This is a genomic window from Streptococcus parasanguinis (genome assembly GCF_000963275.1).
Lineage (GTDB): Bacteria > Bacillota > Bacilli > Lactobacillales > Streptococcaceae > Streptococcus > Streptococcus parasanguinis_B.
The window spans coordinates 60172-117842 of sequence record NZ_JYOW01000001.1 but is presented as its reverse complement, the minus strand read 5'-3'; the positions used below and the strand labels follow the sequence as shown (position 1 = coordinate 117842).

Below are 57671 nucleotides of genomic sequence, written 5' to 3'. Positions count from 1 at the left end.
CAGAAATGCTTTTGGTAAAGAGGCGAGCCAAAATGCTACTATTCTGACACTGAAGAATCACTCAGACAAAAACGTTGAGCAAACAGCCAGTCAATTTATGGAGCTTGATGGTGTCAAAGGGGTTGTTCAAAATACTACTCTAAAGGCACAAATCAAGACCATCGTCAACTCCCTTAGCCGTGTTATGGCAGTATTGATTGGGATTTCTGTTCTTCTTGCTTTAGTTGTTCTCTTTAATTTGACAAATATCAATGTGGCAGAACGTATCCGTGAGTTATCAACCATTAAGGTTCTAGGCTTCTTTAATAGAGAAGTGACACTCTACATCTATCGAGAAACCATTTATCTCTCTATCATTGGTATCTTGGTTGGATTCGGACTTGGTTGGGGATTGCATCAATACATGGTAGAGGTTATCCCTCCTGAAAATATTATGTTCAATCCAGGTCTGAGCTGGCTCATCTATGCCATTCCAACACTTGTTGTCATTATCATTCTGACAGGTCTCGGTATCTTTGTGAACCAACACCTTAAGAAAGTCAATATGCTCGAAGCCCTAAAATCTGTTGAGTAACATACGATCTAAGCTAATAAGTAGAGCTAAAGTACAAGGATAACTTCCTTATTCTAGACAAACGTCATTTTGGGCGTTTGTCTTTTTTATTTTTTAAATGATTTACTTTATCATCTGGTATTTCCATCCAAAAATCTGATTTTAAGTAAAATAAAAAGGGATATTCGCTATTCATTTCACCAATCTTTTGATATTTAACAAGGAGGCACATACTTTTGGATGACTCTTATACTCCAGTCATCTATGTCATGTAAATACAATAGTCCAGATAACGGCATGATGGAATCCTTCTTTGGCATTCTGAAGTCTGAGATGTTTTATGGTCATGAGAAAACGTTTCAGTCACTTGAGCAATTGGAACAAGCTAGTGTAGACTGTATTAATTATTACAACAACAAACGCATTAAGATAAAACTAAAAGGACTTAGTCCTGTGCAATACAGAACTAAATCCTTTGCTTAAATAAATTGTCTAACTTTAGGTTAGTACAAAATCAGTTTCTTTTGTGGAGTCAAAGGACTACTGTCCTAGGCTCTTTTTATCGTAACCAACTTTCGTCTAACTGGCCTTTACTTTTGCCAAAAGCTTTCCCATGTTCATCAATGACAGCATGAATCTCTTGGCATTGTTTGAGAGTGAGGCCTTCCAAGACGTTACCGTAAACAGCATGCATGTCATTATAGGTATCAAAGTTTCCAAATCCTAAGCGTCGAAAAAGTCTTCTCGCATATTCATCCGAAATAAAAACGGGACGATCAAAAAGATAAAGTAAAAGTGCATCTGCAGTCTCTGGTCCAATCCCTTTTAACTCCAACAGTAGCTTCCGTAAATCTTCTGTTCCAATTCTGGCAAGAAACTCAAAACCACCAACTTCTCTTAACCAGGTCAGAAGTCCCCTAATCGTTTGTGACTTTTGCTTGAAAAATCCGGCAGGTCGAATACGTTCCTGTAACTCTTCTAGCGGTAAAGCCAGGATACCCTCTACTGTCATGACATCCATTAGACCAGCTAAAGCCAACTTAGCATTCTTCTCTGTTGTTCGCTGGATCAGAATGGTCGATACCAAATCTTCAATCTTGTTATCCGATTGCCACCAATTTTGTTCTCCATAGTGCTTGCAGAGTCGCAAAAGAGTTTCTTGTATTTCTTCTTGCTTAATCATTTCTTCAATAGTCCTTGTTTTACCAAAAACTCACGTGCGACTTTAGCAGCAGGTTTTCCTTCTACTCCCACTTGGTAGTTCATCTGACTCATTTGGCTCTCTGTGATTTTGCCAGCCAACTTGTTCAGAATGCCTTCCAATTCTGGATGTTTCTTAAGAAGAGCTTCTTTCATGAGGGGTGCTCCTTGGTAAGGTGGGAAGAGGTGTTGGTCATCCTCTAGAACAACTAAATTATATTGAGCAATTTCTGGGTCTGTTGAATAGGCATCTGTTATTTGAATATTGCCTTGTTGGATTGCCTCATAGCGAAGTGCCGGCTCCATGGTAGCCACATTAAGATTTAGTCCATAAACTGATTGAAGTCCTTTGTTTCCGTCCTCACGGTCGTTAAATTCCAACGTGAAACCAGCTTTGAGCTTGTCCTGAACTTTCTTGAGATCAGAAATCGTCTTCAGATTATACTCTTTCGCAATACTTTTCGGAACAGCAATCGCATAGGTGTTTTGATAAGCCATCGGTTTGAGTAAAGCTAGATTATCTTGTTTCTTTATACCATCACGCGCAACCTCGAAAACTTCTTTGGAGTCGTTGCTGACTTTAGGAGCTGGTTGCAAGAGAGAGCTTGTAATGGTCCCTGTAAATTCTGGATAGATATCGATATCACCCTTTTTAAGCGCTTGATAAAGGAAATCTGTCTTCCCAAAGTTAGGCTTAACGGTCACCGTCATGTCACTATTTTCCTCAATGAGAAGTTTGTACATATTCATGAGAATTTCAGGCTCAGGCCCCAATTTCCCAGCTATGACTAGGTTTTCTTTTTCTTTCTGAGGAATCATGCTTGGAGCATAACTCGCTCCCAAACCAAGGAGCATCACCGCAAAGGCCGCAACAATCGTACGCAACTTGGCCTTTTCCAACCATTTGAGAATAACATTAAATAGAATGGCCAAAATGGCTGATGAGATTGCGCCGATTAAAATGAGACTAGCATTTCGACGATCAATCCCCAAAAGGATAAAGGAGCCCAATCCACCAGCTCCAACAAGAGCGGCTAAAGTCGCTGTCCCAATGATCATAACGGTTGCTGTACGAACCCCTGATACAATAACAGGCATGGCCAGTGGAATTTCAAACTTCTTGAGTCGCTCCCACTTGGTCATTCCAAAAGCAATCCCTGCCTCCTCAAGACTAGGATCAATGCCGTTCAAGGCTGTGATTGTATTTTCCAAAATCGGGAAAATAGCATAAATGACTAGAGCTGTAAGGGCCGGTAAGGTTCCAATCCCCATGAAAGGAATAAAGAGCCCCAACAAAGCCATTGAGGGAATGGTCTGGAAGATACCCGCAACTTGTAGCACCCAATTCGCCACTTTTTTGTGACTATTTAGATAAACCGCAAGTGGGATGGTCAGAAAAATAGCAACCAATAAGGTCAAAAGAGACAATTGCAAGTGTTGCCCAAGGGCTGTTAACCATTCCCCAAAACGATCTTGAAAAGTTGTAAGTAGTTTAGACATGGTGAGCACCTCCAAACAAATCTGCGACAAAGTCTGTCGCAGGCGCTTGTAAAATTGTTTCAGGGTCTGCCACCTGGCGGATTTCTCCATCCTGCAACACTGCAATTTGATCCCCTAATTTTAAGGCCTCATCCGTATCATGGGTAACGAAGATGGTGGTCATACCAAACTCTTTGTGCAATTTTTTAGTCAAAGCCTGCAACTGCTTACGGGAGATGGCATCCAAGGCTGAAAAAGGCTCGTCCATCAATAGAATCTTTGGTTCCCCAATGATAGCCCGCACAATACCAATCCGCTGTTGCTCGCCACCAGATAACTCGCTTGGTAAACGATGAGCATAATCTGCAGCAGGTAGCCCCACCTTGGCCAAGAGTTCTTCTGTTTTAGAAGCAATTTGTTCTTTAGTCCAGCCCTTCATCTCAGGAATGAGAGCAATATTTTCAGCAACGGTCAAGTTTGGAAATAGGGCAATGGCTTGAAGGACATAGCCGGTACTGAGACGTAACTCCCGTTCGTCATATTCTTTGATGCGTTTCCCATCCATATAGATATTGCCATCCGTCGGCTCCAAGAGACGGTTCACCATCTTGATCATGGTGGTCTTTCCAGATCCTGAAGGTCCCACAAGAACCATAAATTCTCCATTTTCAATGCGGAGATTGACATCTTTCAAAATGTCCTTTTCCGTGTAGCGCAAGGCTACATGTTTGTATTCAATCATATTTTTCCTCAATAAGTTTTCTGTCTCTAAGAATATCCAATAAGCTACTTGCTGGATACCCTAGGACTTTTTCGACATCTGTTGAAACCCCAGCTTGTTCTCCAGCTTTAATCGCTGTATAGGTACTGACCCAGGCATCATACTCCCAAGTTTGTGCTGGCCATTTTTTCCGTGACTCATAGGCTTCTTCTACTGATTCATCTACATACGCGATGGTTTTACCGCTCTCTTTTGAGAGAAGCGCTACGATTTCTTCCATGGAAAGATCCTCTGGCCCTGTCAAATTCAAGGTTTGATTTTCCCATTTCTTAGCATGTAAAAGAATCTCTGCTGCAACACTAGATGTGTCCTTACGGGCAACTGCTGAAACCTTCCCACTTCCTGCTGGACCACGAATCTCTCCATTTTCAAGCGCCATATCAATCAAGAAGTCCAAGTAAAAATTATCTCTCAAAAAAGTGTAGGTGAACCCCAACTCCTTGATATAGGCTTCCGTCTGGGCATGATCTCGAGACAATGTAAAAGTTGCCTTCTCATCTGCCCCATAAAAGGAGGTACAGACGATATGCTGCACCCCAGCAAGCTTTGCGGCATCTAAAAGACTCTTGTGTTCCTCAACACGCTCTGGATTTTCCCGAGCAGAGACCATCAATAAGACATCGACCCCCTTCAAGGCCTCAACCACTTTTGGAGTATTGGTATACACTATTTTACGGATTTCCGCAGACGCGTAGACTTTTGCACGCTCTGGGCTTCTTGCCAGATGGATAGAAGCAATTCCTTTTTTATCGACAAGATCAGCCACATAAGAGCCTAATTTCCCTGTTACACCTGTTATTCCAATCATAACTGTTTCTTCCTTTCCCTAGATGTCATTTTCTTTAGCTTTTAAATTGTCAATAATACGCTCTTGATAGGCTTCAAATTCTCGGATCTCTTGATCCGAAAAGCCTTGGTAGAAAATCTCACCCAACTCTTTACTAACGCGGTCTCCAATTTCTTTTTGCGCCCAACCGAGATCTGTCAAAGAAATATATTTTTTCCTTTTATCCTGCGTACAAGGTTGAATCGTAACCAAGCCTTGTTCTTCCAGTTTCTTAACCATGCTGGTCAATGTATTATTGGCTAGGCCCGTCGCAAGAGCGATATCGGTCGCAGTAGCGCACCCCAAGTCTTGCTTCCACAAAATCGTTAAAATTTTCCCCTGTTCACTTCGGTATTGGGCATCTGGTTCCTTGCTCAAGAGTTTTTGAAAAAGTCGCCCGTCTAATAAGCGTATCTGTAAAGCTTGGTAGCCCCCTAACATCTTGTCCATTTTGTCTCCTTTTTATTTCTATATCGAAATATCAAAATCATTGTACCACTGCTTGTTACATCTGTCAACTATTTCGATATGGAACCAATAATTTTATCCAAATTCACCTTAAAAAAGCCTTTCTAGCCCTTCAAACTAGTTTTTTCTTCTTCTTTCTACTAATTTCTTTTAGCAAGATAGCCCTCTTTCTAGCATGTGTAACAAATGTTGGACTCGTTTTGTAACGACACCTGATTTTATAATGTGGTAATCTGTTAACGAAAATAATTCATACTAACGGAGAATTTGTTATGCATATACCAGATAATTACCTTAGTCCTGCAAGTTGTGCGGTTTTAGCGGTTGCTGCTGCACCTGTTATTGTCTTATCTGTCAAAAAAGTCAAGGTGCAATTAAAAGAAAATAAAGAGCTGGCTCCGATGCTTGGGATCGCTGCTTCTTTGTCCTTCTTATTAATGATGTTTAATGTTCCTGTCCCTGGCGGAACGACCGCTCACGCTGTCGGAGGAACCCTTCTTGCCATTCTCATAGGTCCCTATGCAGCCTCTCTGGCGCTGACAGTCGCCTTACTGCTACAGGCCTTCTTATTTGGGGATGGAGGTATTCTCGCTCTTGGGGCCAATATTTTCAACATGGCCATTGTGATGCCTTTCGTTGGTTATGCTATTTATAGCTTGTTCCGCAAGCACCATCAGGAAACGCTTGGCGTCATTGTCGGCTCTTATCTTTCGATCAATGCTGCAGCCTTCTTAGCTGGTGTTGAATTGGGCTTGCAACCACTCATCGCTTCAGAAGCTGGTCAGCCGCTCTATAACCCTTATGGATTGAGTATTACCGTACCTGCCATGTTGGGAGCTCACCTCCTTGTAGCAGGTTGGGTCGAAGCCTTCTTCACCTTTGTGATTTACCGTTTTGTCAAACAAGTCGCTCCTACAGAGTTGTACACACCAAGTTCAGTCAATACAACTTCATTCGTTAAAAAAATTCGCTGGGTGCTCCTTGCTTTGATCGTCCTCAGCCCACTTGGACTTCTCGCAGATGGGACAGCCTTTGGTGAATGGTCTGCTGAAGAATTGGGTAGCCTGCTTCATGGCAAAGTTCCAACAGGGATCAAAAATGGATTCTCATTTGATGCCTTGTTTAGTGATTACACCATTCCTGGAACTAAAATTGCGATCGGCTATATTCTCTCAGCCGTGACAGCCGTCCTTATCTTCTATATCATCAGTAAAATCATTCGATCAATGAACGGAGAAAAAACTTCTCATGCGTAAACTCCCTGACTGGCTTCATCAAGAGCAAGCAACTCTTGAAGCATCCAAAAGCCATCACTATTTACAAATGAATCTTCAAACATTGCGCCACTTTCTTGGCAAAATGAAACAAACGACGCCCGCATTCAAGGCCAAAACTTCGTCTTGGATGCGACTCGTTTCCTTTTTAATTCTAGCCATTCTCATTACGACTGCCCACCATCCCATCCAACTGTGGTTGATTGGTATCCTTTTGTTAATGCACATTGCCATGCTTCCTGGAGAGGTCCTACTCCACCTCTTTAAGGTCCTGTTCAAGGTGCTGCTGATTTCCACAATTGTGATATTACCTAGCATCTTATTTCAAGGATTTCAAAATGGAGGGCTCTTTTTGCTACGTGCAGGGATGATTGTCCTCAATATTTCTCTCTTTTTAGCCACTACCGCAAGCATCCAACTGGTTGAGGCCCTAAGGCAGCTACATGTCCCCAAGACCTTTGTCCAGACCATTGATATTACGCTGAAATATAGTTATATTTTGGGAAAACACCTTCACCAACAAATTGAGTGCGTCCAACTCCGGACCGTTGGTCAAAAAGTGAACCTCCATCTCTTTGGCTCTCTTCTGGGTCTCCTGTATCTATCAACGAAGAACCATACCAAAGAGGTCTACGAGGCCATGTTGCTGAGAGGCTACGGTATGGATACAAAGCGCAAAGAAGCCTTCCACTGGAAGAAGGAAGACGTCTTTTTCCTATTGGAATTGGCGGTTCTCACGACCTTCACGACCTTACTTGGCTAGAAAGGAAGCCCTATGATTACCATTCAGGATGGAAATTACCACTATACCGAAGAAACTGGTGTCCACGATATTCAACTCCAGATTCAAAAAGGGGAAACCGTGGGCTTGATGGGCCCAAACGGAGCTGGAAAATCGACCCTCTTTAAAATTCTGGTTGGGCTCTTGCCCCTGTCTTCTGGTCAGTACCACTTCAAGGATTGGACCATTGACAAAGACTTCTTGAAAGATCCCCATCGTGCTGGGCAAATCTTCCAGCAGGTTGGACTCATTTTTCAAAACAGCGATACCCAATTGTTCAATACAAGCGTCTATGATGAACTGGCTTTTGGCCCACGTCAACTCGGCTTATCGGCAGTTGAAATCGAACAACGCGTCAATGATACACTCACTCTTTTAGAGATTGAGCACCTGAGAGATCGTATTCCCTACCATCTTTCCGGAGGGGAAAAGAAGCTAGTCGCCATTGCCAGTGTCCTCACCATGAATCCTAGTCTCTTGCTATTTGACGAGCCCTTTAACGGTCTCTCCCCCAAATACCAGAAGCTGATTGTCGCCTTGTTCCAAGAACTCAAAACAGCAGGAAAAACGATTGTTATTTCCTCCCACCATTTCGAGCAAATTGCTCCGATTGTGGAACGGGTTCTGCTCTTTTCTGAAGAGCACACCATTACAGGAAGCTACAATCGAGCTGATTGGGAAAATCATCCAGATATTCAACAATCGTTTTCAACATGTTAAAAAGCCTCGGTAGGGTTCTTCCTACCGAAGCTTTTTTGATCCTTAATCAACCAAACGAAAAAATCCTCCAGAGCTTAGCTCTGAAGGACTTTTAAATTTATTTCGTTACGATATTTACAAGCTTGTTCGGTACACTAATCACTTTCACGATTTCTTTGCCATCAATCTCTGTCTTGACTTTTTCGTCAGCTAGCGCGACTTCTTGCAATTCTTCACGAGAAAGGTCTTTAGCGACCATGAGTTTGGCACGGACTTTTCCTTTGATTTGAACGACGATTTCAATTTCGTCTTCAATCAATTTGCTTTCGTCCCATGTTGGCCAAGCTACGTAAGAGATTGACTCACCTGTTGCTGCGACTGTTTGCCAGAGTTCTTCTGCCAAGTGAGGGGCAAATGGGGCGATCAATTGGATGAAGCCTTTGGCGTAATCCACATAGAGTTTATCTTCCTTGTTAGCAGCATTGACAAAGACCATGAGTTGGGCAATGGCTGTGTTGAATTTCATAGACTCAATTTGCTCAGTAACAGATTTAACCGTTTCGTTATAAACCTTGTCAAGAGCGCCATTGTTTTCCGCAACGATTTCTTTACTTGTGATCAAACGGTAAACACGGTCGAGGAATTTACGGCTTCCTTCTAGACCTTCTTCAGACCAAGCGATTGAAGCATCAAGTGGTCCCATGAACATTTCATAGACACGAAGGGTATCGGCACCGTATTGTTCCACCACATCGTCTGGGTTGACCACGTTCTTGAGGGATTTCGACATCTTGGCTGGTGCTTGCTCCAATTCTTCCCCTGTTTCCATGTGGAAGAAGGAACCGTCACGTTTTTCAACCTTGTCAGTTGCTACAAGAGCACCACGGTGGTCACGGTAGCTGGTTCCCAAGATCATTCCTTGGTTAAAGAGTTTTTGGAATGGCTCTTTAGTCGGTACAACACCAAGGTCATAGAGGAATTTATGCCAGAAACGAGCGTAAAGCAAGTGAAGTACGGCATGTTCTGCACCACCCACATAGATATCCACTGGCAACCATTGTTTGAGGAGATCCTCATCAGCCAATTTTTCTGTGTTATGTGGATCGATATAGCGGAGGTAGTACCAGCTTGAACCTGCCCATTGTGGCATCGTATTGGTCTCACGACGACCTTTGACGCCATCTTCACGCGTCACTTCCAGCCAGTCGGTCAAGTTAGCTAGTGGGCTTTCACCAGTACCTGAAGGGCGGATGTCCTTGGTGACTGGCAAGACAAGTGGCAAGTCACTTTCTGGAACGGCTGTTGAAGTGCCATCTTCCCAATGAATGATTGGGATTGGTTCACCCCAGTAACGTTGACGGCTAAAGAGCCAGTCACGGAGACGGTAGGTAACTTTTTCTTGACCGAAGCCTTTTTCTTCCAACCAAGCCACGATTTTAGCAATTGCTTCTTCTTTGTTAAGACCGTTCAAGAAGTCTGAGTTGACGTGAAGGCCATCTTCTGTGTAAGCAGCTTCTGCTACATTTCCACCTTCCAACACTTCTACAATTGGAAGTCCGAATTGTTTAGCAAATTCCCAGTCACGTTGGTCGTGAGCTGGAACAGCCATTACCGCACCTGTACCATAGCTAGCAAGAACGTAGTCCGCAATCCAGATTGGAATTTCTTTACCGTTGACAGGGTTGATAGCATAAGCACCAGTCCAAACCCCTGTTTTTTCCTTAGCAAGGTCTGTACGAGCCAAGTCTGATTTAAGGCTGGCTTGGTGTTTGTAGTCCGCTACAGCTTGGGCCTGTTCTGGACTTGTGATAGCATCTACCAAGTCATGCTCAGGAGCCAAAACAGTGAAGGTCGCACCAAAAAGGGTGTCAGGACGAGTGGTAAAGACTGTGAATTCCTTGTCTGTCCCTTTTACCTTGAAAGTGACATTGGCACCAGTTGATTTACCAATCCAGTTGCGTTGCATGTCCTTGATAGACTCTGGCCAGTCAAGGTCATCCAAGTCATTGAGCAAGCGCTCTGCATAGGCAGTGATTTTAAGCATCCATTGGCGCATTGGTTTACGGACAACTGGATAGCCACCACGCTCAGATGTTCCATCTGGAAGTACTTCTTCGTTGGCGATAGCTGTTCCCAATTCTTCCACCCAGTTGACTGGCACTTCTGCTTCATAAGCCAAACCTTTTTCATAAAGCTTAGTGAAGATCCATTGCGTCCATTTGTAGTAGTTTGGATCTGTTGTGTTGACTTCACGGTCCCAGTCGTATGAGAAGCCAAGCGCATTGATTTGGCGTTTGAAGTTAGCAATGTTTTCTGCCGTGAATTCCGCTGGGTCATTTCCTGTATCCATAGCGTATTGCTCTGCAGGCAAACCAAAAGCATCCCAGCCCATTGGGTGAAGGACGTTGTAGCCTTGTGCACGTTTGAAACGGCTGAGGATATCAGTCGCTGTGTAGCCTTCTGGGTGTCCTACGTGAAGACCCGCTCCAGATGGGTAAGGGAACATGTCAAGCGCATAAAACTTAGGTTTTGAGGCATCTGTTCCTGTCTTAAAAGTGTGATGGTCAGCCCAGTATTTTTGCCACTTAGGCTCGATTTCTTTATGATCGTAAAAACTCATAGCGTCTCTCCAATTTTCGTGATGCTCCTATTATACCATTTTTAGGCGATTTTTAAAGGTTCCGGCAAAGAAAAAGAGACTGGGCAAAAACTGTCCAGCCTTCGATGCTTGATAGAAATAACAGTATGACGCAGTGGTTGATTGGCATCTTTGTTCGCTTTTTAAGCTCCAAAGATGACCTAATCAACTGTGCGGGGGTGGGAAAACGAACTCTTTTCATCCAGTCCGAGTTCTTTCCCACTCCCCCTTCCTGTTTTCGCTAAGAAAAGTCTATTTCACATGCTTTTCAAGTTCTTCTTGCGCTTTTTTATTGGATTTTTCTTTTTCTTTCTTCCATTGTTCACGCGCTTTGTCGTAGTCTTTCGCCGCTACGACCTTGTCTTGAACTTCTAAATACTTATAGTTAAAGGTTTGACCCTTGTGGCCGGTCCAAGCAAAGGCTGCAGAGTATGGTACAGTCTTACGAACGACTGGAGAAGCTCCATCCGAATGAATCGGAATCAAGAGGGCACTATCGGTCAACCAAGCTTGAGCCGCAGCATATTTTTCATAACGCTTGTTGACATCTGTGTTTTCTTTTTGAGCGTCTTCAATTAATTGATTGTACTCATCAAAGCCAGCTGCTTTTGCCGCCGCATTATCCGTACCAGCATCGAATCCAAAGTAAGAATTGGCATTTTCACCAGATTTACCACTGGTGATGTCGATGTAAGAAGATGGGTCCGTATAGTCTGGTCCCCAGCCCAAGTTATTGTTTAGATCCCAGTCTTGTTGGGAAGCATTTTCAGCAAAGTAAGTCACTCGTTGAAGATCATCCTCAGAAACCATATTCAGATCGATGACAATATTTTCTGCTCCCAATGTAGATTCAATCGACTGTTTGAAGGATTGGGCTTGTTTGATTCCTTCCGTATAAGTCGAAGAAGTTGGAAGGTCTAAATGAATTGGGAATTCAACTCCTTGAGACTGCAATTCTGCCTTAGCTTTGGCAAACTCTTCTTTGGCCTTGCTTGGATTGTAGAGGGTGTCTTTTCCATCTGCGACAGAGACCCCTTTCCATTCATCCCCATAAGCTTCTAAATCTTTTTCTACTGCATCACCAAATTGTTTGCCATCGATTTGGACAAAGTTTGGTGGCGTAAAGGTATTACGGATCACCTTATTGGCACCCGCTTCCCCGTTAGTTTGCGCTACATAAGCCTTGCGGTTGAAGGCAAACATAATAGCTTGACGGAAGTCCTTGTTCAAGATTGCTTTCTTGGTAGAGGCCTTTTGAGCATCCGTGGTCTTCTTTGTGATTTCATAGGCCTGACGGTCAATGTTGAAGGAAAGGTTATAGGTTGAGGAACCTTGGTCAGTATAGACGATGTCGTCCTTATGCTTCTTCTCTACACTCTTATAGTTGGAACCATTTGGGAAAACACGGGCAACTGTATAGTCACCGTTATCAAATCCACGGATCAGAGACTCGGAGTCTTGACCATCATAATAGGTCAGTTTGACTTTACTGATCTTGACATTTTCCGCATCCCAGTAGGTTGGATTTTTTTCTAATATCGCAGAAGATTTCGAAGTAATGGATTTGATCAAATAAGGTCCGCAGTAGAGGATACTAGACGGAGAGGTTCCTTGACCGTAATCATCTCCCTTGGATTTCAAGAATTCTTCGTTGACCGGCATCAGGATCCCCATCGTGGTCTTAGAATTCCAGAAGCTTTCAGGCTGGCTCAAGGTATATTGAACGGTATAATCATCAATAGCCTTTACTCCAACAGTTGAGAAATCAGATGTCTTCCCTGAAACATAATCATCCAAGCCTTTGACAGATTTTTGGACCAAGTAAATCGCTTGTGATTTCTTGTCTGCCGCGTGTTTGAGGCCTGTGACAAAGTCTTGGGCTTTGACTTCTCCATATTCTTCCCCTTCAGAAGTCATCCATTTGACCCCTTTACGGAGTTTATAAGTATAGGTCAAGCCATCCTTGGAAACAGTCCAGTCTTTAGCAAGCGATGGGATCAAGTTCCCGTACTTGTCCACTTCCAACAAGCCATCTATCGCATTTCCTGTAAACTCGGAAGTCGATTTTTTATTAGAAATCGAATAGTCGAAAGTATCCGGATCCTGGGTATAGACATAGCTAAAAGTCTGATCGCCGGAACTTCCAGATTTTCCTCCTGAGCAGGCTGCCAGTACACCAGCTGATAAAAGCAGAGCGCTGGTAGCTAAGAGTACCTTCCCTTTGTTCATATAAATCACCTCATTGTAAAAAATGTTATACTCAATTTAAATTATAGCACTTTCTAGGGAAATGTAAACGCTTTTACTGCGAAATTATTCTATTTTTTCTTTATTTTTTCAATTTCTACTTTTTCTAAAATTTTTTCAAGTTGAATCCCTGGCCTGTATGATATAATGGAATCTATGAATTATTGGAGACATTTACACAAACGACTAAAACACAGCCTCTTGTCCCTCCTTGTAGGAGTCTTGGCATTAGGCCCTATTTCCACTGCTTTTGCGGACGACATCTACCAGCAAGAAGATGTCATGAAAATCGCAGCCGACGCTGGACTGGTATTGGACGATTTTTACAAGCCCAAGGCTGACATCGTCATCGACGCCAATACTGGAGCTATATTGTACGGAGACAATATCGACACGGTCCGGGACTCAGGAAGCATGGCCAAGCTCATGAGTGCCTATGTTGTTTTTCGGGCTCTTAAAGAAGGCAAGATCAAGTACGATACCGTAGTCACAGCAACAGAGGCAGACCAAGCCATCTCAGAAAACAATCTGTTAAGTAACTCACCTATTGTAGCTGGTGTAGACTACAAAGTATCTGAATTGATCAAGATGCTCTTTGTTCCATCTTCCAGTGCGGCCGTGATTATGCTCGCCAACGCCGTCACTGACAATGATCCCGATAAGTTTTTGGACTTAATGAATCAGTACGCGCAAGAAATGGGGATGAGCCATACCAAATGGCACAATCCAAATGGGGCGATGATCTCGGTCCTTCAGGGCTACTACAATCCTCAGCGCTACGATGTCAATGCGAATAACGAAATCACAGCGCGGGACATGTCTATTCTGGCTTATCACATCGTAAACGACCTGCCAGAAATGTTGGAATACACCAAGCAAGCTCACACTACGATCATGGAAGGAACCCCCTACGAGCAAAGCTACGATAACTACAATACTTCCCTCGAAGGTGGAAAATTCGCCCTTAAAGGAACAGATGGACTCAAAACTGGATCCAGCCCGACTGCTGACTACAACTACACCGCGACAACCAAGCGGGGTAAACAGCGGATTATCGAAGTCATTTTGGGGGTTGGAAACTACGATGTCGAGATCGCCGAAAGTTACCGCAATCAAATCGGGAATACCTTGGCTGAGAAAATGTTCGCAGACTACCAGTATAAAAAAATCCTTTCTGCAGGCGATCATACCATCGACGGGCAGACCATTCACTTGAAGCAAGACTTCTATGCGACCGTTAAGAAGGGGACGAAGCCAGCGCTAAAACTGGAAGACAACCGCCTAGTCGTTCAGAACGGCTTGCAACAGGTATCTCCAAGCATTAAACCGGGAGTGACCGTCAGTGAGTCTAAAACAACGACCTCTAGCAGTAAAAGCAAGGGACTCGATGTCATGTGGCTCTTCTGCTTCCTGCCTGCCGGAATTTTATACCTGATCTTTAAACAAACCGATCCAAAAAGAAGAAAATAGGAAAAGAACTCCCATTACCATAAGGTATGGGAGTTCTTGGTTTGTCGACAAAGCCGTCTTAGAAACTTTCCTTAGGTGAGTACGGACGTCAGCGAACTTCGAAGAAGTTCCATGACTTAGTTTTGGACCTAAAGTTCCAAAACTCCCGAGTGCTAGAAACAATCGTGTTTCTAGCACTTTTCTCACGGCGGAAAGTTCCTAAGCATTTTTTAATGAGCCTTAAAAAGTATCTAATTTTAATTTTTTAGGCATCCATTAGTTTGTTTGATGTAAAAAATCAGTTTGTCTACATTATCTGTGAATGACAGATATTGATTTAGTCTAAACCTTGAACGTAGGCATCTACTGCTACGATGGCTTGGGCAATATCAGAAGCCTTCACTTCAAATGGCATTTGATGGATGGTTTCTCCTTCGATGGTGGCCTGTTGGCCAACCTTGAGAAGATCTTCATAACTTGCAGTTTCAAGATGCATTTCTTTCAGAGTGGTTGGCATACCGATTTGTTGATAGAAACGAATGTATTTATTCAATTCTTCCTTCGGACGGTTTTCCAAGAACAATTGAACGAGCGTTCCGTAGGCTACTTTTTCACCGTGAGTTAAATGGTGGATGTCCCCAGTAAGGGCTGTAAAGCCATTATGGATGGCATGGGCAGCAGCTAATCCCCCACTTTCAAATCCAATACCACTGAGAAGGGTATTAGCTTCAATAATGTTTTCAAGAGCAGGTGTTACAACTTTGGCTTCACAAGCAGCCATGGCTTGAAGACCGTCTGCAAATAAGGTTTCTTCACAACGTTGTGCAATGGCGACACCCGCTAAGGTTTGTCGTTGACCCAACATGGTTTTTCCATTCGCTTGCATCACCGCACGCGCTTCTACCCAAGTCGCTAATCCATCTGCGATACCAGAGGCGAGCAAACGTTTTGGTGCTTGAGAGATCACTTTGCTATCCACCAAGACCAATTCTGGGTTCTTAGAATAGAAGATATAGCGCTCAAAGGCACCCTCATCCGTATAGATAACCGACAAGGCGGAAACGGGAGCATCTGTAGAGGCGATGGTCGGAGCAATCACAACTGGTGATTTTAGAAGATCAGCAATAGCTTTTGCACTATCGATGGTCTTTCCTCCACCAAGTCCAATGACCAAATCACAGCCATTTTCTTCTGCCAGACTAACCACACGATTGATTTCGTTGTCAGAAGCTTCTCCATTGAAGAAGACTGGCAAAACCGTGAGCCCATTTTGACCAAGGTATTCTTCAAAACGCTTCCCTACGATATCATAGACCACTGAATCACATAGCAAAACAGGGTGATTCCCTAATTCTGAAATAGATTGTGCATTTTCAAATAAGGCATTCTCACCTTGAATGTAACGTGACGGACTTGCAAAATTTCTCATAGTCTGCTCCTTTAAAATTTATTTAGTTCACACCTATAGTAGCATTTATTTCTATGAAATTCAAAGAATTATACAAGGCACCACTCAATTAAATTTATCTGTTCACGCAGTCATTGGAAGCGCTTCGTTTTTATTTGATGAATCTTATTATCAAAAATCCCCAAAGCTAGTTTCAGTAGGTTGAAACTTGACTTTGGGGATTTTTATTTTTTTACAAGTATTGAGAAAATCAATCAATGGCTTAACTGAAGTCGAGACTACTTCCTTTGATCAACAAAACTACTATCACGAAATTGAACTCGCCCTAAAAGCGTCGAGAAAAAGAGAGATTGCCTGGTGGGCATGGCCCACATGGTCAAGAAAATCAATCAATTGCTTAACTGAAGTCGAGACTACTTCCTTTGGAAAAAAGATAAATCAATTGGCATTCAGGGAATGCGGCATTGATTTCCTATTTTTCTGCAGGAAGTTTCGGTAAACCGAATCGTCTCTCCTATCTTAGTTTACCAAATAATCACACGATCCTCTGGTGCGCGCCACATGCCGTCGCCTTCTTTGACATCAAAGGTTTCAAAGAATTCGTCAAAGTTTGGTAATTGGACATTGGTGCGGAGTTTTCCTGGTGCGTGGACATCGACACTTGCGAGGAGTTGCATGTACTCTGTCCGAGCTTTCATGCGCCAGATACGAGCAAAATTAGTGAAGAATTCTTCTGCTGAGAAGTCTGCTTCTTTCTTCGCTGCTTCAAGGGCTGCAGCGATACCACCGAGGTCTGCTACGTTTTCAGAAACGGTCAATTTCCCGTTGATCTTGGCACCGTAAGAGTCTTGTCCTTCAAACTGATCGATGACTTTTTGAGTCCGAGCGGTAAAGGCTTCGTAATCTTCTGGCTTCCACCAGTCTTTCAAGCTACCGTGCTCATCAAAGGAAGCACCATTGGTGTCAAAGGCGTGGGAGATTTCATGGGCAATGACTGCACCGATTCCGCCGTAGTTGGCTGATGATGATTGGTGAAGGTCATAGAAAGGTGCTTGTAAAATCGCTGCTGGGAAGACGATTTGGTTTTGTTGCGGATCATAGTAGGCATTGACCAGGTGGGCTGGCATGTGCCATTCGCTTCGATCAACCGGTTGGTTCCACTTGCTCCAAGTATGGGCAATGGAAATTTCGTAAAGGGCTTGAGCATTTTCAACCAAGGTCTTGCTTTCGTCGATGATCTTTTTGGCGTATGTTTCTGGTAATTTTTCAGGGTAGCCGATATGTGGTGTGATGACATTGAGTTTGACAATGGCTTTTTCACGAGTTTCAGGAGCGAGCCAGTCTGCTTTTTCTAAGCGCTCCTTATAGACGTCAATCATGGTCGCTACTTTATGCTCTACATCTGCTTTTGCTTCTGGTGAGAATTTTTCTCCCGCATACCAGAGTCCAAGTGCTTGGCTATAAGGTCCTTCTGCCAAGGCCAGAGCGGCTTTTTCTTTCGGACGTGCTTCTGGAATCCCCGTGATGATCCGTCCATATTCACCAGACAAGACACGGATTTCTTCCGTCAAGAAAGACGTCCAATCTAAAGCTGCACCAAGTTTCAATTTGGCATGAATGGTTTCCCAGTTGGCTGCCGAGTAGTATTTTGGTGCAAATTCCTTCCAGAAACGCTCTTCTGGCACGATGATAGTATCTGGCGTTTGTCCGATCACTTCTGTAAAGAAAGTATCGAGTGGCAATTCTGGAACCAAGGCCTTGAAATCTGCCCATTCATAAGGATGGTAGAGTTTGTTGTACTCTGATTTTTCTTCGTTTGACAAGACATATTTGGCCAATTCTGCATCAGCCGCAATGACCTTATCTAGGATATCTTTGATTTCTTCCTCTGAGAAATCGAATTTTGCCAAGAGTTTTTCAACCATTTGACGCCAAACAGCTAATAACTCTGGTCCTTTTTCATTGTCTTCTTCATAGTAGGTTGTATCAGGCAAAATCAAACCGAGTGCTTCTCCCCACAAGACATTCATTTGGGCATTCATAAAGTCTGGTGACACGCTAAATGGCAAGAGATTTGGTTTGCCAGCTAGCTCATAGGTGCCCAACTTGCTGGTATAGTCTTCAAAGGAAGATAAGGCCTTGATTTCGTTGATCAAGGGCATAGCTGGAGCCACACCAGCTGCTTCCCGTGCATCAAAATCTGCCACCATTTTGTGGTATTTGACAAAGTTTTGCAGAATGCTATCTTCAGGCAATTCTTCTCCTCTTTGCCATTTTCCGGTAATATCCAACATCAAGTTTTCGATATCTTGGATCAAGTCCATAAAACCACCGGTTGACGGTTTGTCATCTGGAATCACAGCTGTCTCAGCCCATGCCCCATTGACGTAATCATAAAAATCATCTTGTAAACGTACCATGATCTTCTCGCTTTCATTCTTTTGTAATAACCTTATCAAAAATAGGAACTTTTTTCAATGATTTCAAGAGATTTAAGTTGAATTATTTTAAAAATTAACTTGACTTAACTTTTTATTCGTGTATAATTATTTCAAAAATTAACTTGACTTAATTTTTTTATTCATGTATATTAATGGTAAAGGAGCAAAATCATGATTCAAATTGAGCATCTCAGTGTTGCTTACCAGCAAACACTGGCCTTGGAGGATCTTTCCCTCACCATCCAGGGTCCAACCATCCTAGGCATTCTTGGCCCCAATGGGGCTGGAAAATCAACCCTAATCAAGGCCATGCTAGGACTTCTCCCTCATGCGGGAAAGGTCCAGCTCGATCAAAAAGATCTCAGCCAAGTTCTTCAACGGGTGGCCTACGTCGAACAGAAATCCGCTATTGATTTCCACTTTCCCATCACGGTGAGAGAGTGCATCTCACTGGGTCTCTATCCCCATCTTCCGATCTTCAAGAGAAAAAGCAAAGAAGATCTCCAAAAAGTGGAAAATGCCTTGAAACTTGTCAATCTTCTTGATCTAGCGGATCGCCAGATCGGCCAGCTTTCAGGAGGGCAATTCCAACGGGTGCTGATCGCCCGCTGCTTGGTCCAAGAAGCGGATGTCATTTTTTTGGATGAGCCCTTCGCAGGGATTGACTCTGTCAGCGAAGACATCATCATGCAGACCCTCCAGACCTTGAAACAAGAAGGCAAGACCATTCTGATCGTCCATCACGACCTCAGCAAGGTCCCAGCTTATTTCGACCAGGTCCTCCTCCTTCATCGTAAACTGATTGCATTTGGGAAAACAGAGGAAACCTTTACCAAAGAAAATCTGCATGCAGCCTATGGGCATGAACTCTTTATAGGAGGTGGCGTCGGATGATTACAGAATTTATCGATGGATTACAGCAATTCCACTTCTTACAGAATGCCCTGATCACAGCCATCGCCATCGGGATTGTCGCTGGAGCCGTTGGATGCTTCATTATTTTAAGAGGCATGTCTCTCATGGGAGACGCTATCTCACACGCAGTTCTTCCTGGTGTGGCTCTCTCCTTTATCCTGGGCATCAATTTCTTTATTGGCGCTATTGTCTTTGGCCTCCTGGCGTCCGTCCTTATCACCTATATCAAGAGCAACTCCATCATCAAGAGCGACACTGCAATTGGGATTACCTTTTCTTCTTTCCTCGCCTTAGGAGTCATCCTGATTGGAGTCGCTAAAAGTTCCACCGACCTTTTCCACATCCTCTTTGGGAATATCTTGGCCGTCCAAGACCGGGATATGTGGATAACCATCGGTGTTGGTGCTGCGGTCTTGCTGGTGATTGTCCTACTCTTTCGACCCTTACTGCTCACATCTTTTGATCCTGTTCTGGCTCAATCCATGGGCGTCCGGGTCAAGGTCTATCACTACCTCCTTATGGTGCTCTTGACCTTGGTTTCTGTCACTGCTATGCAGAGTGTCGGAACCATTCTCATCGTCGCCATGCTCATTACACCCGCTGCGACGGCCTATCTCTATACCAATAGTCTCTGGTCCATGATGCTCCTTTCATCCGGATTAGGTGCTCTTGCATCCATCCTGGGACTCTTTATTGGCTATAGCTTAAACATCGCCGTCGGGTCTTGTATTGTCCTCACTTCTGCTGTCTTCTTTCTCATCAGCTTCTTTATCGCTCCTAAGCAGAGAAAGAATAAGCACGCTCTTTCATCTCATTAAAGGAGAAAACCATGAAAAAATTCACTTCTATCCTCGCCCTCTTTGTGGCGCTCTTATTTGGTCTGTTGGCCTGTAGCAAAGGCTCTTCTTCTGGAGCTTCTGATAAATTGAAAGTGGTCACCACCAACTCCATCCTTGCAGATATCACCAAAAATATAGCTGGGGATAAGATCGAGCTGCACAGTATCGTTCCTGTCGGCAAAGATCCTCACGAGTACGAACCGCTTCCAGAAGATGTCAAAAAGACTTCGCAAGCAGACCTCATCTTCTACAACGGGATCAACCTCGAAACCGGTGGCAATGCTTGGTTTACTAAATTGGTCAAAAATGCCAATAAAGTTGAAAACAAAGACTATTTCGCAGCTAGCGACGGAGTCGACGTCATCTACTTGGAAGGCCAAAACCAAGCTGGAAAAGAAGACCCTCACGCTTGGCTCAATCTCGAAAACGGGATCCTCTACGCTAAAAACATTGCCAAACAATTGATCGCAAAAGATCCCAAAAACAAGGACTTCTACGAAAAAAATCTAGCTGCCTATACTGAAAAACTCAGCAAGCTCGACCAAGAAGCCAAACAAAAATTCAACAATATCCCAGAAGAGAAGAAGATGATTGTAACCAGCGAAGGCTGCTTCAAATACTTCTCCAAAGCCTACGGCGTCCCATCCGCCTATATCTGGGAAATCAATACGGAAGAAGAAGGCACACCTGACCAAATCAAAACGCTGGTAGAAAAGCTCCGGCAAACCAAGGTGCCTGCCCTCTTTGTTGAATCTAGCGTCGATGAACGTCCTATGAAAACTGTGTCTAAAGATACCAATATCCCGATCTATGCAAAGATCTTCACTGATTCCATTGCCAAAGAGGGAGAAAAAGGTGATAGCTACTACAGCATGATGAAATGGAACTTAGACAAGATCGCAGAAGGTTTGAACAAATAAGATTCCAAACTGATTAGATTCTCAAACAAATCAGTGGCTCTTCCCCCTTCATTGATGTACAATGAAAAGAAAAAAGGAGTCTTTGCTATGACAACATTTTTAGGAAACCCTGTTACCTTTACCGGATCTCAACTTCAAGTTGGCGATACTGCTCATGACTTTTCATTGATCACTCCAGCTCTTGAGAAGAAATCTTTAGCTGATTTTGCTGGCAAGAAAAAAGTCCTCAGCGTGATCCCATCCATCGACACAGGTATCTGTTCGATGCAAACACGTCACTTCAATCAAACCTTATCGGATATGGAAGACACTGTCGTCTTGACGGTCTCTGTCGACCTTCCTTTTGCTCAAGGTAAATGGTGCGCTGCTGAAGGGCTCGACAATGCCATCATGCTCTCAGACTACTACGACCATTCCTTCGGGAAAGCATACGGCCTCTTGATCAATGAATGGCACCTACTCGCACGCGCTGTCTTGGTCTTAGATGCGGATAACAAGGTTACTTACGTTGAATACCTAGACAATATCAACAGCGAACCAAATTACGACGCTGCAATCGAAGCCGTCAATGCGCTTGGATAAATGAAAAAAGAGGTCTGCGACCTCTTTTCCATTGCTATAAAATCCGATGAAGTCCATTCTGTAGGAGGACGCGCCAGCGTAAGCGAGGGATGCCTCTGAGGAAACTCCGCACGCGCTGTGCCACTTGTTGCTTGTAGCTCTTGCCTCCTTGTGCAAAGACTCCTTTTCGACTCCAGTAGCCTTCGACACTGCGATCATTTTTAGGGGCTAGATAGCGAACATCTTGCTGATAGAGGACCTGCTTGCGAAAGGCTGGATCCCAAGCTTTGACGGGGTCAATATCTAAGTCCTTATGGGTCCGTCCCCTAGCCAGCCCGTAGTTAAAACTAGCCCCATTGACAATGCCATTTTCAGAAACTTCTACTGGATCGACTTCATTGAGAAAACGCCCGGCTTGATCGAGAATATACTCCGTATGAAAATTTAACAAGACCTTGAAATTGACTTGTTGGGAGGCCCCTGATGGATAATGAAGGTGACCATCTGGCCCTAGGGAGACCTTATTGTGAAGGCGGGCAGCCGCATAAGCATCCACCGTGACCGCTCTAGCCTCCTGTAAGTAAGCTTGTAAGGCCTCCTCGTCAGTCTGTCCAGCTCTGGCCTCATGCGTCCGAATCCACTGGGCTTGGTAACTTGAAAGTAGGTAGCGCAACTGGTGAACCTGGCGTTTCAAGAGCTGATCTCCCGACTGATCTGCTAAGGGATCCTTTTCAAAGGCGATTTGCACGACACGTGAAAAAGCCGTCCAAAAGTCGGATCCTGGCGGACAATCTGGAGCCATCCTACTCAGAAGAAAGGCTGTTTCTTCACAAGTTCCAGACAGGTCACTCGGCATAAGGAGAATTTTCATAACGCCCCTCAGCAAGTCTTGGGCAGCAGTTTCCGTTAGATCCTTGATCTCTTGAAACCACATGTTTTGAAACAGAGGACTGGCAAAGAAAAAGACAGACTGGTATTGTTCTTGGTAGGCTTGCGGATCTTTGTATCCCTGCAAGTGCTTCTCTAGATAGGCTAAACTATTCTCTCTCCAGCCTAGTCTCGCTAATTCCCGTCTGTTCATGATGCCATCCTTTCTATGCTTCTATACTACCATCTTTTGGAGCTTGAGACAATTCTCATTACTCCACTAGCGTTTTTGAGGATTTTTTTGATATACTAGAAGTGAGCGAAGAAAAGAGGAAAGCATGACACCAAACAAAGAAGATTACCTCAAGTGCATTTATGAAATTGGCACAGAAGTAGAAAAAATCAGTAATAAAGAAATCGCTAGTCGCATGCAGGTCTCTCCACCCGCTGTGACCGAGATGATTAAGCGCATGATCTCTGAGGGCCTCTTGGTGAAAGATAAGACCCATGGCTATCTACTAACAGATCTGGGCTCGCAATTGGTCTCTGATCTCTACCGCAAGCACCGCTTGATCGAAGTATTTCTGCTGAAAAATCTTGGCTACACAACTGAAGAAGTCCATGAAGAGGCAGAAGTTCTCGAGCATACCGTTTCTGAACATTTCATCGACCGGCTGGATCACATGCTTGGAAATCCTAAGACCTGCCCTCATGGTGGGACAATTCCAAAGAAAGGTGAAAGGCTTGTCGAAGCCTACCAAGACCGTCTCAGTGAAACGACTGAGCCTGGTCTGTATATTCTGCAAAGGGTCTATGACACCTATGAATTGTTAAAATTTTTAGACCAGATCCATCTCCAAATTGGTGATACCATCGCGTTTCAACGGTACGATGACTACACAGGACTCTATCACTTCGTTATCCATGGACAAGAAATTTCTATCAACCAAGTGATCGCCCAACAACTCTATATCGAAAAACATGCAGTCTAATTTGACTGCATGTTTTCTTACTTATGGATGTTTTGTATCTAGCAAAATCGTCACTGGACCATCATTGATCAATTCAATCGCCATATCGGCTCCAAAGATCCCTCGTTTGACAGGGACTTCTTTTTCTAATTGATCATTAAAGGCATCATATAACTGACTGGCCATATCTGGCTTGGCAGCCCCTATAAAAGCAGGACGGTTGCCTTTTTTTGTCTCCGCAAAGAGGGTAAATTGAGAGATCGACAAGATTTCTCCTTGAATATCTTTGACCGAAAGATTCATCTTATCTTCCTCATCTGAGAAAATACGCATCTGCGATACCTTGCGGACCGCATAATCTAAATCTTTCTGATCGTCATCTGGACCGACACCTACTAGGAGCAGCAAGCCTTGCTGGATCGCATTGTAGACTTGACCATCAATGGAAACCGAGGCACTCTTGACCCGTTGAATTACTAATTTCATTTTATTATCCTATTTTATAAATCTATTGAGCATTCACTGCTACCCTTGAAAGAACGTCAACCACAGACGACGAGCTAACCAAGCAATAAAAGAGTTCTGAACATATCCTAGCTTCTTCAAAGAAAATCGACATCAAACAAGGCGGTGAGACGCAGGCATACTATCTGAAAAGTAAAGGCTGTTCAGTTGCTTTTAGTGCGAGACAGCGAGACAAAGACAGTACTGAAGTACGGCGAGGCGAGCTAACGAAGCAATAAAAGAGTTCTGAGCACATCCTAGCTTCTTCAAAGAAAATCGACATCAGACAAGGCAGTGAGACGCAGGCATAACTGTAGTTAGGCCAGTCGAAACTAACGCAGTATGAAGTCGATTTTCGTAGAAAACTAGCCGTTGGTACGCTTAACAGAGTACACCTCCGGCACACTCTTAATCTTATCCACAACCGTTGTCAACATAGACAAGTTTGGAATCCCAAAGGAAATGTGGATATTGGCAAATTTCATATCTTTGGTTGGTTGGGCATTGACGGTTGAGACCATCTTAGCTGTATTGGAGAGGACTTGGAGTACATCGTTCAGAAGTCCGGCACGGTTGAGACCGTAAATATCGATGTGAGCAATGTAGTCCTTGGTCGTATTGTTATCTTCCCATTCTACATCGATCAAGCGTTGCTCGTAGTTGTCTTGAGCTCGGAGGTTCATACAGTCCTGACGGTGAATGGCAACACCGCGTCCTTTGGTGATGTAGCCGACGATTTCATCACCTGGAACTGGATTACAACACTTAGCAATCCGAATCAAGAGTCCAGAAGCACCTTGGATAACCACGCCACCTTCGTGACGGACCTTCAGGGTGTCTTTTTTATTTTCAACCTTGACCTCGCCACCTTTGACTAGCTCTTCTGCTTCTGCGCGTGCCTTAGCCCGCTCTTCTTCCCGGCGTTCATCCTCCGTCAAGCGGTTAAAGATGGTAATAGCCCCAATCTCTCCAAAACCAATGGCCGCAAACAAGGCTTCTTCTGTCTTATAGCTTGATTTTTGTAGCACTTTGTCCATGTGCTTTTTGTCCATGAACTTATTGGCTACCAAGTCATGCTCGTGGAATTGGACCATCAAGAGGTCACGACCACGGTTAATCGACAATTCCTTGTCTTGATTTTTAAAGAATTGACGGATCTTGTTGCGTGCCTTGCTAGTTTTAACAAGGGTCAGCCAGTCACGGCTCGGACCAAAGGAATTGGCATTGGTGATAATCTCCACCTGATCTCCCGTCCGAAGTTTGGTATTGAGGGGCACCATCCGGCCGTTGACCTTGGCACCAATCGCTTTTTCCCCAACCTTGGTGTGGATTTCATAGGCAAAATCGATCGGTCCGGAATCTTTCGGAAGCGAGCGCACGGTTCCATCTGGTGTGAAGACGTAAATCTCTTCTGCCAGGATGTCTTCTTTTACATTTTCAACAAATTCTTTGGCATCGCCTGACTGGTCTTGGAGTTCCATCATCTCCTTGATCCAGTTCATCCCAATAGCCGATTCCTTGCTGTTGACCTGACCCTTGATCCCTTTTTTATAGGCCCAGTGAGCCGCAACCCCATACTCAGCAACCTCGTGCATTTCCTTGGTACGGATCTGGAACTCAATCGGTCCTTTAGGGCCATAGACAGTCGTATGGATTGACTGGTAGCCATTGGCCTTTCGGTTGGCGATATAATCCTTAAAACGCCCTGGCATCGGTTTCCAAAGTTCATGGATATAACCCAGCATAGCATAGACATCACTTGGAGTATCCAGGATACAGCGAATCGCAATCAAGTCATAAATTTCATCAAAGCGCTTCTTCTTATCCTGCATCTTGCGGTAGATGGAGTAGATATGCTTTGGTCGGCCATAGATTTTTCCATGCAAATGGCGTTCCCCTGCATAGGTCTCGATCTTGTGGACGACTTCTTCCACCAACTCTTCTCGCTCACGACGCTTTTCCTTCATCATGTGAGAAATCTTGTAGAATTCTGTCTCATTCAAATAACGGAAAGACAAATCCTCAAGCTCCCACTTAACGCTGGAAATCCCGAGACGATGGGCTAGTGGTGCATAGATCTCCATGGTCTCACGCGAAATACGCTCTTGCTTGTCCTTGCGCAAATGCTTCAAGGTACGCATATTATGTAAGCGGTCAGCCAATTTAACCAAAATCACGCGGATATCTTGAGACATGGCCATGAGCATCTTGCGATGGTTTTCCGCCAATTGCTCTTCGTGGGACTTGTACTTAACCTTCCCGAGTTTGGTCACCCCATCGACAATCACGCGCACATCATGACCAAATTCGCGTTCTAAATCATCTAAGCTTGCATCCGTATCTTCAACGACATCATGCAAAAAACCACAGGCCACCGTCACAGCATCCAGTTTCAGCTTGGCAAGAATCCCTGCAACTTGAATCGGGTGAATAATATAAGGCTCACCAGACTGACGGAATTGACCACTGTGGCAATCAACTGCATAGACCAAAGCCTTTTGCACAAAAGCAACATCTTCAGGTGATAAATATTTTTTTGTAAGGGCAACGACTTGGTCCCCAGTTAAATTCTCTTCTTTTGGCATTCGTTTTCTCCAGTTTCTTGGATACTATTTTAACACTTTTAGAAGCAGATGGGAACCAATGAAGCTACTTTAATATACGGATATACGGATATACGGATCTTATCAAGAGATCATTCTGAATCTCCCTTCACTTTAATAATTCGTAAAAATTTTTGAAAATAGAAGATTTTTGTAAAAAAACTAACGAAGCGGTTCCTTCACTTCGTTAGTTCATTAATTCTGTAACAACACTCACTGCGCTGAGAGCATAGAGTGGTGCTGTTTCTGCTCGGAGAATGCGAGGTCCAAGTCCTGCAAGGACTGCTCCTTTGGCTGCAAAACTTTCAATTTCTGCAGGGGATAGACCACCCTCTGGTCCAAAGATAAAGAGCAGTTTACTTTCAGCTTCTAATCTGGTCAGCGACTGAATCAGAGTGGCTGCCTCCCCCTCTTTAGCTGACTCTTCATAGGCCACCACGATCCGGTCAAACTGGTCGAACTGAGCCAGAAAGTCTGCCTTTTTCTCAAAAAGGGTAATGCTTGGGACCAGATTTCGCTTACTCTGCTCGGCTGCTCCGAGGGCGATTTTTTCTAGTTTCTCGACCTTTTTACCCAATTTCTTGCCGTCCCACTTAGCAACGGACCAGTCTGCAGGGAAGGCCCAGATTTGGCTGGCACCGAGTTCCGTTACTTTCTGAGTGATGAACTCGAGCTTGTCTCCCTTGGGAAAGCCTGATGCGATGGTCACTTGGACTGGCAGTTCCACATTGTCAGCTAATTCCTCGATTAGCTCCAACTTACGGGCTTCTACATTTACCACGCGCGCCAAACGCTTGATCCCATCATCAAAGACCAAAGTCACCTCATCATCTTCTTTTAAGCGCATGACCTGAAACATGTGCTTGCTGGTCTCCTTGTCCTCTATGGTGACAGGTGAGCTAGCCAAACCTTTTACAAAATACTGCTGCATGCTAGCCTCCAATCACACCGGAGATATCCTTGGTCTTCTTGAAGACGCAGGCATTCCATTCCCCTTGGATCATGTGGGTTTCAAGGAAAAATCCAGCTGACTCAGCCGACTCACGTACCATGTCCCATTTGTCCTTGATAATTCCACTCATGATCAGGTAACCTTCGTCCTTGACCAAACGATAAGCATCATCTGTCAGATGGATAAGAATATCCGCCAAGATGTTGGCCACGATGACATCTGCCTCAATCTCCACGCCCTTGAGCAAATCGCCCGGAGCTACATGGATGTTTTCCATTCCCGGGTTGAGCTCAATATTTTCCTGAGCGACGCGAACCGCTACATCATCCAAGTCATAGGCAAAGATTTCCTTGGCACCAAGAAGGGAGCTAGCAATAGAAAGGACGCCTGATCCTGTCCCCACATCTAGCACTGTCTCCCCGCCACGAAGGACTTGCTCTAAGGCAAAGAGGCTCATCTTAGTGGTCGGGTGAGTTCCTGTTCCAAAGGCCATACCAGGATCCAGCTTGATAATCTTTTCTCCAGCAGTCGCCTCATAGTCCGTCCATGACGGCACGATGGTCAAGTCATGAGTGATGCGAGCTGGTTCATAGTATTTCTTCCAGTTGTCGGCCCAGTCTTCCTCAGCCAAGGCAGTCGTGCCCATCTTGACCTCTCCTAGATCCATAAAATCCGTCAATTCTGCTAAGCGATCCTGCAAATCCGCTTCAACTGTTGCTACATCAACCGTTTCCGGGTAGTAGGCGGTCACCACGATTTCTTCTTGCTGCTCGACATCAGGAAAAATCTCACCGAAGCGGTCCACGTTGCCCACATAGTCCATGCTATCTTCGATCGCGACCCCTTGGGCACCTAACTCGATCAAGAGGTTGGAGACTAGTTCCTCACCCTCACGCTTCACTGTAACTTTTAACTCTTGCCATGTTTCCATCATTAAGATACCAAGCCCGTAAAACACAAAGCCAAAATAGGAAACTCTCTGAAGACACTTGTGTCTAGGAGAAGTTTATCTTTTTGGCACAGTGTTTAGGGCGGGTTCAGTTTAGAAATTTAACCGAACCATCCTTTCTATTTCTCTATCAATTTTTTCATGTAGACCATATCCATGCCTTCTTTTTCAGGCTCGATATGGGTTTGATGGTAGCCATTCTTCTCGTAGAACGCGACCATGCCTGCATCCTGTAACACCGTACACAAATCCCATTGTGAAACGGTTGAAAATTCCTCTTCTAGCAAGCGCAATCCTTCAGAACCATACCCTTTTCCCTGATACGGAGGCAGTATCGCTGCGGTCCCCAACCAAGCTTCCGTTAACTCTTCATTGGTCTGAACTCGTAAAAATCCGATGTTTTCTTCATCTTTTTTTACAAAGTAGTAATAACTATTGGGGCGCTCTGCCAGTTTCCATTTGATTCGTTCACGGTCCTCCAGATAAGGATCATATTCATCCTGATATTTTTCATAAACTGCCTTAAAACTGGCTCTTTGAATGGCAATAATGGTTTCTAAATCTTCCGCCCCTGCTCTCTCAAGTCTTATCATAAACTTTCCTCCACATAATCTCTCACTCGTTCTTGCAATTGGGGAACCACTCGATCTGAAGTTAAAAACTCTTCAAAGCTCACTAACTTATAGCCCTGTCCCTCATCTCCAAAGTCAATGAGATCAAACTCTTCTTGGGCTAGATTGCCAACTAGAAAAACGAACTGTTTCTTCTCATCCAAGATGCCAGGATAGATCCCAGACCAGATCACTTCCTCTTTCGACAGTTGGATGTTCAATTCCTCATAAACCTCACGCGCCACACACTCAAAAGGTGTCTCATTTCCTTCCCGACCACCACCTGGCAAGTCCCACATATTGGGGTATGGAATCGTTTCTTTATCATCTCGCAAGATGGTCAAAATTTGCCCCTCACAAATCAAGGCAATTTTACAACCCGTAAATTCGAATCGTGCTTCTAAGCAATCCTCAAGCATGAGCTTTCCCTCTTAATATCTCGGATAGGGATAAAAGGTGCTTTCTTCTAGGCCAATCTTGCCTTCTTCAAAAACTTCTTGGTTCCAGACGATCTCAAAGCTCTCTGCTTCTTCGTCTGCTAAGAAATCCATGAGCTCATCCAAGGCCAACTCAGCTGTATCTCGGAGGAAAGTCGCAAAATAGGCTAGAAACTCACGAGACAAGCCTTTTTTAGGCTCATAAGGAATCGCCGTTAAATAGGCATCTTCTTCCACATGAGACTTGGCTGGATTGTAGAAGAGCACGGCTTCTTCAAAGAAAATATCCTCATCAGACTCTTCACCGGCTTCATCAACCAGTGCAACCCCGCCTGTGTTTTGCGCTTCCAAGAGAAAAGCCACTTCTACCGCATGGTTTTTCTTATCCCAATTGATCTCAAAATCAAAGGGAAAAACCTTGTCCATCTCCTCTTCTAAAACATCCAAAAATCCGTATTTAGACATAGCGTCCTCTTTCTAATTTCCCACTCTTAGAGCGGAATATGATACAATAGTTACTACAATCTTACCATAAAAACCGTCTCTTTGAAAGGAGACAAAGCTAGAAAGGAGAAGGAAATGCCCGACAATCTCGCACTCCGTATGCGACCACGAACGATCGATCAAGTCATCGGTCAACAGCACCTGGTTGGAGAAGGCAAAATCATTCGTCGCATGGTCGAGGCCAATCGTCTGTCCTCTATGATTCTCTATGGACCTCCGGGGATCGGAAAGACCAGTATTGCTTCTGCGATCGCAGGAACGACCAAGTATGCTTTTCGGACCTTTAATGCAACAGTTGACAGTAAAAAACGCCTACAAGAAATTGCAGAGGAGGCCAAATTTTCTGGTGGCTTGGTCCTGCTCTTGGACGAGATCCATCGCCTCGATAAAACTAAACAAGATTTTCTCCTGCCTTTGCTCGAAAGTGGTCTGGTCATCATGATCGGTGCAACGACTGAAAATCCCTTTTTCTCTGTCACACCCGCTATTCGTAGCCGCGTACAAATCTTTGAGCTGGAACCGTTGACGACGGAGGAGGTCAAGCAAGCTCTAAAAACGGCGCTGGACGATCCCGACCGTGGCTTTGATTTTCCAGTCGTGCTCGATGAGGACGCTTTGGATTTCATCGCTACCTCAACCAATGGAGATCTTCGCTCTGCCTTTAATTCTCTCGATCTGGCGGTGCTGTCGACCTCTGAAAATGCAGAAGGAATTCGCCATATTACGCTAGAGATCATGGAAAACAGTCTCCAGCGCAGCTACATCACCATGGACAAAGATGGAGACGGCCACTACGACGTGCTCTCTGCTCTGCAAAAATCTATCCGTGGTTCGGATGTCGATGCTAGTCTCCACTATGCAGCTCGTTTGATCGAAGCCGGAGATCTACCCAGCCTAGCTCGTCGCTTGACTGTCATCGCTTATGAGGATATCGGTCTGGCCAATCCAGATGCGCAGATTCATACCGTGACAGCGTTACAAGCAGCTGAGCGCATCGGCTTTCCTGAGGCCCGCATTCTCATCGCCAACATCGTCATCGATCTAGCCCTTTCGCCGAAATCCAACTCAGCCTACGTTGCCATGGACAAGGCGCTGGCTGATCTTAGAAGTTCTGGCAACCTTCCTATTCCTCGCCACCTCCGCGATGGTCATTATGCTGGAAGCAAGGAACTGGGAAATGCGCAAAACTATAAATACCCTCACAACTACCCTGGCAACTGGGTCAATCAGGACTACTTGCCAGACAAGCTCAAACACGCTTCCTACTTTATTCCCAATGAAAATGGCAAGTACGAGCGTGCTCTCGGAGCCACCAAGGAGAAGATTGATCAATTTAAGAAAAAGTGACATCGGTTTCAAAAAATTGAGATTTTTCCTTGAAATATTTTCAAAATGTGGTATCATATACATATAGAAACGCTGTGGTGTACGACTTCACACTTAAGTGTTGACCGACTATTTTTTGTATTATTAGGGAAACAAAAGACTTCTGGCAGTATGCAGGCCGTTTCACGCGGAAGCAGCTAAGTCAGAGCGAGTTGCCCACCTGCTTAATTGCGCGGGTTCAATACAAATCGTGAAGTATCGGCACCAATACAGCTTTTTATATTTGCCTCCTTAGCTCAGTTGGTAGAGCAGTAGACTCTTAATCTATGGGTCACAGGTTCGAGCCCTGTAGGGGGCATCTACATACAACAGGAAAAAGCCTTGATTTACAAGGCTTTTTTGTTTGTCTATAACTGATTTGCCCCATCATTTGCCCCACATTTTTTTATGAGCAATCTTTCCAGACATCTCTGACTACGAAAAACAAAAAAGCTATCCTACCTTTGCAAATTTAGATAAGATAGCAGAATATTTTAATGCAACTCCAACCCAACTCTTTGGAACGAGTAAAGAGATTGAGTTAGAAAAGAGTGTTCTTGAATCTAATGAATACTCTGATAAAGTAAGTGAAATCTTAAAAGCTGTCAAATACATCGAGCATTTCCTACATACTGATGGACAGTACTTAGAGGATTTACTTTACCTAACAAGAGGCAACCAACTATACACAGAAGATGGAAAAGAGTTGTATATTGATCCAACTTCTCAGAAAAGAACACTTCATACCCAATATGAACCTGATTTTATTGAAGCAAGAGATAAATCTCCACTAGAGCTCTTAATTGAAAATAAGGAGCTATTAGATTAAATAAAAAAAGCGAGGATATCCTCGCTTTTCTATTGTAAAATCTTATTCTTCATTATCAATCATCAAACACTCTGCCTGTGAGTTGGTACATGAGGTAAATGTGCTCCAAGATTTTGACAATTCGCGTCACATGAAGTTATTTAAGCATATCCTTTTCTCTCATTACCATTTTCTGTTATAATAAATTGTACTTCTAGAATAGAAAGGACTTAAGATGACAACTCTTATTAAACATAAACGTGTAGAATTTTCAGAACTATTTTATGACCTAGTGTTTGTTTTTGCAATTTCAAAAGCAACTGCTTTAATTCACCCTCTTCATGACGGTGTTGTGGCTTGGGATTCTTTACTTGATTTCTTCATCTCTGTCATGGTTATCATCAATTCCTGGATGATTCAAACCATTTATACCAATCGCTATGGAACAAACTCGTTATTTAATATGGTAATCATGTTTACCAACATGGGACTTATGCTCTTTATATCCAATATGATTGGATACAATTGGCAACAATGGTTCTATTATACCTGTTGGGCTGTTGGTACATTAACCCTTACCTTATTTTTTCAATATTTGGTTGAGTTTTTTAGAGAATCAACCGATAATACTGATCGGGAAAGCATCAAAGGTTTTCTATGGTTAACAGGTCTACAAAGTTTAGGAGTCTATCTGGCAGCTCTTTTCCCTATTTACGTTGGAGTCTATATCTTTATTGCTAGTATTCTGCTAACATTTATTGTGCCAATTTTCTTGATGACTAAAGATGAGCATTTCCAGGTAAATCTTCCCCATTTAATCGAGCGCGTCTCCCTTCTTGTCATCATTACGTTTGGAGAGATGGTTATTGGGCTAGTTAACTTCTTTACAGTTGAGAATTTCTCTATATATTCGGTTCTTAATTTCGTTATCATGCTTTCTCTGTTCTTGTTTTATTTTGGTGAATTTGACCATGCTATTGACGAAGAATCCAATCAAAAGGGAGTATTTATAATTTATAGTCACTATCCTATTTTCATTGGGCTTATGTTGATGACAGTTTCGATGGGTTATCTCCTGAATCCCGAGGCTAATCTTCTCGTTGCAATCAGCTTCTTTTATATCGGAATTGGCCTCTTCCAAGCTGCTGTCCTAGCAAATGGGCCCTATAACAAAAACTATCTTCGCTATCCGAGAAGTTACTACTGTGTCCAAGCGACACTCTATCTGGCTGCCTTGATTCTCTCTTTGGTTTTCGCTTCGAATCCTACAATAGTGCTGAGTATTGCAACCATCTTCGCTCTAGCTATAGCCATTCATTTTATTTATTTTTATGTGACACAGAATAAAAAATATTCCAAATCTAACTGGGGGTTCTTTTAATGAGTTTATAACATAAAAAAGCTTTGGGAACCAAGGCTTTTTTTCATTAATTTGTTTTTCCATTTTATCCTCCAATTTGATCTCGCACTGACATTTATTTATAACAAAACTATATATCTAGAATAGCATAATCATTAGGTATTATAGGTTTTCAAACAAAATACGAGACATTCGTTTTTGCCCCACTTTTGCCCCATTTTTAAATCCTGACATTGAAAACACCTAAAAGTATTTCCCTAAAATCAGCTATATTTCAACATTTTTGTTTATTTTCAATATGAAAAGTTCTTACAAATTCATGCAGGGGGCATCTAAATCAACAGGAAAAAGCCTTGATTACAAGGCTTTTTTGTTTATTTAAAACAAGTGGATTTGTACCACCTCTTCTGTATAAACTAGAAAATATACCTATACTTTCATTCAGAGATTATAATACGATAATTTAAAAAACTATCTGCGAGTAAACTACATTTTAAAAATTAGCTAACTAAAGAATAGGTCTTGCTTTATCTTTTAAATCTTAGTATTATAGATTTAAAACTTTAGGAATAAGCCTATGAACTGGTAAATAAAATTCCTGTATTCCAATTTATCGTGATGCTAACAAGTCACGTAATAATTTTCTAAAAGAAAGATATAAAATGAACGATAGTATCTTAATTTCAAATCTTACCAAAAAATTTAAAGACAAAACAGCACTCAAGGAAATCAGTTTCTCAATAAGTAGTGGAGAAATATTTGGTTTTTTAGGACCATCTGGTGCTGGCAAAACTACGACAATAAATATTTTAACCGGTCAGTTGCCACCTGATGGAGGAGAGGTTAAAATCTTAGGAAAAGATTGCACCCAATTAACCTCTGACGACTTTTTAAAATTGGGAATTATGAGTGATAATGTGGGTTTCTATGATAGACTGTCTCTGTACGATAATCTTTTATTTTTTGCTAAATTCCACAATGTAGAAATAGCATATCTAGATCATTTATTAAAGCGATTGAAGTTATATGATGATCGATTTAATAAAGCAGAGAAGTTATCAACTGGAATGAAACAACGAATGTTGTTAATTCGGGCGATTCTACATTCACCAAAAGTAATTTTTTTAGATGAACCAACTTCTGGAATGGATCCAACCCTATCTCAAATCGTTCATGAACTACTACTAGAAATTAAAAACTCTGGGGCAACTATTTTTTTAACAACTCATAACATGGATGAGGCGACCAAATTATGTGATTCAATCGCTTTGCTTCATGAAGGAAAAATCGTTGAACAAGGTTCGCCTCGGGAGATTATTGATAAGTACAGTCAGACTGATAAGGTTAAAATAAGCTATTTTGATGGAAGAGAGATAATTGTTCCTAAAGAGGAAGCTTATAAGTATCTAGGAGAGAATACTAAAACAATCAATACTCTAGAAACAAGCCTTGAGAGTATCTTTATTCAATTAACAGGAGACAAATTATAATATGCTTAATCGATTTTTTAGTTTGTTATGGTTACGGTATAGATACCTTCTTCATAACAAAATAATTCTATTTGTATGTGTATTCACACCAATAGTCGACTTCTCACTTTTAAACTTTGTGCCAGACGTTCGTGGTTCAGTCTTTTTAATGAGTATGGCGATTATTACCATCTATAGCCTGACTGCTGGAACTTTTACTACACTAATCATCAGCGAAGAAAAAGATAAAAAGAATTTAAGAACATTGATTTTAACAGGTGTCAAAACTCCAGAGTATATTTTTTCTACAATCTTATTTCCATTTCTATTTTCAATTATAGGTGTTTGGGTGATGCCTATTACTTTTGGTATCTCAATACCTAATCTTGCTCTATATTCATTAATAACCTTCCTTACGATACTTTGTTTTATATTGGTCAACTTTGCGATAGCTTTGTTCTGTAAAAATCAAACACAAGCCTCTGCCGTGAGCCTAATATTCTATCTTGTCATTATGACTCTCCCTATGTTTTCGAGCATAAATAAATTTGCTAAATTATTAACAGATTTTTCTCTATTAGGAGCGCATAATCAATATTTTAATGATATCTCTGCCTTCAATCTTTATAATATACAAATTTTAACATTGTTACTTTGGATCATGTTAATGTCCGCACTTGTATATACGGGATTCGTCTGGAATAAGAAACATTGAGATGATGTAAGCAATTAATCGAGCCTAGGTTACTGATAAAATAATTTTTGACACACTTTTGCCCCATTTTTAAATCATGACATTGAAAATACTTAAAAGTATTTCCCTAAAATCACTTATATTTCAATATTTTTAATTACTATCAGTATGAAAATTCTTTCCAAATCCATGCAGGGGGCATCAAACTTCAACAGTAAAAGCCTTGGTTTACAAGGCTTTTTTGCTTGTCTCAAAAGTATTTGGCTCATATTTTTATATACTATAATGTAGCGTACGAAGTTAGAACATCCTGCATCATTGTTATTCCATTTAAAATAAAAAAGCACCTTTGAACCCTAGCAAACATTTGACAGTTCTTGCCTGAATCCGCTATGATAAGGGTACTTGAAATTTCAAGTTTTCGTTGCATCTTAAATGTAAGGGGTCCAAAATGAAGATCTATTATTCAAAATATATCGGATATGGCTCTCTGGCTTTTGCCTGTGCGCTCTTTGTCCACTTAGCTTTTTTATCGATCCTAGGTTTTGAGGGGTTTCCAAAAATCACTTTTATCACTCTCATTCAGATCCTTTTATTTTTGATTGCGATCTATGCAACCATTGCTGGGATCAAAAGACTGACCAGTCGTCAGATCGCCTTTGAGCTGACTTCTGATGGGATTCATGCTTATCAGGGAGTGATTCTGACAAAAGACATCTTTATCCCCAAGGAAGATTTGGTAAGTGCAGCTTATAAAGAGGTCGATGTTAGTGACCCAGATCACCAGAATAGTAAGAGTTATTTTATCGAATTTCAACTGAGGGACAATACAGCACTAGAAAATCTCTCAAAATCGAATGTCATCATTAACACAGAGCACCATACCGTAAAACTCTTCGTAAATCTTTGTAAATTTAAGGAAGAAGATTGGCAAGATCTGTCCAAGTACTTGACGGACGAATACCGAATAACCGTTTTATAGCAAAGAAAAGAGAGTGGGACAGAAATCGGTAATTCGTTAGAATTCGATTTCGTCGTCCCACCTCCGCACAGTTGAGTAGGGCTGTAAAAGCTGATGAAATCAGCGTAGTAGAGCCCACTCAACCACTGCGTCTTGCTCGACAATCCAAAAATAATTGAGAGGCTAGGACTTTTGTCCCAGCCTCTTTTTAACTTCTCTTAGTTCCCCATTTTCCCTTTGGGTACGAGCAGATAGAAAAATAGCAAATTCAATCCAAATACGGCAACAAAGAGCGCTAATTGGGTAACATCAATCGTTTGTTTCTCAGTCAAATCTTGGATCAGCTTTGTATAATAATAGCCTGGGAAAGCCCGTTGTAGCTTGCCAACCAAGTCCATAAATCCTCCACTTGCGCCAAGCGTATCAAAGGGAATAATGGTCATGGCGGCCAAAATAATGACAGGAAAGCCAATGGTATCAATCGTCTTAGCATCTACCCTGACCCCAAGAACAAAGCCAATCACGCTAAAGTAGATCCCCATAAAGGATAAGAGGAAAAATTGTACCAAAAGGCTAGTCGTCACTGGAAAGTGAAAACCTAGAACAGCAACTACTAGCACTGCTAAAAAGATCAAGCTGTTCAAAATCAGTTGTACGATGCTTTGATCCCATAAATAGTTTTTGACACTATAGCTTGTAAAGTGGGATTCAAAAGAATAAAAACCGATATCTGAGGCGATTCGCTTACTAAAGGTTGCAAGGCTATTGCCAATGACCCCGATAAATACGGCAATACCTAATAAAATACTTGGTGAAACCCCTTTTTGAAGCTGATAAAAGAAGATATACCAGCCTATGGGTAAAATAATGGTGAATAATACAAAGCGCTTATTTCGTAAAACTTGTTTTAATTGAATCTTTTTCATGCTTGTTCCCTTCCTTTATTCATCTCTTCTCGGAAATACTGCTCAATGGTTTGACCAGCCTGGTGAATGTCCTCAACAGCCTTTGTTGCAGCAATTCGACCCTCTTTTAAAATCAGGACTTTTGTAAAAAAGGCATCAATTTGGTTAAAATCATGGGTCACCACAACAGATGTAAACTCTTGCTGCTCCAGCAATTTCCAAAAATTATCCACTGCTTCCAAGTCCATGCCAGTCGTCGGCTCATCTAAAAAAATCAATTTTGGATGATTCAAAATAGTTAACAACAAGGACAAGCGCCTCTTTTGACCACCAGAAAGACTTCCCACCATCTGCTCTCTTGATTCTCTCAATTCAACCATTTCTAAGAGTCCATTGATATCAGCCTGCTTCTGCTGATTCATCCGGCTTTTTAATTCGACAAATTCAGCAAGGGTTAAATCATCGATGAGCAGATCCCCCTGGGGCATCATCCCAATTTCCCTTTGAAAATCAAGCGAAGTCTTTATCGTCCCCGAATCGGCCTGGAGCTGCCCAGCGATAATGTTGAACAGGGTGCTTTTTCCTGCTCCATTATTTCCCAGCAAGGCAATTTTGTCTCCTTCTTCTATCGAAAAAGACACTCCCTTTAATACAGCTTTCTCCTTAAATGATTTTGTAATAGATGCTACCTGAAACATACGATCCCTCTTTTCTTATTGATCTTGTGTACAGTATACTTCAAAGGGACAGTCTTTGTGGCTCTCTGTCAGAATCGGTCAAAAAATCGTCGCGAATGGTCAAAAAAGAGGCTGGGACAAAAGTCCTAGCCTCTCAATTATTTTTGATTGTCGAGCAAGACGCAGTGGTTGAGTGGGCTCTACTACGCTGATTTCATCAGCTTTTACAGCCCTACTCAACTGTGCGGAGGTGGGACGACGAAATCGAATTCTAACGAATTACCGATTTCTGTCCCACTCTCTCTTCCATTATTCCTTCCAAAAGGTCAGGCTCTGAGTAAATCGGTAGTTTGAACTCTTGGTAGACACTGTCGTTTTGGGATACTTTTCCAGTAATTGTTGGATCTTGTACAAGCCAAGACCGCGACCCTCTCCTTTACTCGAGTAGTCTTTTTCAAAAATTCTCGCCAGATCTATTTTTTCAGCTTTTGTACTATTTTCAACTATTAAGATGAGGGAGTTCGTCTCCTGAAGCATGGCAAGAGTCAGCTGGGGGTCCTCTGATTCAAGACTCGCTTCGATAGCATTGTCACAAAGGATGGATAAGAAGGTGATGAAATCTAAAACCTCGATGAATAAATCACGAACAGGTTCATCGATCTCGACAGAGATCCCAATCCCTTTATTTTGAGCTTCCAATAATTTTGCGGACAGAACACTTTTTACAGCTGGATTTTCTATGTGACTGAGTTTGGCAATATCAAACTTACTATTGTAAAATTACTGGCCACTCTCTCGAAGAACATTCTCATAGACTTCCCTGATCGCATTGAGGTCTTCGTGCTCAATACTTAATTTGAGACTGGTTAAAATATTCAGGTAATCATGACGAAAGGCACGAATCTCCCCGTAGAGCATTTCGACGTGTTGGCTATAGGTGGCTAACTCCTGCAGTTGCCTATCTTTTTGTTCCAGAATCTCTTGTTTCAATCGTTCTTTGGACACTGCATTGAAATACAAGAGCATCACAAAAAACAAAATCAAATAAATACTATTTAACTGTTTCCGCAAAGCATCTGCATGCGGAATAATATCCTCAAAAACCACCAGACCTACAACACTGAGCAAATACACAAACATGGAAAGATCCATTGGGAGTAAGAAACGATTAAAATACTGCCGTTGAAATCCTACTTTTAGATCTGTAAAATCTAGTTTTAACAATTTAGTGATTCCTATATAAACAGGAAAGACCAGCAATTCAAGTAGAGCATCATACCAGCTGACAGATGCCTCATGAACAAGTACGATCCCTAGCATTGGAAAGACATAAAAGGCTAGGAGGCGCCCAATGAGACTCTCCATGACAACCGGGTAGAGCCCGTAAAAAATATTCAAAAGGTGTCGTATGTTACGATTTCGATAGAAACTATAGGCAATAAATACTAAGAAATAGCCAAAAAAGCCTACCGGTGGCACAAGGGTAAAGATAATTGCAAAGAAGAAGGGGCACAAAAAGAGCCAGCGCAAGGTGAACTCTTGTCTACTGATATGACGATAGATCAGCATGCTGACGAAGAACTTTAGGTAAGACATTAGAATATCTAACAGCAATTCTTTCTCCCTTCTATTTTTTCAAAGCTTCCAGTAAGCCTCTGTACTTGGTCCGTGAGATCAAGCAATTGTCCCCATTTTCAAAAAAAGCTTTCTTGGCTTCTTTATCAATCTTCGTAATATTTTGCGGATTCACCACAAAGGAGCGGTGGCACCGATACAAGCGGGGATCTGCTTTTTCGATATCGGCAATACTAGCGTAAAATTCCAAGCGCTCTTCCTGGGTGTGTAAAATGACCTTGTGAATGGTTGGGGACGTTTCAACATACAAAATCTTATTAAAAGGAACTTGTACACGCGCCATCGCACTCTCAAATGTAAAGGCATCTTGCGCAATCGTGGTCCCAGCTTGCTCCAAGGTATAATCGATGGCTGAGCTGATTCTCTCTTTGAACTCTTCCTCACCCAGCGTTTTATCGATAAAATCCAAGGCAGCCACTTTGTACTGAAAGGTAATGGGCATAAATTCAGAGTGAGTGGTGACAAAGACAATGGTCGCATGGGGATCTTTCTTACGAATCTCTTTTGAGATCTCCAGCCCCTTTTTCTCCTCACCTTTAATCTCGATATCTAAAAAGAATAGGTGATGGGCGCCTCTCTCTGTGATAGCATCCAGCAACTGGCTTGACTTCCCAAACACTTCTGGCGCTTTGCATTGCAAGGATTTTTGACGGATGAGATCCTGCAAGACCGCTTCGATACGCGATTGTTGGATCCATTCATCTTCTAACACAAAAATCTTCAACAAAGTCCTCACTCCTTCCCCTCTACGAATATGTTCTATTTTACCATAAATGATGGCTGCTGAGCTACTCTTTCAAAAGAGACTCAAAAGGCCTTCTATCTTTTTTCCTTAACAAAAAAACTCTCCCGGAGGAATCCGGAAGAGCTTGCGCAAGGGGAATTTGAAAAATATTTTTTAATATGAAAAAGGTCGATAAAATCTACGCTATGTTCAAACTCTCATTTTACTAACAGCGATATTACGATCAAGTTTTATTGTCAATAGACATGTATGTGGGAAGTTCTCCCCTTGCAACAATGTAGACCTGTGATCTACTCTTACTAGTATACACTAGAATTATTACAAAATCAGTTAATTTGTATTGCAATTTGTTGGCAAATACTCCTCTGCCTGAAAATACCGCAAACACTGGATTCCCAAGCATCTACGCAAGTCCTCTTTAATTAGTATTTATCATTTTTGTTACAAAATTTAAAATAAAAATATTATTCCATAACAAATGAAAATCCCAAAGCACGATAAAAAGAGGCTGGGACAAAAGTCCTAGCCTCTCAATTGTTTTTGGATTGTCGAGCAAGACACAGTGGTTGAGTGGGCTCTACTACGCTGATTTTATCATCTTTTACAGCCCTACTCAACTGTGCGGAGGTGGGACGACGAAATCGAATTCTAACGAATTATCGATTTCTGTCCCACTCTCTTTGAGCTAGTAAGACGATTAGCCAGACCGCACAATAGTGGCTGGCGTCCAATGATGAGAGGCAAAGCCTCAATCGTGTAACAGTTACTACAGAAAATAAAGAAGGCCGATAACGCCTTCTTTATTTTCTTAGTAAGACACTTCGGCAAGGCACCATGGTGCTTGCCGTAGCCTAATGAGGTGCTTTAGCACCCATTAGGCTACGTGTCTTACATCATCCCGCCCATCATGCTTGGATCCATTCCTGGTCCTGCTGGGGCTGCTGGTTCTGGTTTGTTGGCTACGACTGCTTCGGTTGTCAAGATCAGACTCGCTACGGAAGCAGCGTTTTGAAGGGCTGAACGGCTCACTTTAACTGGGTCGATGATTCCTGCATCAATCATTTTCACCCATTCACCTGTTGCAGCATTGAAACCTGTTCCGACTTCGGCATTTTTCAAGCGATCAATCACAATAGATCCTTCGTAACCGGCATTGTGGGCAATTTGGCGCACAGGTTCTTCCAAAGCACGAAGAACGATATTGCGTCCGGTCGCTTCATCTCCTTCCAACTCAAGGGCTGCGACTGCAGAGATGACATTGACAAGAGCTGTACCACCTCCGGCAACGATCCCTTCTTCAACGGCTGCGCGAGTCGCATTAAGGGCATCTTCGATACGGAGCTTCATTTCTTTCAATTCTGTTTCTGTTGCAGCACCAACCTTGATTACGGCAACACCACCAGACAATTTAGCCAAACGTTCTTGTAATTTTTCACGGTCAAATTCAGATGTTGTAGTTTCGATTTGTGACTTGATAACAGCCACACGGTTAGCGATCGCTTCTGGGTTACCAGAACCTTCGACAATGACAGTACTGTCTTTATCGACTGAAACTTTAGCTGCTTGACCAAGTGCTTCAATGGTTGCATCTTTCAATTCCAAACCAAGATCGTCTGTAATGACTGTACCACCTGTCAAGATGGCAATGTCTTCTAGCATGGCTTTGCGGCGATCTCCAAATCCTGGTGCCTTGACAGCTACGACATTAAAGGTACCGCGGATCTTGTTCAAGACAAGTGTTGGAAGAGCTTCGCCATCGACATCATCTGCGATGATCAAGAGTGGACGGTTGCTTTGAAGAATGCTTTCCAACAATGGCAAGATTTCTTGGATATTTGAAATCTTCTTGTCAGTGATCAAAATGTATGGATTTTCAAGGTCTGCCACCATCTTTTCATTGTCAGTGACCATGTATTGTGAGAGGTAACCACGGTCAAATTGCATTCCTTCAACAACTTCCAGTTCTGTCTCCATTCCACGTGACTCTTCAATCGTGATAACCCCATCTTTGCCAACTTTTTCCATGGCTTCAGAGATGTACTCACCGACTTTTTCAGAACGAGAAGACACAGCAGCTACTTGAGCAATCGCTTCCTTGCTTGATACTGGGATCGCATTGTTTTTCAAAGCTTCTACTGCTGTTGCAACAGCAGTCTCAATCCCACGACGGATGCCAATTGGGTTAGCACCTGCAGTGACGTTTTTGATCCCTTCACGGACGATGGCTTGAGTCAAGACCGTTGCGGTCGTTGTACCGTCACCTGCGATATCATTAGTCTTAGAAGCAACTTCTGACACCAATTTAGCACCCATATTTTCAAAATGGTCTTCCAATTCGATTTCTTTGGCGATGGTCACCCCGTCATTTGTGATCAATGGAGAACCAAATGATTTTTCAAGAACCACATTGCGTCCTTTAGGGCCCAACGTAACTTTCACTGTATCTGCTAAGACATCGACACCACGGACCATTGCAGAACGTGCATCAGATGAAAATTTAATATCTTTTGCCATTTCTCTTACCTCTTTCTTCTCTTACTCTACAATTGCAAGAATGTTTGCTGTTCCAACGATGGTGTAGGTTTCTTCCCCATCTTTAACTTCAATTCCTGCATGGCTTTCAACCAAAACGTGGTCTCCTGCTTTTACAGCTGGAGCAATGAGTTCGCCACTTAGGGTACGCACACCTTCGCCAACGGCCACTACTTCAGCTGTTTTTGTATCGGCCTTGCTCGCACCTGCGAGAACAAAACCTCCAACAGTCTGTTCTTTTTCTTCTACTTTTAAGACCACACGGTCTCCTAATGGTTTTAACATATTCATTCCTCCATACGAGTTTTTTAGCACTCTCTATACGTAAGTGCTAACTTATGTTTCTATTGTATCACTTGGTCAGAAATAGTCAAGAAAAAAACACCTCAAAAATAGATGAGATGTTTCTATAATTTCAATTTAAAATTGTCAATTTTTGATTGAAATCATCGATCACTTTTTGAAGATTGATCCGCCCGCGGTAGATGCCATATCCAAAAACAATCATGCCTAAAATTCCAACCAAGGCTAGTAAAATCCCGAGGATCAAGAGTGGGAGGAAACTTTTGTGAAAGAGATAGATCAATACCACACCAATACTGGCAATGATAAAGAGTAAGCTGAACCAACGACCAAGGTTTTCAAGCATGTGGCGTTGGTAGTTGATTTCTGTTTCATATCCATTGACAAGTTCTTGTTTTGTAACCATGGGATTCCTCCTGATAAAAATTGAGAATGAAGTGCAAGTAAAGGAGGTCCATTCACTTCATTCTCAAAAACTCCTACTAGCAAATTCGTTTTTCTTTACCTTAGTATTTAAGATGTGGGTCAAAGATACCAAGGGCAACACCGATCAAAGCAACTACAACGAGAAGTAACATAACTTTGTTTGGTGAAATTTTTTTCTTAGACATCAACCACCAGCAAAGAGTGATGAATGCTGCTGTCAAGAGACCTGGATAAACACCATCGATCTTTTCTTGAATGTTCAAGAAGACTTTTCCTTCAGAATTCTTGAATTGAAGGGCTGTTGTAACAGATACCCAAGTAGCTGCTACGGCACCGATAACCATACCACCGACAACGCTGATCGCTTTACGAAGAGCTTGTCCTTTTGGTCCTACAAGGAATTCAACGGCTTTATCCCCTAATTGGTAACCTTTGAAGAAGGCAAAGCGCATACCAAAGTAGACTAAGAGGTTCCATACGACGATGTAGAAGAGAGCACCAGCGACGTTACCACCTTTAGAAAGTCCAAGGGCAATCCCTAAGAGAACTGGGATCAAGGTACCAACGACCAATGAGTCACCAATACCAGCAATTGGTCCCATCAAACCGGCACGCATACCGTTGATGGTTTCGCCATCTACTGCATCTCCGTTTGCACGCGCTTCTTCCAAACCAGCTGTGATCCCTACAACAAGAGATCCAAGTTGTGGTTCAGTGTTGAAGAAGGCCGTATAGGTTTGCATAGCATCCTTTTGTTCTTCTTTTGTGTCATACATTTCTTCTACGATTGGAAGCATAGAAGTCAAGTACCCGAAGGTTTGCATATGTTCTTGAGAGAAACAAGTCAAATGACCATAATACCAATGATGGAATGCTTTTGCTAATGTTTTCTTTGAAATTTTCTTTCTATCAGCCATTTTAAATATCCTCCTCATCATCGTCTAGATCTACCGCTCCAGCAGGAGCAGCTTTCATCGATTTGATCACTTCAAGTTCATAGTAGATTACTGCAAAGATTAATGAAACAACAGCACTGGATACCAAGTTCAATCCGAGAGATTTTGCCAAGGTAAATCCAACAAAGAATGGAATGAAGTCAGTTGCTTCTGTAACAATTTGTTTCAACAAGATGGCAATACCGACACATGGGAGAAGAGCACCGACTGTAAAGAGGGCTTTCATCCAGTAACCATCCATAGGAAGGTATTGTTTCATCAAATCAACCATGTTTTCACCGTATTTGGTGATAATCATTGTTGGAAGGAAAGAGAAGAGGAAGTGAGAGATCCAAGGGTAAACCCAGTCAACTGCGTAGAGTTTTTTGAAGTTTCCTTCTTCAACGGCTTTCCAACCAATGTGTTGCCATACCAAGTTCATAGTAGCGGTACCGTAGAAAAGAACTGTACCGATTGTCCCAACGGCTGCACCGATTGGAGCTGCAGCTGCGGCGATTCCAGCTTCATCTGTGATGTTATTAGCATGCACAAACAAGATAGCAAGAGGAACACCGATATAAGAGATGGCACGAACATCGGCAGATACGGTACCACCAGGTGTTACCAAGGCGATATAAACGACTTGAAGGGCAACCCCGACCATAATACCAGTTGTCACATCTCCAAGAATTAAACCTGAAATCAACCCACCGATCAAAGGACGACCGAGTGTATAGTTCCCGATACTGGAACCTCCCATACCAGGCATTGAAGACAAGCTGGCGAAAATACCAAGCAAGATTGCTTGAATCCATGAAATTGTCATAACAAACGCTCCTTTTGTTTGTAAATTTATTTACCTAACAGATAGGACTGTTAGTTTTAAAAACCAAATTTTGATTTGAAATCATCCCAATACCCGATAGAAACATCTGGCAACAATTGGAATTTCACCTTGTAGCCTGCTGCTTGAATGGCTTGGAAGGCTTCTGCTTCTTCCTGAGTGATGGATTGGTTATTTCCCAATTTCACAGCTCCAGGACGATCATTTGCAGGGCCAACAATGATTTCTTTGACATCACCTGGGACAAACCCTTGGTCGACCAAAATTTCCTTCATATCGATTGGATTTTTGGTGATCAAGAAGTAACGACTATCTGATTCTGTTACTTTTGCTGATTTTTCCTTAAAGGCTTCCTTTGTCCATACAAAGGTTTTCTTGTCTGATGCGCCTTTGTAAGCTTGAATCAAAACCTTGTTTGATGCTGCTGCATCGTTTACGGCAATCAAACCATCACATGGTTTTTCCTTTGCCCAGCGTGTGACTGTCTGACCGTGAATCATGCGGTCATCAATCCGTACAAATGTTACTACCATAAGGTACCTCCCTATTAAATATCGTCATCATCTTCTTCAGCACCAGTGGCTGAAACTTCAAAAGGCTGTAGTGCAGATCGTGCTTCTGATAAGATGGTGGCTGACAAATCGTCTCCATCCAACACATCCTTCATCACAACTGCCGTCAAGGCCATGGTGAGGTTCATCCCACCAAGGATCAAGGCTCCATCGAGCTTTCCAGCTTCTTCTAGAACCGTGGCTGCAGTGGTTAATGGACTACCACCTACGATATCTGCCAAGACCAAAACAGAATCATCAGCTGTCAATCCTGAAATGCTCTCTCTGAAATCAACTGCGAAGTCATCGACCGATTTTCCTTCTTTGAGTCCAACTGCGATGACTTGATCCATCTTATCGCCAGCAAACATGGCTAGTGATGTCTTTAGACCTTCTGCCAGTCCACCATGACTGACCAAAACGAGGTATTTCATTTTTCTACGCCTCCTTTATTTGACTCTATTGTAGACTATTTGAAAGCGTTTTTACATTGTCAAATGTCACATTCCCAATATGACATTTAGCAATAAAAAAATGACATCTGTCACTTGACAAAATGCCATCTTATTTTACTCTAAACTCCTACCTGTAGGCTACTTTCAATCTCCCTCTGAATTTGAGGCAAGCGGTTCTCGACATCCTGATCGCGCAAGGCATTGCCAATCAAGTAGTCTAGCTTTTCTAACACCTCTTTTGAGACATTTTTCGGACTACTTTCAACAGCTTGTTCCATGATGCGGTTCAAGGTCTGATTGGTCAAGGAATCTGTTCCAAAATCATCCACCTGCAAAAGGTCTTTACTAGAGCGACTCTTGACTACCTGTGGCATGACAGAGATCCCTTGGGATTGGGCAAAGAGAGTTTGTTGAATTTCTGGATCCTCTGTTAAGAGTTGCATCAATTCCCAAGCCAACTTGGAATGAGAACTTCGAGCCGACATAGCAAAAGAAGTCGTCGTGACCAAGGTTGCCTTGGTCGATTTTGACTTAGCCGGCATCGGGATACAGGTCCAAGTGAAGTTTGAATATTTAGAAACGTGGTAGGGATAAGGTTTATAGGTCCGATATTGGGCCAAGGTCATAGGATAGAAAGCAACTTTCCCCTGGTCAAAATCTTTAGAGCTCACCTTGTAATTTTTATTTAGATCTTCCAATTTTTGCAGAAAAGTCAAAGACTCTTTCACCTCTGGAGCTGTCAGTTTGAGCATACCACCTTGGAAGAGATGACCTCCATTTGCCGCCAAGGCTTCTTTCCAGGTGTATTCTGTACTTCCAAATCGGTCCAATTGCCCATCTCCATTGGTATCCTTGGTTAGTTTCTTGCAAATCGTATAGAACTCTTCAAGGGTCCAGCCTTCTTTGGGAACCGCGATGCCTTCTTTATCCAAGAGATCTTTATTGACACACATCAAAATCGGATTGCTTTCATAAGGTAAGGCATAGGTTTGCCCCTGATAGACACCGGATTCAAAGGCAACGGGATAAAAGGCAGCTTGGTCTTTTCGATCCATATAACCATTTAACTTCTCGAGCACGCCACGCGCAGCTAATAAGGAAAGATCTTGCTCAGAGACCATAAACACATCCGGCGTCTTTCCTGAGACAATCTTTTCAGAGAGCCAGTCTGAATAATCTGACTGCGGAATCCCGTTTTCATACTCTACACGGACGTGGGGATGGGATTTTTCAAATTTTTGAATCGCACGATCCAAGGCATGGGAACGTTGACTGGTCGGCACATCCCAGCTAGAACCTGCATAAACGCCGATATGGAGGACGGTCGGTTGCTGTTTCCACCAATAAAAACCTGCGCTCGCACAGAGCGCAACAAGGAGACCGATCCCCCAACAAAGATGCTTTCGCTTCAATTTCATTCTGTATTTCCTTTAGAAAAATCACGTCTCGTCACTCCTGTTTGGACTGACCAGATCGCCAATTGCGTTCGATCTCGTAGGTTTAATTTCGCCAAAATCGTTGATAGGTAATTGCGCACGGTTCCTTCTGACAAGAAAAGTTTGGCCGCAATTTCTTTATTGGACTCTCCATAGCCGACTTCTTGGATAATGCGCCATTCCGTCGTGCTCAAATCCTTGACATTGTCCTCATCTACAGCAATAGAGAAGTTGGTTTTGGCCATTTGTGAGAAAATTTGAAAGACTTTACTAGCGATATTCGGGTTGATCATGGCTCCGCCTTGATACACCACCTTAATCGCTTCATAGAGTTCCTCTGTCGAGGCTCCCTTTAAAAGATAACCTGAAGCACCCTACTTGAGTGCACTATAGATAAATTCATCATCATCAAAGGTCGTTAAAATAATAATTTTGATATCCGGATAGTGCTCTTTGACTTCTTTTGTCGCCAAAACCCCATCCATGCCTGGCATCCGAATATCCATTAAGATCAGGTCAGGATGTGTCTGTGGAATGCTCGACAAGACGTGATTTCCATCTTCCACTGTGGCCACCACTTCGATATCGGGGTGGGCTGACAAAATAATTTTCAGAGATTCTCGAATCAAGGCCTGGTCATCTGCCACCATTACTTTTATCACCATCTCTATCTCCCTTCTTTATATTTCGGTAAACTGACGCGCGTGAAAAATCCATCGCGACTTTCAAATTGAAGCTGTCCTCCTAGGATGGAAATACGCTCCATCATCTGCTTGAGCCCATAGCCATAGGTCAAGGTTTCAAATCCAACCCCATTGTCCTGCAACTCAATCAGGTAATTTTCTTTATCCTCAAAAAAATGAAGGCTCATCTGACTGGCATGACCGTGGCGAACCGCATTGGTCATAGACTCTTGGATCACACGAAAGATCGTATCTTCAATCATGACGTCCATATCGACATCGACCCATTCATAGTGTAAATCAACCTGCAAGTTGGAAAGCGTCTGGTACTCGCGGATCATCTTTTCCAAAGCATCTTTGAGGGTTCGTCCCTCAAGGGCACCTGGACGGAGGCGGTTGAGAGAGCCCCTCACATCCTGGATCCCTTCACGGACAACTTCTGATACACTTTTTACCTGCTCTTTTGCCCGATTGGGATCGATATCAATCAAGACCCCAACAGCATCTAAGCCGGCCGAGATCCCTGTTAGCGCGTGTCCCAAGGTATCGTGAATTTCCCGAGCAATCCGCTTGCGCTCCCGATCTTCTGCAATCTTCTCAGACAAGGCCATATAGTTGTTCAACTCCGTATTGACCTTCGAAACCATGGCCAACTCTTCTTCTACTTCGTGGTTTTCCGCAAGAACATTCATAATATAGAACAAAAGTGAAATAATGAAGAGCACCATATTCAAGGCATAGAGGGAATTCTTCAAGAAAAAGGCCAGAATCCGAATAGAGGCAGGATAAAAATGAATATAGACATCAAGAGAAGGTATCGGAAAGAAAAGCGAAAAGACGTCTGAATTGGTCACAAGAAGCATCAAGAAACTCACTAGGATAAAGGCAAACCAATACTTGCGGTCTCGCTTGGTATTCAACTCTTTGGAACCATAGAAGATATCCGCAAAAACCAATAGAATAAGCCCGTTATAAGCTACATTTTGGACCCACATCAAGAGCAACATCAGGAGGATCTCCAGAATGTTCCACTTATCAAAAATGGACCATCGACTCGTTTGAGACCGGTAACGACTCATGGAGATCAAGGCAATTCCAGCAAATAAGAGCGCAGACAACCAAAAAGTTGTCGAAGGCGCAAAAGGAATACGCTCTAAGCGTTCTACTAATAGAGAAGCTTGCCGTTGGGCAATGATATAGTTGGTTGCTTGAAGATAGATGATACTGTTGAGCATCACAGCGATAAAATTTACGACCATCAGGATGGCTAAACTGTATCTCACACCTCTAAATTTTCTCATTACTGCCACCCATTCACATCAAAGTGATCGATGTTTTCCTTTGTCATCATTTGAACCGGAATGGTTATCTCTTTTTGGTAGCTTTTCCCAGCCGTCATATCTTGGATGACCTCCATCACGCGGTCTCCCATCTTCAACGGAGACTGGGCAACGGTTCCCACGACATCATCTGTCGAGTGTAGCAAGGCTTTCATATCTGGTGAGCCATCGATCCCATAAATCGCAATGGGATGAGTGATTCCTTGCTCCTTGATCGCTGCTAAAGCTCCTATAGCCGAGCGGTCATTTAGGGCAACTAGTGTATCGACATTCCCCCCTGACTGCAAGAACTTACGGACAGCCGGCATGGCGATCTCCGTCTGACCTTTGGTTTCTAGTTCAGAGATAATCTCATAAGAGCCATGTCCTTTGATGGTATCCTTAAATCCCTGAATCCGCGTATCTGCCGAAACAGTCCCTTTGTGCTCCAAGAGAAGGATCCGAGCATTTGAAGAGCGTTTCGTCAGCTCTTTCGCAATCAAGACTCCTGCTTGGTAGTTATCAGAGACAATGCTGGCATCCGGCTTAAAATGCTTGAGCTGGGTATCAACTGCAATGATCTTAATTCCTTGTTTTCTAGCTTTTTTAAGAGCTCTTAAAATGGGCTGACTATCCCCTTTAACCGGATTAATCACAATCACATTTACCTTTTGAGCGCAAAAATCATCGATCTGCTGGCTCTGCCTTTTTTCGTCCAATTCTGGATCTCGAACAGATACAAGAGCCCCTCTCTCATCAGCAATCCGACTAATTTCCAAATGAATACTTTTATAGAACTCATTGTTCATGGTCATATAGGTGACACCGATCTTGGTCTGATCCTTGATGCTACTGGTTTGACAAACGGCATAGATCCACAAGAGGATGCAGGCCACCGGAATCACCAGTAGAACCCGTTTTATCAGCCATTTTAACAGTTCTTTTCTTTCTTCTTTCCCCTTCAAACTCCGTTCCTTTTCTGAAAATTTTGAATATATATTACTTTATTTTACTACTTTTTCAAGAAAAGTGCTGGCTTTTATTGTACAGATGCATATTTTTGATTTATTTTTAAAAGACTTGTTCCCGAATGAAATCCCTAGCAAGTATCAAAAAAGCTGGTCTATAAACGAACCAGCTTTCTTTTTTGATCCTAAAAGGGAAGATCTTCCTCTTCTAAGATGATATCGGCTAAATCTCCCGTTCCACCATTTTCACGCATCGCTCGCTGAGCGCGGCTCTCTAGCAACTGAAAACTTTGGCAGAGGACCTCTGTCACATACTGCATGACCCCATTTTTCTCGTAGCGGCGCGTCCGAATCTCTCCATCCAAAGAGATCAAGCTCCCTTTACTGGCATAACTAGCCATGGTTTCAGCCAATTTCCCCCAGACAACCACATTGACAAAATCAGTCTCTCGCTCCCCGTTTTGGTCCTTGTAGCGACGATTGACCGCAACGGTCACTCGGGCAACGGATTTGTCTGTGCTGGTTTTATGCAATTCTGGGGCCGCTACTAGGCGACCGATTAAAATAACTTTATTATACATCATTTACCTCCTATCTATTTATTCGAAAAAATTTCAAAAAATGGAGGTGACAAACCAAAATCAAAAAAATCTAGGATCCAAAACATCCTAGATTCTTCTCTTTATTCGTGCCAGTGACGAGCAGGATCAAAAGGTGTCCCTGCTACTTCTGCATCATCCAATTCAATAATGCCTCGTTTTTGAGGAGCATTTGGCAAGTGCAATTCACGCGGACTGCACATCATGCCATAACTTTTTTCACCACGAAGGGCCCCTGGGAAAATCAAGCTGCCATCCGGCATCATAGCACCTGGAAGAGCGACAATGGTCTTTAGACCCACCCGCGCATTTGGAGCTCCAGCTACGATCTGAACCGTCTTATCTGGTCCAACTGCTACTTGGCAGATATTCAAGTGGTCACTATCTGGATGGGCTACCATTTCAAGGATTTCTCCCACCACAAATTTTGGTTCCCGATCATTGACCAATCGTTCTGCGAAGCCTTCTCTTTCCAATTCTTGGTTCAAACGAGCTACTTGCTCATCTGTCAAAAAGACTTGGCCCTTGCCTTCGATGGCGAAGAAAGATGAGGCATCAAAGATATTCCAGGCAACCGTTTCTTGGTTGTCCTCACGGTAAACACGAGCCACTTTTCCTTTTCTCTCCACCGCGAGCTTGGCTTCCCCACTATTTTTCAGGGTCAACATCAAGACATCGCCGACTTGTTCTTTGTTGTATGTTACAATCATGATTTTCTCCTATTTTAATCCTGCTAAGAATGCTGTAATCTGCGCTTTGGTTTTCCGATCCCGATTGACAAACCGACCGATTTCCTTATCCTTTTCCAGAACCACCAAACTTGGGATCCCATAAACATCCCAGACTTTCGCCAGATCCATATAGGCATCGCGGTCAATCAAGATAAAGGTAAATTCGGGATTTTCAGCCTCAATCTCCGGCAAAAAAGGTTTGAGGTAACGGCAATCCCCACACCAATCTGCTGAAAAGACAAACACTTTCTTGTCCTCTTGCTCTATATAAGAAGCAATTTCTTCTAGAGAATTTGGTGTAATCATAGTTTTTCCTCTTCATAATGCAAAAGACCATCCTCATAGACAAAGCGGTAATGGCGCTCATCTTCGAAAATGACGCCTCCTACTAAGCGCTCTTCACTAGACTCGTAGAGTTCCACATACAAGGTCGCAATCGTCCCCATAGCTTCCATTTGCTCCCGTACTTCTGCTACCAACTCTTCTTGAGTACGGAGACGCTTTTGATCTTTGGCAATTTTATAAACACCGGCCGCAAGAGCTCCTGCACTTGCTAGAGCCAGACTAGACAAAATAATTTTTTTAGCTTTCATAGTGCCTATTGTAACACAAAATAAGCAGAGGGACAATGGTCTAGGCTGGATCTCCTCCTTCAGTTTTTCGGGACCGATTTCTATAATAACGCTACCATCCTTGTAGAAAAAGTGATAAAATAGCATCAGAAAGAAGGTAACCTATGACTGATTTATTTTCTAAAATCAAAGAAGTAACTGAAATCCCTGCCATCTCAGGTCATGAAGCTCCTGTACGGGATTATTTGCGCCAACAATTGACCCCTCATGTGGACGAAATCGTGACAGATGGTCTCGGTGGGATCTTTGGGATCAAACACTCAACAGCTGCCGACGCTCCTCGTATCTTAGTAGCTGCCCACATGGACGAAGTTGGTTTTATGATTAGCGAAATCAAAGCTGATGGAACTTTCCGTGTTGTCCCAATCGGAGGTTGGAACCCGATGGTCGTCAGCAGCCAACGCTTCAAACTCTTTACACGTGACGGACGTGAATACCCTGCTATTTCAGGATCTGTTCCTCCTCATTTGACACGTGGAACAGGTGGACCAACCGTACCTGCCATTAGCGACATCGTCTTTGATGCAGGCTTTAGCTCTAAAGCCGAAGCTGAAAGCTATGGGGTCCGTCCTGGAGATACCTTGGTCCCAGATAGCTCTGCGATTCTTACTGCTAATGGTAAAAACGTCATCTCAAAAGCATGGGATAACCGCTACGGTGTCTTGATGGTCAGCGAATTGGCCAAGAGCCTTTCTGGACAAGCCTTAAACAACGAACTCTATGTAGGGGCCAACGTTCAAGAAGAAGTGGGACTTCGTGGAGCCCACACTTCAACCACTAAATTTGATCCTGAAATCTTCCTTGCTGTAGACTGTTCGCCAGCAGCCGATGTCTTTGGAGACCAAGGAGCGATTGGGGAAGGAACACTGCTTCGCTTCTATGATCCAGGTCACATCATGCTACCAAATATGAAAGATTTCTTGCTCACTACTGCTGAAGAAGCGGGCATCAAATTCCAATACTATTGTGCTAAAGGTGGTACCGATGCAGGTGCAGCACACTTGAAGAACGGCGGGGTCCCATCAACCACTATTGGTGTCTGTGCACGTTACATCCACTCTCACCAAACCCTCTATGCCATGGATGATTTCTTGCAAGCGCAAGCCTTCTTGCAAGCATTGGTTAAGAAATTGGATCGCTCTACAGTTGATTTGATCAAACACTATTAAACAACATCGATCTGAAGCCCCGTAAGGGGCTTTTTTAGGGGGAAAACAAGGTTCTCTTTGAAACTTTCCAGCGTGAGTCACCATTGAGCCCCTCGGCATCCACACTCCCCTTAGGAAAGTATCTTAGAATATTTTATCTTCCATCTGTTTTCTGATATAATATGAAAGAATGAAATGGTAGGAAACTGAACACTCATCCTTGGATTTGTGTGGTAGACCCTTCCCTTATATACAGGAGTTTTACATGAAAAAACAAGCTTTTAGTTCTGAAAAGTATTTGAACTTGCAACGTGACCACATTATTGAGCGGATCAACCAATTCGATGGCAAGCTCTACCTTGAATTTGGTGGTAAGATGTTAGAAGACTTCCACGCTGCTCGTGTCCTCCCTGGATACGAACCAGACAATAAGATCAAGCTGCTCCAAGAATTGCGCGACCAGGTGGAAATTGTCATTGCCATCAACGCCAATAACATTGAGCACTCAAAAGCCCGTGGGGATCTAGGAATTTCTTATGACCAAGAAGTACTGCGTTTGATCGACAAATTCAATGAATTGGGGATTTTTGTAGGCTCTGTCGTCATCACCCAATATGCTGGACAAGCTGCAGCAGATGCCTTTCGCAAACAACTGGATAAGAGCGGGATCGCCTCTTATCTACACTATCCGATCAAGGGCTATCCGACTGATATGGACCACATCATCTCTCCTGAAGGGATGGGGAAAAATGATTACATCAAAACTAGTCGAAATTTGGTCGTTGTGACGGCTCCTGGACCTGGTTCTGGTAAGCTGGCAACTTGTATGTCCAATATGTACCATGACCAATTAAATGGGATCAAATCAGGTTATGCTAAATTTGAAACCTTCCCAGTATGGAATCTTCCTTTACACCACCCAGTTAACTTGGCTTATGAAGCAGCGACTGCAGATCTAGACGATGTCAATATGATCGATCCTTTCCACCTCCAAACCTACGGGGAAACGACGGTCAATTACAACCGCGATATCGAAATCTTCCCTGTCTTGAAGCGCATGTTGGAACGCATCTTAGGAACCTCTCCTTACGCTTCTCCAACAGATATGGGCGTCAACATGGTTGGCTTTGCCATTGTGGACAATGACGCTGCGATTGAAGCTTCCCAACAAGAAATCATCCGTCGCTATTACCAAACTATCTTGGATGTCAAAGCTGAACGTGTCGGTGAAGGGGCTGTCAAGAAGATTGAGCTCTTGATGAATGATTTGGGCATTACTCCAAATGATCGGAAAGTGACCGTGCTTGCCCGCCAAAAAGAAGAAGAAACAGGTGAGCCAGCCTTGGCCCTTGAATTGCCAAACGGCGAGATGGTAACCGGAAAAACCTCTGATCTCTTTGGCCCAACCGCAGCCCTCCTGATCAATGCGATCAAGAAATTGGCGCATATTGATAAAGAAACCAAATTAATCGAGCCAGAATACGTCCAACCTATCCAAGGCTTGAAGATCAATCATTTGGGTAGCCGTAACCCTCGTCTTCACTCAAACGAGATCCTCATTGCCCTAGCCATTACAGCTATGACCAATGAAGACGCTAAGCTTGCTATGCAAGAATTAGGCAAGTTGAAAGGCAGTGAAGCCCACTCAACCGTGATGCTGACAGACGAAGACAAGAATGTCCTTCGCAAGCTCGGTATCAACGTCACTATGGACCCTGTCTACCAATACGATCGCTTGTATCGTAAATAAACTCAGACAAACAAAAACAATCCCTCGAATAGGGATTGTTTTTTTTATGATGCAAAGAAGAGAGACTATTTGACAGCCTCCCATAATTGGCGAATAGGCTTTCTTTGAACAGGGTCCACAAAATGAGGAGCAATTTCATTCAAAGATTCTAGAACAAAGGCACGTTCTGCCACATAAGGATGCGGCAAGATCAAGTTTGGACTGTAACAAATGGTGTCATCCATATAGAGCAGATCTAGATCGATCACACGTGGCCCCCACTTGACCTCACGAACACGCCCCATTTCCAGCTCAATGGCCAGTAAGGTCTCTAATAAATCCTCTGGGGTCATCCAAGTTTCAACCTCTGCCACTTGATTCAAAAAGGTGTCCTGCTCCACTCCTCCCCAAGGTTCTGTTTCAATCCTTGTGGATGTCTGAAGAAGGCGAATACCTCGATCCTTGATTTTTTCTAGCGCCGTCTCTAGTTGCAGTTGTTTATCTCCCATATTGGTGCCAAGCCCAATAAAGGCCCGTTTTTTCTCCCGTTCGATTGTCACCGAACAAGTCTCTAATGGCAAGGGAACAGGAGCCCAAGGTTTTTTCAACTCCAGACGAACTTTTTCTACAAAGGCATAGCTTTCGAAAATCTTTTGAACCAATTGAAAGGCCACTGTTTCAATCAGATCGATCTTTTCTGCCTGCATCCACTCGGTCAACTGTTCCGCCAAGATCCCATAATGGATCGAAGCTTCCAAATCACCTGTGCGGGCAGCACGGGTCATCTCATAATCTACCCATATGTCTAGGACAAAACGTTGTCCTAATTCTTTTTCTGCTGGAAAAACACCGTGATAGGCGTATACCTCTAAGTCCTTGATCCGTAATTGATCCACTCTGTTCACCTCTTATAGCCAGCCATTAGTGGCCCATGAGTTTATAGGCTTCATTTTTTAAGTCTTTATCTGTCGCAAGCAGTCCACGCGCAGCAGTTGTCACTGTAGCGGTCCCAGGTTTACGGACACCCCGCATGTTCATACACATATGCTCTGCTTCTACCCAGACAAGTGCTCCTTGTGCTCCAAGATATTCCATCAAGGCATCTGCGATTTCTACCGTCAAACGTTCCTGAATCTGTGGTTTTTTAGCGTATACTTCGACCGTACGAGCCAGTTTTGAAAGCCCAGCCACACGGCCATTTGGAATGTAGGCAATGTGCACTTTTCCATAAAATGGTAAAAAGTGATGCTCACACATGGAATGGAAGAAGATATCCTTCTCGACCACCATATTGTTATCAATGATTTCAAATGATTTAGACAGGTGCTCTTCTGCTGTCTGCCCTAATCCTGCAAAGATTTCTTGGTACATCTTGGCAATGCGGGTCGGCGTTTCCTGAAGTCCCTCACGGTTCTCATCTTCACCGACTGCCTCGATGATCATTTTCACTGCTTCTTCAATTTTCTTTGTATCCATATCATCTCCTAGTTGGATTTTTCTGTTTTTAATAAATAAGGTCGTACCTGGCTAAGAAAGTAGAGCGATCCCGTTACAATGAGGAGCTCATCGCCTTTTGCTTGCCAGTTTTGTAGAAACTCTTGCCAGTTGACTTCCTCAAGCTGATGGTTTTTCGCAGCAGCTCTTATCTCTTCTTGAGAATAGGCTCTTGGATCTTCAAAGGTCGTTAGGATCAAGCGACTATTTTCCAGTTCCTGCCACTGAATGAGCATCTCTTCTAAAGCTTTGGTCCGGATGCAGGTAAAAAGAATGGTCTTATTTTGACTTGGGAACAGTTCCCGAAGACTTGCGATCAAAGGCGCAACGGCATGGGGGTTATGGGCCCCATCTAGTAAGATCATGGGATTTTGCGAGACCACTTCCATC

57 protein-coding genes, 1 tRNA gene, 1 other RNA gene and 2 pseudogenes (2 of these 61 only partly in view) are annotated in these 57671 nt (G+C 43.0%); 21 read left to right on the top strand and 40 right to left on the bottom strand.

Features of this window, described 5'->3' with window-relative positions; translation table 11 throughout:
* Both TZ97_RS00625 and TZ97_RS00620 read left to right on the top strand, forming a co-directional pair.
* Window positions 1-574, top strand: the end of a protein-coding gene (locus tag TZ97_RS00625; protein WP_045759038.1) for an ABC transporter permease. The gene continues 2090 nt to the left of window position 1, outside the view; the window shows 574 of its 2664 coding nt (coding positions 2091-2664); its start codon lies beyond the left edge, outside the window; it ends in the stop codon at window positions 572-574.
* A 231-nt stretch (window positions 575-805) separates the two neighbouring features.
* Window positions 806-1036 (top strand): annotated as a pseudogene (locus TZ97_RS00620) (IS3 family transposase); the annotation flags it as partial.
* Window positions 1037-1112: 76 nt separating this feature from the next.
* Here the strand turns inward: TZ97_RS00620 and TZ97_RS00615 are convergent.
* The 5 genes from TZ97_RS00615 to TZ97_RS00595 are packed head-to-tail and all read right to left on the bottom strand — an operon-like array spanning window position 1113 to window position 5289.
* On the bottom strand, window positions 1113-1736 hold the full coding sequence (locus TZ97_RS00615; RefSeq protein WP_003009934.1) for an endonuclease III domain-containing protein: 624 nt from the start codon (window positions 1734-1736) through the stop codon (window positions 1113-1115).
* Window positions 1733-3253 (bottom strand): ABC transporter permease/substrate-binding protein, encoded by a 1521-nt coding sequence (locus tag TZ97_RS00610; RefSeq protein WP_045759037.1) that lies wholly within the window; start codon window positions 3251-3253, stop codon window positions 1733-1735. The genes TZ97_RS00615 and TZ97_RS00610 overlap by 4 nt, the downstream gene beginning before the upstream one ends.
* Window positions 3246-3974, bottom strand: coding sequence for an ATP-binding cassette domain-containing protein (locus tag TZ97_RS00605; protein ID WP_045759036.1), 729 nt, complete (start codon window positions 3972-3974; stop codon window positions 3246-3248). The genes TZ97_RS00610 and TZ97_RS00605 overlap by 8 nt, the downstream gene beginning before the upstream one ends.
* The gene (locus tag TZ97_RS00600) at window positions 3967-4821 is read right to left on the bottom strand and encodes an SDR family oxidoreductase (protein ID WP_045759035.1); all 855 of its coding nucleotides are present in this window, start codon (window positions 4819-4821) and stop codon (window positions 3967-3969) included. Before TZ97_RS00600 ends, TZ97_RS00605 begins: the two co-directional genes overlap by 8 nt.
* A gap of 18 nt (window positions 4822-4839) precedes the next feature.
* Window positions 4840-5289, bottom strand: a complete 450-nt coding sequence (locus TZ97_RS00595) for a MarR family winged helix-turn-helix transcriptional regulator (RefSeq protein ID WP_024054888.1) — start codon at window positions 5287-5289, stop codon at window positions 4840-4842.
* A gap of 290 nt (window positions 5290-5579) precedes the next feature.
* Here TZ97_RS00595 and cbiM point away from each other — a divergent pair, with 290 nt between their 5' ends.
* From cbiM to TZ97_RS00580, 3 genes are read left to right on the top strand one after another with little or no spacing between them, the layout of a single operon-like run.
* Window positions 5580-6563 (top strand): cobalt transporter CbiM, encoded by a 984-nt coding sequence (gene cbiM, locus TZ97_RS00590; protein ID WP_021154344.1) that lies wholly within the window; start codon window positions 5580-5582, stop codon window positions 6561-6563.
* Window positions 6556-7344 (top strand): energy-coupling factor transporter transmembrane component T, encoded by a 789-nt coding sequence (locus TZ97_RS00585; RefSeq protein WP_021154343.1) that lies wholly within the window; start codon window positions 6556-6558, stop codon window positions 7342-7344. Before cbiM ends, TZ97_RS00585 begins: the two co-directional genes overlap by 8 nt.
* A gap of 12 nt (window positions 7345-7356) precedes the next feature.
* Window positions 7357-8082, top strand: a complete 726-nt coding sequence (locus TZ97_RS00580) for an energy-coupling factor ABC transporter ATP-binding protein (RefSeq protein WP_045759034.1) — start codon at window positions 7357-7359, stop codon at window positions 8080-8082.
* A 97-nt stretch (window positions 8083-8179) separates the two neighbouring features.
* On the opposite strand, the gene leuS is transcribed toward TZ97_RS00580, so the two are convergent.
* Both leuS and TZ97_RS00570 read right to left on the bottom strand, forming a co-directional pair.
* Window positions 8180-10681: a leucine--tRNA ligase gene (gene leuS, locus TZ97_RS00575; protein WP_045759033.1), complete on the bottom strand. Its 2502-nt coding sequence runs from the start codon at window positions 10679-10681 to the stop codon at window positions 8180-8182.
* 270 nt (window positions 10682-10951) lie between these two features.
* The gene (locus TZ97_RS00570) at window positions 10952-12928 is read right to left on the bottom strand and encodes a peptide ABC transporter substrate-binding protein (protein WP_045759032.1); all 1977 of its coding nucleotides are present in this window, start codon (window positions 12926-12928) and stop codon (window positions 10952-10954) included.
* A gap of 165 nt (window positions 12929-13093) precedes the next feature.
* Here TZ97_RS00570 and TZ97_RS00565 point away from each other — a divergent pair, with 165 nt between their 5' ends.
* Window positions 13094-14416: a DUF1958 domain-containing protein gene (locus TZ97_RS00565; RefSeq protein ID WP_080934797.1), complete on the top strand. Its 1323-nt coding sequence runs from the start codon at window positions 13094-13096 to the stop codon at window positions 14414-14416.
* A gap of 316 nt (window positions 14417-14732) precedes the next feature.
* Here TZ97_RS00565 and TZ97_RS00560 read toward each other — a convergent pair whose 3' ends face one another.
* On the bottom strand, window positions 14733-15824 hold the full coding sequence (locus tag TZ97_RS00560; protein ID WP_031574902.1) for a glycerol dehydrogenase: 1092 nt from the start codon (window positions 15822-15824) through the stop codon (window positions 14733-14735).
* A 503-nt stretch (window positions 15825-16327) separates the two neighbouring features.
* Window positions 16328-18223: a M13 family metallopeptidase gene (locus TZ97_RS00555; RefSeq protein ID WP_045759030.1), complete on the bottom strand. Its 1896-nt coding sequence runs from the start codon at window positions 18221-18223 to the stop codon at window positions 16328-16330.
* Window positions 18224-18415: 192 nt separating this feature from the next.
* Here TZ97_RS00555 and TZ97_RS00550 point away from each other — a divergent pair, with 192 nt between their 5' ends.
* The 4 genes from TZ97_RS00550 to tpx all read left to right on the top strand — a co-directional run bounded on the left by TZ97_RS00550 (window position 18416) and on the right by tpx (window position 21500).
* A complete protein-coding gene (locus tag TZ97_RS00550; protein WP_045759029.1) occupies window positions 18416-19138 on the top strand; it encodes a metal ABC transporter ATP-binding protein in 723 nt (240 codons plus the stop codon).
* Window positions 19135-19977, top strand: a complete 843-nt coding sequence (locus TZ97_RS00545; protein WP_003004302.1) for a metal ABC transporter permease — start codon at window positions 19135-19137, stop codon at window positions 19975-19977. The genes TZ97_RS00550 and TZ97_RS00545 overlap by 4 nt, the downstream gene beginning before the upstream one ends.
* An 11-nt stretch (window positions 19978-19988) precedes the next feature.
* Window positions 19989-20918, top strand: a complete 930-nt coding sequence (fimA, locus tag TZ97_RS00540; protein WP_045759028.1) for a metal ABC transporter substrate-binding lipoprotein/fibrin-binding adhesin FimA — start codon at window positions 19989-19991, stop codon at window positions 20916-20918.
* 87 nt (window positions 20919-21005) lie between these two features.
* Window positions 21006-21500: a thiol peroxidase gene (tpx, locus tag TZ97_RS00535; protein WP_045759027.1), complete on the top strand. Its 495-nt coding sequence runs from the start codon at window positions 21006-21008 to the stop codon at window positions 21498-21500.
* A 34-nt stretch (window positions 21501-21534) separates the two neighbouring features.
* Here the strand turns inward: tpx and TZ97_RS00530 are convergent, their stop codons facing one another.
* Window positions 21535-22560: a DUF3114 domain-containing protein gene (locus TZ97_RS00530; protein WP_045759026.1), complete on the bottom strand. Its 1026-nt coding sequence runs from the start codon at window positions 22558-22560 to the stop codon at window positions 21535-21537.
* 124 nt (window positions 22561-22684) lie between these two features.
* Here TZ97_RS00530 and TZ97_RS00525 point away from each other — a divergent pair, with 124 nt between their 5' ends.
* Window positions 22685-23338 carry a metal-dependent transcriptional regulator gene (locus TZ97_RS00525; protein WP_045759025.1) on the top strand — a complete coding sequence of 218 codons (654 nt, stop codon included), beginning with the start codon at window positions 22685-22687 and terminating at the stop codon, window positions 23336-23338.
* A gap of 21 nt (window positions 23339-23359) precedes the next feature.
* Here TZ97_RS00525 and dtd read toward each other — a convergent pair whose 3' ends face one another.
* The 7 genes from dtd to TZ97_RS00490 all read right to left on the bottom strand — a co-directional run bounded on the left by dtd (window position 23360) and on the right by TZ97_RS00490 (window position 29838).
* Window positions 23360-23803: a D-aminoacyl-tRNA deacylase gene (gene dtd / locus TZ97_RS00520; protein ID WP_003009902.1), complete on the bottom strand. Its 444-nt coding sequence runs from the start codon at window positions 23801-23803 to the stop codon at window positions 23360-23362.
* A 383-nt stretch (window positions 23804-24186) separates the two neighbouring features.
* Window positions 24187-26406 carry a RelA/SpoT family protein gene (locus TZ97_RS00515; protein ID WP_045759024.1) on the bottom strand — a complete coding sequence of 740 codons (2220 nt, stop codon included), beginning with the start codon at window positions 26404-26406 and terminating at the stop codon, window positions 24187-24189.
* Window positions 26407-26611: 205 nt separating this feature from the next.
* Window positions 26612-27355, bottom strand: a complete 744-nt coding sequence (locus tag TZ97_RS00510; protein WP_045759023.1) for a 16S rRNA (uracil(1498)-N(3))-methyltransferase — start codon at window positions 27353-27355, stop codon at window positions 26612-26614.
* 1 nt (window position 27356) lies between these two features.
* Window positions 27357-28307: a 50S ribosomal protein L11 methyltransferase gene (gene prmA, locus TZ97_RS00505; protein ID WP_152620224.1), complete on the bottom strand. Its 951-nt coding sequence runs from the start codon at window positions 28305-28307 to the stop codon at window positions 27357-27359.
* 137 nt (window positions 28308-28444) lie between these two features.
* A complete protein-coding gene (locus TZ97_RS00500) occupies window positions 28445-28918 on the bottom strand; it encodes a GNAT family N-acetyltransferase (RefSeq protein WP_045759021.1) in 474 nt (157 codons plus the stop codon).
* Window positions 28915-29355, bottom strand: a complete 441-nt coding sequence (locus TZ97_RS00495; protein WP_045759020.1) for an NUDIX hydrolase — start codon at window positions 29353-29355, stop codon at window positions 28915-28917. Before TZ97_RS00495 ends, TZ97_RS00500 begins: the two co-directional genes overlap by 4 nt.
* A gap of 12 nt (window positions 29356-29367) precedes the next feature.
* A complete protein-coding gene (locus TZ97_RS00490; RefSeq protein WP_045759019.1) occupies window positions 29368-29838 on the bottom strand; it encodes a DUF3013 family protein in 471 nt (156 codons plus the stop codon).
* 114 nt (window positions 29839-29952) lie between these two features.
* Between TZ97_RS00490 and TZ97_RS00485 the strand changes: the two genes are divergently transcribed.
* The 8 genes from TZ97_RS00485 (at window position 29953) to TZ97_RS00460 (ending at window position 36555) form a co-directional block, all read left to right on the top strand.
* On the top strand, window positions 29953-31224 hold the full coding sequence (locus TZ97_RS00485; protein ID WP_037608262.1) for a replication-associated recombination protein A: 1272 nt from the start codon (window positions 29953-29955) through the stop codon (window positions 31222-31224).
* Between the two features lie 66 nt (window positions 31225-31290).
* Window positions 31291-31483: non-coding RNA, 6S RNA (gene ssrS / locus TZ97_RS10080), on the top strand.
* A 5-nt stretch (window positions 31484-31488) separates the two neighbouring features.
* A tRNA-Lys gene (locus tag TZ97_RS00480) sits at window positions 31489-31561 on the top strand.
* 96 nt (window positions 31562-31657) lie between these two features.
* Window positions 31658-32071 carry a helix-turn-helix domain-containing protein gene (locus TZ97_RS10075; RefSeq protein ID WP_080934794.1) on the top strand — a complete coding sequence of 138 codons (414 nt, stop codon included), beginning with the start codon at window positions 31658-31660 and terminating at the stop codon, window positions 32069-32071.
* Between the two features lie 214 nt (window positions 32072-32285).
* Window positions 32286-33431, top strand: coding sequence for a low temperature requirement protein A (locus TZ97_RS00475; protein ID WP_045759018.1), 1146 nt, complete (start codon window positions 32286-32288; stop codon window positions 33429-33431).
* Window positions 33432-34072: 641 nt separating this feature from the next.
* Window positions 34073-34900 (top strand): ABC transporter ATP-binding protein, encoded by an 828-nt coding sequence (locus TZ97_RS00470; RefSeq protein ID WP_045759017.1) that lies wholly within the window; start codon window positions 34073-34075, stop codon window positions 34898-34900.
* A 1-nt stretch (window position 34901) separates the two neighbouring features.
* Window positions 34902-35594: an ABC transporter permease gene (locus TZ97_RS00465; RefSeq protein WP_045759016.1), complete on the top strand. Its 693-nt coding sequence runs from the start codon at window positions 34902-34904 to the stop codon at window positions 35592-35594.
* A 430-nt stretch (window positions 35595-36024) separates the two neighbouring features.
* Complete coding sequence (locus TZ97_RS00460; RefSeq protein ID WP_045759015.1) at window positions 36025-36555, top strand: hypothetical protein; 531 nt, start codon at window positions 36025-36027, stop codon at window positions 36553-36555.
* Window positions 36556-36752: 197 nt separating this feature from the next.
* On the opposite strand, the gene TZ97_RS00455 is transcribed toward TZ97_RS00460, so the two are convergent.
* The 20 genes and pseudogenes from TZ97_RS00455 to TZ97_RS00360 all read right to left on the bottom strand — a co-directional run bounded on the left by TZ97_RS00455 (window position 36753) and on the right by TZ97_RS00360 (window position 52871).
* Window positions 36753-37460, bottom strand: a complete 708-nt coding sequence (locus tag TZ97_RS00455) for a hypothetical protein (RefSeq protein WP_045759014.1) — start codon at window positions 37458-37460, stop codon at window positions 36753-36755.
* Window positions 37457-38137 (bottom strand): ABC transporter ATP-binding protein, encoded by a 681-nt coding sequence (locus tag TZ97_RS00450; RefSeq protein ID WP_045759013.1) that lies wholly within the window; start codon window positions 38135-38137, stop codon window positions 37457-37459. The genes TZ97_RS00455 and TZ97_RS00450 overlap by 4 nt, the downstream gene beginning before the upstream one ends.
* 288 nt (window positions 38138-38425) lie before the next feature.
* Entirely contained in the window at window positions 38426-38815 is a 390-nt protein-coding gene (locus tag TZ97_RS10870) for a GHKL domain-containing protein (RefSeq protein ID WP_235287872.1), read from the bottom strand.
* Between the two features lie 81 nt (window positions 38816-38896).
* Window positions 38897-39712 carry a sensor histidine kinase gene (locus tag TZ97_RS10865; RefSeq protein ID WP_235287870.1) on the bottom strand — a complete coding sequence of 272 codons (816 nt, stop codon included), beginning with the start codon at window positions 39710-39712 and terminating at the stop codon, window positions 38897-38899.
* Between the two features lie 31 nt (window positions 39713-39743).
* Window positions 39744-40478 carry a response regulator transcription factor gene (locus TZ97_RS00440; RefSeq protein WP_045759012.1) on the bottom strand — a complete coding sequence of 245 codons (735 nt, stop codon included), beginning with the start codon at window positions 40476-40478 and terminating at the stop codon, window positions 39744-39746.
* A 906-nt stretch (window positions 40479-41384) separates the two neighbouring features.
* Complete coding sequence (gene groL / locus TZ97_RS00430; protein WP_045759010.1) at window positions 41385-43010, bottom strand: chaperonin GroEL; 1626 nt, start codon at window positions 43008-43010, stop codon at window positions 41385-41387.
* Between the two features lie 21 nt (window positions 43011-43031).
* Window positions 43032-43313, bottom strand: coding sequence for a co-chaperone GroES (groES, locus tag TZ97_RS00425; protein ID WP_024055367.1), 282 nt, complete (start codon window positions 43311-43313; stop codon window positions 43032-43034).
* 130 nt (window positions 43314-43443) lie between these two features.
* Entirely contained in the window at window positions 43444-43737 is a 294-nt protein-coding gene (locus tag TZ97_RS00420) for a hypothetical protein (RefSeq protein ID WP_003013750.1), read from the bottom strand.
* 100 nt (window positions 43738-43837) lie between these two features.
* The gene (locus tag TZ97_RS00415; protein WP_037585172.1) at window positions 43838-44692 is read right to left on the bottom strand and encodes a PTS system mannose/fructose/sorbose family transporter subunit IID; all 855 of its coding nucleotides are present in this window, start codon (window positions 44690-44692) and stop codon (window positions 43838-43840) included.
* Window positions 44676-45518, bottom strand: coding sequence for a PTS mannose/fructose/sorbose/N-acetylgalactosamine transporter subunit IIC (locus tag TZ97_RS00410; protein WP_003019182.1), 843 nt, complete (start codon window positions 45516-45518; stop codon window positions 44676-44678). Before TZ97_RS00410 ends, TZ97_RS00415 begins: the two co-directional genes overlap by 17 nt.
* A 56-nt stretch (window positions 45519-45574) precedes the next feature.
* Window positions 45575-46069 (bottom strand): PTS system mannose/fructose/N-acetylgalactosamine-transporter subunit IIB, encoded by a 495-nt coding sequence (locus tag TZ97_RS00405; protein ID WP_000261775.1) that lies wholly within the window; start codon window positions 46067-46069, stop codon window positions 45575-45577.
* A 14-nt stretch (window positions 46070-46083) separates the two neighbouring features.
* Window positions 46084-46521: a PTS sugar transporter subunit IIA gene (locus tag TZ97_RS00400; protein ID WP_031572670.1), complete on the bottom strand. Its 438-nt coding sequence runs from the start codon at window positions 46519-46521 to the stop codon at window positions 46084-46086.
* Window positions 46522-46661: 140 nt separating this feature from the next.
* Window positions 46662-47960, bottom strand: a complete 1299-nt coding sequence (locus tag TZ97_RS00395) for an ABC transporter substrate-binding protein (RefSeq protein ID WP_045759009.1) — start codon at window positions 47958-47960, stop codon at window positions 46662-46664.
* Window positions 47957-48640 (bottom strand): annotated as a pseudogene (locus TZ97_RS00390) (response regulator transcription factor). The gene TZ97_RS00395 and the pseudogene TZ97_RS00390 overlap by 4 nt, the downstream one beginning before the upstream one ends.
* Window positions 48641-48645: 5 nt before the next feature.
* The gene (locus TZ97_RS00385) at window positions 48646-49962 is read right to left on the bottom strand and encodes a sensor histidine kinase (RefSeq protein WP_045759008.1); all 1317 of its coding nucleotides are present in this window, start codon (window positions 49960-49962) and stop codon (window positions 48646-48648) included.
* Window positions 49962-50945: a substrate-binding domain-containing protein gene (locus TZ97_RS00380; protein WP_045759007.1), complete on the bottom strand. Its 984-nt coding sequence runs from the start codon at window positions 50943-50945 to the stop codon at window positions 49962-49964. The genes TZ97_RS00385 and TZ97_RS00380 overlap by 1 nt, the downstream gene beginning before the upstream one ends.
* A gap of 188 nt (window positions 50946-51133) precedes the next feature.
* Window positions 51134-51529 (bottom strand): single-stranded DNA-binding protein, encoded by a 396-nt coding sequence (locus TZ97_RS00375; protein WP_003004675.1) that lies wholly within the window; start codon window positions 51527-51529, stop codon window positions 51134-51136.
* A 101-nt stretch (window positions 51530-51630) separates the two neighbouring features.
* A complete protein-coding gene (gene ytpR / locus TZ97_RS00370) occupies window positions 51631-52257 on the bottom strand; it encodes a YtpR family tRNA-binding protein (RefSeq protein ID WP_023919637.1) in 627 nt (208 codons plus the stop codon).
* Between the two features lie 9 nt (window positions 52258-52266).
* Entirely contained in the window at window positions 52267-52584 is a 318-nt protein-coding gene (locus TZ97_RS00365; RefSeq protein WP_045759006.1) for a thioredoxin family protein, read from the bottom strand.
* Window positions 52581-52871: a DUF4651 domain-containing protein gene (locus TZ97_RS00360; RefSeq protein ID WP_045759005.1), complete on the bottom strand. Its 291-nt coding sequence runs from the start codon at window positions 52869-52871 to the stop codon at window positions 52581-52583. The genes TZ97_RS00365 and TZ97_RS00360 overlap by 4 nt, the downstream gene beginning before the upstream one ends.
* Before the next feature lie 143 nt (window positions 52872-53014).
* Here TZ97_RS00360 and pepA point away from each other — a divergent pair, with 143 nt between their 5' ends.
* Together pepA and TZ97_RS00350 are read left to right on the top strand one after the other, a co-directional pair.
* Window positions 53015-54079 (top strand): glutamyl aminopeptidase, encoded by a 1065-nt coding sequence (gene pepA, locus TZ97_RS00355; RefSeq protein WP_045759004.1) that lies wholly within the window; start codon window positions 53015-53017, stop codon window positions 54077-54079.
* Window positions 54080-54323: 244 nt separating this feature from the next.
* A complete protein-coding gene (locus tag TZ97_RS00350) occupies window positions 54324-55808 on the top strand; it encodes a DUF1846 domain-containing protein (protein WP_021154294.1) in 1485 nt (494 codons plus the stop codon).
* Between the two features lie 65 nt (window positions 55809-55873).
* Here TZ97_RS00350 and folK read toward each other — a convergent pair whose 3' ends face one another.
* The 3 genes in view from folK to TZ97_RS00335 are tightly spaced (at most 25 nt apart) and all read right to left on the bottom strand, a layout consistent with a single transcriptional unit that may run on beyond the window.
* Window positions 55874-56683, bottom strand: coding sequence for a 2-amino-4-hydroxy-6-hydroxymethyldihydropteridine diphosphokinase (gene folK / locus TZ97_RS00345; RefSeq protein ID WP_045759003.1), 810 nt, complete (start codon window positions 56681-56683; stop codon window positions 55874-55876).
* Between the two features lie 25 nt (window positions 56684-56708).
* Window positions 56709-57263, bottom strand: coding sequence for a GTP cyclohydrolase I FolE (folE, locus tag TZ97_RS00340; RefSeq protein WP_003019101.1), 555 nt, complete (start codon window positions 57261-57263; stop codon window positions 56709-56711).
* An 8-nt stretch (window positions 57264-57271) separates the two neighbouring features.
* On the bottom strand, window positions 57272-57671 hold the 3' end of the coding sequence (locus TZ97_RS00335) for a bifunctional folylpolyglutamate synthase/dihydrofolate synthase (protein WP_045759002.1). The gene runs 911 nt beyond the window's last position; only the last 400 of its 1311 coding nucleotides appear in the window; the start codon falls outside the window, past its right edge; it ends in the stop codon at window positions 57272-57274.

Bases quoted from the DNA above. Each gene is read 5' to 3' on its own strand.
- fimA (WP_045759028.1), top strand. From the start codon at position 19,989: ATGAAAAAATTCACTTCTATCCTCGCCCTCTTTGTGGCGCTCTTATTT.
- TZ97_RS00600 (WP_045759035.1), bottom strand. From the start codon at position 4,821: ATGATTGGAATAACAGGTGTAACAGGGAAATTAGGCTCTTATGTGGCT.
- prmA (WP_152620224.1), bottom strand. From the start codon at position 28,307: ATGGAAACATGGCAAGAGTTAAAAGTTACAGTGAAGCGTGAGGGTGAG.
- TZ97_RS00530 (WP_045759026.1), bottom strand. From the start codon at position 22,560: ATGAACAGACGGGAATTAGCGAGACTAGGCTGGAGAGAGAATAGTTTA.
- TZ97_RS00365 (WP_045759006.1), bottom strand. From the start codon at position 52,584: ATGATTACACCAAATTCTCTAGAAGAAATTGCTTCTTATATAGAGCAA.
- TZ97_RS00460 (WP_045759015.1), top strand. From the start codon at position 36,025: ATGAAGATCTATTATTCAAAATATATCGGATATGGCTCTCTGGCTTTT.
- TZ97_RS00585 (WP_021154343.1), top strand. From the start codon at position 6,556: ATGCGTAAACTCCCTGACTGGCTTCATCAAGAGCAAGCAACTCTTGAA.
- TZ97_RS00375 (WP_003004675.1), bottom strand. From the start codon at position 51,529: ATGTATAATAAAGTTATTTTAATCGGTCGCCTAGTAGCGGCCCCAGAA.
- ytpR (WP_023919637.1), bottom strand. From the start codon at position 52,257: ATGATTGTAACATACAACAAAGAACAAGTCGGCGATGTCTTGATGTTG.
- folE (WP_003019101.1), bottom strand. From the start codon at position 57,263: ATGGATACAAAGAAAATTGAAGAAGCAGTGAAAATGATCATCGAGGCA.
- TZ97_RS00545 (WP_003004302.1), top strand. From the start codon at position 19,135: ATGATTACAGAATTTATCGATGGATTACAGCAATTCCACTTCTTACAG.
- TZ97_RS00470 (WP_045759017.1), top strand. From the start codon at position 34,073: ATGAACGATAGTATCTTAATTTCAAATCTTACCAAAAAATTTAAAGAC.
- TZ97_RS00560 (WP_031574902.1), bottom strand. From the start codon at position 15,824: ATGAGAAATTTTGCAAGTCCGTCACGTTACATTCAAGGTGAGAATGCC.
- TZ97_RS00395 (WP_045759009.1), bottom strand. From the start codon at position 47,960: ATGAAATTGAAGCGAAAGCATCTTTGTTGGGGGATCGGTCTCCTTGTT.
- TZ97_RS00580 (WP_045759034.1), top strand. From the start codon at position 7,357: ATGATTACCATTCAGGATGGAAATTACCACTATACCGAAGAAACTGGT.
- TZ97_RS00525 (WP_045759025.1), top strand. From the start codon at position 22,685: ATGACACCAAACAAAGAAGATTACCTCAAGTGCATTTATGAAATTGGC.
- TZ97_RS00410 (WP_003019182.1), bottom strand. From the start codon at position 45,518: ATGACAATTTCATGGATTCAAGCAATCTTGCTTGGTATTTTCGCCAGC.
- TZ97_RS00485 (WP_037608262.1), top strand. From the start codon at position 29,953: ATGCCCGACAATCTCGCACTCCGTATGCGACCACGAACGATCGATCAA.
- dtd (WP_003009902.1), bottom strand. From the start codon at position 23,803: ATGAAATTAGTAATTCAACGGGTCAAGAGTGCCTCGGTTTCCATTGAT.
- TZ97_RS00350 (WP_021154294.1), top strand. From the start codon at position 54,324: ATGAAAAAACAAGCTTTTAGTTCTGAAAAGTATTTGAACTTGCAACGT.
- cbiM (WP_021154344.1), top strand. From the start codon at position 5,580: ATGCATATACCAGATAATTACCTTAGTCCTGCAAGTTGTGCGGTTTTA.
- TZ97_RS00550 (WP_045759029.1), top strand. From the start codon at position 18,416: ATGATTCAAATTGAGCATCTCAGTGTTGCTTACCAGCAAACACTGGCC.
- TZ97_RS00455 (WP_045759014.1), bottom strand. From the start codon at position 37,460: ATGAAAAAGATTCAATTAAAACAAGTTTTACGAAATAAGCGCTTTGTA.
- tpx (WP_045759027.1), top strand. From the start codon at position 21,006: ATGACAACATTTTTAGGAAACCCTGTTACCTTTACCGGATCTCAACTT.
- TZ97_RS00565 (WP_080934797.1), top strand. From the start codon at position 13,094: ATGGAATCTATGAATTATTGGAGACATTTACACAAACGACTAAAACAC.
- TZ97_RS00615 (WP_003009934.1), bottom strand. From the start codon at position 1,736: ATGATTAAGCAAGAAGAAATACAAGAAACTCTTTTGCGACTCTGCAAG.
- TZ97_RS00500 (WP_045759021.1), bottom strand. From the start codon at position 28,918: ATGATAAGACTTGAGAGAGCAGGGGCGGAAGATTTAGAAACCATTATT.
- TZ97_RS00405 (WP_000261775.1), bottom strand. From the start codon at position 46,069: ATGGTAGTAACATTTGTACGGATTGATGACCGCATGATTCACGGTCAG.
- TZ97_RS00450 (WP_045759013.1), bottom strand. From the start codon at position 38,137: ATGTTTCAGGTAGCATCTATTACAAAATCATTTAAGGAGAAAGCTGTA.
- TZ97_RS00555 (WP_045759030.1), bottom strand. From the start codon at position 18,223: ATGGTACGTTTACAAGATGATTTTTATGATTACGTCAATGGGGCATGG.
- TZ97_RS00400 (WP_031572670.1), bottom strand. From the start codon at position 46,521: ATGAAATACCTCGTTTTGGTCAGTCATGGTGGACTGGCAGAAGGTCTA.
- TZ97_RS00515 (WP_045759024.1), bottom strand. From the start codon at position 26,406: ATGCCAAAAGAAGAGAATTTAACTGGGGACCAAGTCGTTGCCCTTACA.
- groES (WP_024055367.1), bottom strand. From the start codon at position 43,313: ATGTTAAAACCATTAGGAGACCGTGTGGTCTTAAAAGTAGAAGAAAAA.
- TZ97_RS00570 (WP_045759032.1), bottom strand. From the start codon at position 12,928: ATGAACAAAGGGAAGGTACTCTTAGCTACCAGCGCTCTGCTTTTATCA.
- TZ97_RS00415 (WP_037585172.1), bottom strand. From the start codon at position 44,692: ATGAGGAGGATATTTAAAATGGCTGATAGAAAGAAAATTTCAAAGAAA.
- TZ97_RS00610 (WP_045759037.1), bottom strand. From the start codon at position 3,253: ATGTCTAAACTACTTACAACTTTTCAAGATCGTTTTGGGGAATGGTTA.
- TZ97_RS00510 (WP_045759023.1), bottom strand. From the start codon at position 27,355: ATGCAGCAGTATTTTGTAAAAGGTTTGGCTAGCTCACCTGTCACCATA.
- TZ97_RS00595 (WP_024054888.1), bottom strand. From the start codon at position 5,289: ATGGACAAGATGTTAGGGGGCTACCAAGCTTTACAGATACGCTTATTA.
- pepA (WP_045759004.1), top strand. From the start codon at position 53,015: ATGACTGATTTATTTTCTAAAATCAAAGAAGTAACTGAAATCCCTGCC.
- groL (WP_045759010.1), bottom strand. From the start codon at position 43,010: ATGGCAAAAGATATTAAATTTTCATCTGATGCACGTTCTGCAATGGTC.
- TZ97_RS00420 (WP_003013750.1), bottom strand. From the start codon at position 43,737: ATGGTTACAAAACAAGAACTTGTCAATGGATATGAAACAGAAATCAAC.
- TZ97_RS00475 (WP_045759018.1), top strand. From the start codon at position 32,286: ATGACAACTCTTATTAAACATAAACGTGTAGAATTTTCAGAACTATTT.
- TZ97_RS00490 (WP_045759019.1), bottom strand. From the start codon at position 29,838: ATGTCTAAATACGGATTTTTGGATGTTTTAGAAGAGGAGATGGACAAG.
- TZ97_RS00465 (WP_045759016.1), top strand. From the start codon at position 34,902: ATGCTTAATCGATTTTTTAGTTTGTTATGGTTACGGTATAGATACCTT.
- leuS (WP_045759033.1), bottom strand. From the start codon at position 10,681: ATGAGTTTTTACGATCATAAAGAAATCGAGCCTAAGTGGCAAAAATAC.
- TZ97_RS00495 (WP_045759020.1), bottom strand. From the start codon at position 29,355: ATGCTTGAGGATTGCTTAGAAGCACGATTCGAATTTACGGGTTGTAAA.
- TZ97_RS00385 (WP_045759008.1), bottom strand. From the start codon at position 49,962: ATGAGAAAATTTAGAGGTGTGAGATACAGTTTAGCCATCCTGATGGTC.
- TZ97_RS00605 (WP_045759036.1), bottom strand. From the start codon at position 3,974: ATGATTGAATACAAACATGTAGCCTTGCGCTACACGGAAAAGGACATT.
- TZ97_RS00360 (WP_045759005.1), bottom strand. From the start codon at position 52,871: ATGAAAGCTAAAAAAATTATTTTGTCTAGTCTGGCTCTAGCAAGTGCA.
- TZ97_RS10865 (WP_235287870.1), bottom strand. From the start codon at position 39,712: ATGTCTTACCTAAAGTTCTTCGTCAGCATGCTGATCTATCGTCATATC.